The sequence below is a fragment of the Sphingobacterium sp. CZ-UAM genome (assembly GCF_002000245.1).
Classification (GTDB): domain Bacteria; phylum Bacteroidota; class Bacteroidia; order Sphingobacteriales; family Sphingobacteriaceae; genus Sphingobacterium.
The window spans coordinates 115,343-173,013 of sequence record NZ_MTCM01000007.1; the positions used below are offsets into that span (position 1 = coordinate 115,343).

Below are 57,671 nucleotides of genomic sequence, written 5' to 3' on the forward strand. Positions count from 1 at the left end.
AAACATGTTATCGCTTTTGATTATTTGTTAAGTGAATTTCTTTGCCCTGAACCTCGACCTTTAAGTCCAGGCTCTTTGCCATCACCTTTAGTATTTCGGTCAGGCTATTTCTTTCAAATTCGGCTGTATACGGTATTTGTTGAAGGCTGGGATCATCTATAATAACTTTATAGTCATACGCACGGGTAAGCAGCTCAGCGACATCCTTCAAGGGTGTATTCACAAAATTAAACTTACTGTCTACATAGTATTTATAGAATTTATCCTGGACAGGCTTTTTTTGTACAGTTGCAGTATCGGCATCCCTTATCGTAAGCATCTGATCCGGCCGTAGAAAAATCTCCTTGTCGGCATAGGCTACTTTGACCAGTCCGGTGGCGACGATGACCTCTGTTGCTTTGGGAATGCGACGCACATTAAAACTTGTCCCCAGTACCGTAATTTTCGAATTCCCTGTCTCGATCACAAAAGGATGCTTTTTATCCTTTTTCACCTGAAAAAACACCTCTCCCTTTTTCAATTTGACATTTCTGTTTTTATTACTCCAGGTACTCGCATAAGCCAGCTCCGTATTTCTATTGAGTGTTACCGTAGACCCATCTGGCAATGAATCCCTAAGCACAGCTTCTTGGCTCACAAGATGCATTTCCTCGCGCTGCGAACGGTCGAATACGTAGAATCCTACCATACAGACCAGCAGAATGCTCGCCGCAGCCCACCAGTTCCATTGAATCACATTTGTTTTCATTGTGGGGATTCCGGTAAGCTCCGATGCTCTCCTGTCCCTAACAATTTTAAAATTCATCCAAGCCTTATCCACATCCACTTCTGGAACTTCCAGAGGCTTAGGTAAGCTATCCCATAACTTTTTCATTTGCAAATATGCCTCCCTATTATTAGCGTCTTTTTCCAACCATTCCTCTACGATCGTACGTTCGGCTTCATTCGTTTCCCCGACCATATATCTTTCTAGTAGTTCCTTGTTCATCGCATATAGATAAGATAGAAATACGTTCTTCACTTTTAAGTATTCCGCTCTGTTGGCAGGATCCTGTTCCAACCAGCTTTGCACCAAATTATTCTCCGATTCATTGGTTTCCCCAACGATATATCTTTCCAGTAATTCCTTATTCATAACATATAGATAAGATAGAAAATAATCAATGTTAAATAATCCATAAGCTCAATACGTAGGTGACGCAATGCTTTGCTCATATGCCCCTCGACTGTTTTTATCGAAAGATCCAACGTAGTTGCAATATCCTTGTATTTCATCTCCTGAAAGCGGCTCAGTTCAAACACCGTCCTACTTTTTTCGGGCAATTCGGCCAGAGCCACCCTAAGTTTCTTATCCAGGTCCTTGCTGCTTTCGTCTACAGCTGGTTCCCATTCCTGTCTGTGCTGTTCATAAGACTGATATTTGAGCTTACGTTGCTCCTTCTTAAGAACATTCATGCTTTCATTATAGATCGCACGATAGAGGTAAGCTTTCAGCGAAGTGTGGATCTGCTCCTCCCAATCTTTCTCCCATAACCGCAGAAATACTTGCTGTACGACCTCCTCGGCCCCATCGCTATCCCCCAGATACCTAAAAGCATAACGATGCAATTCCTTGTAATGCGCCCGAAAAAGCTGCTCGAAATTCTTTTCTTTATTTTCCGACATTGGTTAAATCTACCATTTGATTAAACAATCTACTTTATACTAAGACAACACAAGTAATCATTACCCTTATTTATTTTTTACTTTTTTTTCTTGCTGATAATAATATCGCACCAACTTACTAATAAACTGCCAGCCCAAGTTCATCAAGTATATACAGCCCGCTGGAATTAAAGTACGACAATGATCGATCAGCTATCCAAGATTGGCACTAAAGGTAATTATCTAAAAATAGAAAAATGTTTTTTTTCTAAGGGTATACTGATTTTCCGTTGTCATAGTATAAAGCGACACGAAAAACTAGATAATAAAAAATAGTATTAAAATGAAAACAACAATTAAAGCGGCCTTAGTGGCATTCACATTACTAGGAATAACAGGAACGGGACAAGCTCAGGAGGTCACCTATGGTGTACACGTAGGAAGCAACTATCACATGACCTCATTTGGAAACAAGTCCGTTAAAGACAATAACGGTAAAGTAGGAGTTTCTGTTGCCGCATTCGCGCGGATCGGAGATCGTATCTTCTTTCAACCGGGCATCGGAGCTAGTCTTTTGCGAAAAGAGTATACTTTTGAAGGTAGCCAAAAGACCCCTAAGTTCTATCAGGTCAATCTTCCACTTCAAGTTGGGTATACATTTTTACAAAATGGTGATTTCAGTTTCCGTGGCCTATTGGGGCCGCAATTGAATTATGATCTGAAGACTGTCAAATCCGGTCCTACTACAGAGTATAAGAAATTCTCCTTTGACGGTAGAGCTGGAATCGGCATTGATGTCAGTAGCTTTACAGTAGATGCCTATTATAGCCATGGGTTCACCAGCGTGGATAAAACACTGGATGCCAAGAATAAAACCGTCGGTATTATGGTTGGCTATAAATTCTAATAGCGGTTTATTAAAAAAAAACAGCTATTAGAAAAACCACAAAAAATACAAATGCCCTTGACGATTGAAAATAGCGTGCAAAGCTAGAAAGGGGGAGAAGTCATAAGAGAATGTCCGAAATTTAGTCCCTTAAAATTTCAGGCATTCTCTTTTTTTCAATTAGATTTTATTTTTTGTCAATAATTACTATTTTAGCGCTACCAAAAATTTTTCCTAAAAAAAGAGCTTAGGATCATCCTATCTCAGGTTATTGGAATAATTCGGGATGTAGCGTAGCCCGGTATCGCGCCAGCATGGGGTGCTGGAGGTCGTCGGTTCAAATCCGGCCATCCCGACAGAAAAAGAAAGACCACTTCATTTTAAGAATGAAGTGGTCTTTCTTTTTTATAACTTGAGATTCAAGCAAACCCTTTGGATAAATCAAATTTCGGCCACCACCAGCTTCTGTTCCAACATAAAAGTTACTATCCATTTACTCCCGATTTTAAAAGCGTTTAAATTATTGGGTGTATTATCACTGGATTCCGTTTCCAATGGTACATAAGAATAAACAAGCTCAGCTTCTCCCTCTTGTTTAAATGTAGAGCCATTGATTAAAACCGTCTTTATGCCATGCGTGAATGTGTCTCCATATTCATAAAAGAAACGAAAATTATCCCCATCTGGAAGCATGATATACCGATCAAAAAGATGATCCTTTAGTTTGATCGATGGTATGGACTTTTTTTGAGTGATCGGATAAAACCAAAGTTCATTATCGGCTTTATCAAAATAAAACGCCTGTTTATCAGCAGACAGATAGCGGGGATGCCATGGTAAATTAGGAGGCAGCTTCACTGTTTCAACAGGTTCCAATTTAGCATTGAGCGATAGGTGATAGATGACCTCGTTTAATTTAAACAGCAATGGAAAGTCCGGCGAAATGGTATTCATTGCTGCTGAGGGTAGATACTCGATTTTTCCTTTGGCAATATGTGCTTCTGTTAACAACCTGTCTACATTTTTTTGCGCTATTATCGCCCCTGTCTTACTGTTGATACATAACATTTCATAATTTACGGTCCGATCCTTATGATAAAGGATATAACTATGCTCCGGAGTCATATAAGTATGATCGATGATCATATCCCGTACCAACGACAACAACTTTTTGGAAGCCCGTTCTTTATAAAATGTGGTCTTTTCATTGCTTGGTTCCGCACTGTATTGCCCCCATTGGAATAGCTTATTGATGGTGAATAGCGTTCCATTTTCAACCCTAAAATCAACGAATTCCGCTGCATTTGGTTGTTGTGGAGAAGCAATTTTACCGACCTGTATACTACTGTCAGCAGGATTTATACACAATAGTTGCTGATCCTTAAAATTCAGGTAATTTGGCTGTGGGTGTAAGCGGATGATTTTGTCCTTTGCTTCATCTAAAGCAAATAGTCCGTTCGTGTTTTCTTGAAATGTCTTCGTCCATACTTTCGCTCCCCTTTTTTTGAACTGATCTTTGGGATTAAGACTGATTACCTTATCTAACCAGGTTTTCCATTCATGCTGTGAAGCCTCGGCCGCCGGTACGCCCAAAGATTCCATCTGGTTACTGACATCATTCAACCTTTTTCTCGCAAGATCAGCCACCGTAGTAGGTCTGTAATCATGTATGGCATATCCTCCATCAGTTGTTTCAGCACAGCCCACATAGTGAACCATAACCTGTTGATTATTGTCTAAATGATCTATCCACTGTGGCACATGGCGCAGGTCGCGATAATCAGAGAAAATAGACCATTCGATGGTATCTTTTAATGTAGGCTGGTTAAAAATAGTGACTGGATAACGGTCATTTTCTGAAGCAATCTTGTCTTTATTATGTGCATTGAAAAACGTAACATTCTTTGTATAATAACAGTTTTCCATACCCGGAACAGCAACTATCTCAAACGTAAAATCCCGGTCATAGGTAAAAAATAAGTTTTCCCTATCCGGAAAAAGAGGGATCAATAAAATATATGCTGTCCCCAGCCTTTTGGCATCCGCTTGACTTAAATGTAGGAAAAAACCATTTTCAGGAAGATAGATATCACCTTTATTAAGTACAAAAAGTAACTTTTCCATTGCAGCACTTAATTGAATAACCTGGTTATTCGACTTGAACTGCCCCCTAACTGACTGCACTTTTTCCGACGTATCCACTCTTGACTGAAGTTTTCCCTGATTTTCCACCGATTTGCTATTACCGTGGCATTGGCAAAATGCTATGATCAATAATACCAAATAGAGCTGCCTAAAGATCATTCTTACCATTTATTTCATCTCTTGTATAATTAATTCAATTTACATCTTTTTTATTGAATACAAAATACCATAAAACTATTGTGGTTTTACAGCTATCAACGACAAAGAGAATTAAAACATACGTTGGTCTTGCTCAAAATAAATGTGCCTGATCAACCCCGGCCAATAGGCTGTTAAGTTTCCTTTTTGAAGCTGATCAAAAAAAACAGCATCTGACTGATTGATCCCTCGGACAGCTTGACCTCCACGAACAATAATACCTTTATTCGTCAATTGCTGTACGGCGGCCTGTTGAAGTAGGAGTTCGAATTTATTCTTAGGCTGCTTACGCTGGCTTATCTGCTGTAGAAAGTCGGTTTCACCATGACTGTTACCCATTTTCTTTTGTAGATAAGCTGCGAGCCAGTCCGCCAGAATTTCATTTTTACCTTCCGGATAGGGTTCTCCTACCCCCAGTTGCACCGGCCAGGCTCTTGATTCTTCCACCTTCAGATTTGCTTCTTTATATTTTTTTTGTTGCAGGCATTGATAAGCCAGCATTAATTTGGTCTGTACATAGTAGTTATGTCCTTCTGTCGCTCCTTCAAAAGGAAGGATTTCGACCTTTTGCAATTCACGTTCAGCGAGCAGATATTCTTTATTTAACAACAAAGTCCGTACATGGGCTAAGGTCAGGATATAGTTTTTGGGAAATGCCAGATGATACTTCCCACTAACCTCGAGTGCCTGATCGTAATATTTCCCTTTATTTAACAATTCGACCAAACGCAGGCCATAGCGCCATTCATGTGGTTCCGCTGTTGTCGCTTGTCTCATCGCTGTAATGGACTGATCGATCTGCTGATCTTCTTCAAGGCTAGATTTCACGGCAAAGTAAGCTCCAAAATCCGATGGTTCAGTACTTACCGCATCCAATAGCCGCTTCGCTTTCCCCCCCTGATTTCGGAAACGATAAAGTAATGCCTGCAAATAAGCAACTTTCCAATTTTTCAACTGCTCGCCTGCCCATTCAAACACCGGTCCACTTTCTTCACGAAATGGAAACACAAAGGCTGGATTGGAAGCTGCCGCTCTTGCCAAATATTCCTGACTCACTGTAGGATTAGTTTTGGTCAGCCAGGCCAGCCACAATAACATCTCTGTATTTGGCTTATTTTTATTGAGTACAGTAGCCGCACGTTTATATTCATGTAGATCGGCATACCAAATGGCCAGTTCAAAACATTTTTCCGAAGCAAATTCCTGCCTGGATAGCACTTCATTTTTCTCTTCAAATTGAATAAAGGCATTGAATGGATCGTTGCGAACAATCCGCTCATAGGATGCCGTATCCAATGCTGTTCCTTGCCGCTTTTGAATGAGCAGCCGCAATTGCAATGCGTCTATATTTAGTCCGTTCGCCACTAATGCTTTCTCCACATAGGCCAAAGCCGGTTCATCCTGTTTGATCCGGTAATGGCACTTGGCAAGCTGTAAATAAGCCGCACTGCGCCAATTTGGATCCAGCGAAGCTACTTCAAAGCCATCCAGAGCATCATGCGTTCTTTCGAGCTTGACTGCGGCCAAACCATAATAGTAATTGGCTGCAGCATCGTACGTATCAATCGCCAATGCTTGACGCGCATAATCGTAACATTGCCTATAATCCATCCTGAACCAGGCAAGTTTGGCCTTCTCCAACAACAAATCCAATTGGGGTACTTGCTTTTCGGTCAACCTGTTTAGCAAAGTTTCTGCTACCCCATATTGTCGAAACCGGAGCAAATCTCGTACTTCGAGTAGCTTGGTTTGATTGCTATCGATCATCGTTTCACGGCTTGGTTCAGTAGGTCGATCCAATGTGCTAGCAATATCATGCTGTCGTAAATCAAAATAATCCCCTCCTAGTTTGAGATAATAGGGGCTGTCATCGCTTTTTAATTCCACAACAAGCTGTTTCACTTCCCCCACTCGAGCGGTTAGATAATTAGCTCCGAGCGGCAAGCCATTCTTGTCGAGTGCAAAAATGCTATCTTGTAATGGTCGTTTGGGATCAACGGTCAACAGTAGCTTTTTGGCTTGTTGTTTTACCTGTAGCGCAGCCGATAACTGAAAATCTTTCGGTTGACCTATTCCGGCAAAAGGCATCCAATACTCCGTCCATGAATCGCTCTGGTAAGGTGCGAATCCAATTTGCTTGAATGGCGTTAAACTACTTGACGGCACATTCTGATTGAATAATCGACCACTTTGAATCTCCACATATTGACCACTCCGGTCGGTCAGCAACTGCTCCCAGATCTGTCCATCTCCCGCCTGTGACCACAGAAATATTTTCTTACCCAATTTATCTTCACGCAGTGCATATCGGGCCATCCCATGATCGCGTTCCTTATAATATACCCCAAAGGCCTTGCTATGTGCTCCCAGCACATGATACGATTTCGAACTCCCAAATGCATTCTCCCGATAGTTGGACAGATCACGGCCTTCGCCATCAATGGGCCATGAATGCGCATCCCCGTCGTGGCCGATATACCGGTTGCCCGGATATAGGAACTTCAAGTCCTCGCCGGCCGCGACCCCCAGATTCATCCAGGTATAATAAGGTTGCTCAATGGCATTGCCATTCGACCAGAAAGAACGTGTCGAAAAATAACCCTTGTCTTTTTCCAAGCGAATTTCCAACGTCCAGTTGCTGCGGCTCAAAAGATCGAAAGCATGTATAAAACAACTTGCACTTCCATCCGCATGCTCCTGCAGTAAATAATCCACCGCTGTAGACGTGTTGGGGGTATGACCTATAATTCCATAATTCGCTTCAATACCACCACTGGTCCAAGGCCCTCGCATCGCGATATCTCTGAATTTTACGACTCCATTGTTATAGATATAATCCCGCTTTCCTATTTTATCATAAGCAGACCAGATCTTACCCCCTATTTCCGGCATAATCTGAACCCGGATATAATCGTTTTCTAAGATCACAGTCTTCCACTCCTTTTCAATGGCGGTATTTGTAAAACCATCAAATCGAAAATAAGGATACAATTTCTGTGCTGAAGCGATTGGGTCCGGATCCGAAAAAGGATAGGTTGTATACCGTTTTTTTACCTCAGCGATCTTTGTAGGGTTCTGCGCCAATACAGTTAATATCGCATGCCCCAATAGCGCTAACACGAGCCATTTTTTCATTGAAATATGTATTTATTCATTAGTCAACTAGTTGCCCGGAAGCTTTCAGATAAATGTGCCAACTCCAGCAATACGAGCATTCCACATCTTCTCCAAAGAACCCGGATTAACTCCCTAGGATATATAGGCTACTAGCTATTATTCTATTAGCAAAATGATCCCTTTATTCTTGGCAATAGAAATCTTATCGTTCATCTTATAAGCTGTACCAGATTGGAAATCGGCTATTGCAGGAATCGATAGTTTGGCCTTGTGGGGATCAATACCCAGTTTTTCCCAATCAACAACTAGCTGTACATCAACATCTGTATCAGCCCAGCTGGCTATCGCAACCATCGCTTTTCCGGGTTTGGTATAAACCGTTGCCAGTACTTTCTCGTTATCCGTTTTTACTGGAACGTTTGGTGACCAATAACCGATCATATTGCTCCCCTTGATACCGAAGTTATCCCAGGTCTTCCACAAGTCCTTCGGTGTCAGTTTTTGGTAGGGCATCCGATTGGTCATCCCATAGATCATTCCGCGCCATGGATTACCACCATCCTGAAGCATTTCGCCCATCAATCCAAAGGGGATACCACTCACTTCTGTTAAAAAGAAATCAGGTTGGTTATTTTCATAGTCAAAATATTCTCCAAACCATAATCTATTGAGATAAGGAAAATGTTCGAGGTAGAGATTCGCACTGTTGTTAAAGCCGTCGTTTTTATTATATTGATTCGCTGAGTGCAAATCAATCAGGCCCGATTTTCCATTTTTGGTCAACACGCGTTTGATACGCTTCATTGTCACCCGGTCAAAAGCAACATCATCCAGATAAATCCCATCAATACCAATATGGTCAACCAGCCAGTTCATACCCTCCACATAATAGTTGTGCCATCTGTTCATACCACTGTTGATTATCGCTGCATCTTTAAATTCTGGCACATACCAAGCCGCAATGTAATTTTTCCCCAGATGTTCCTGCAACCAGGAATAACCACCGCCTTTGCCCGGTGAAAATACCTCGGTACCTAGACTTCGTAATGGATAAAGTTCATAAACTCTATTGGAGACCTCCCGTACCGTATTGTAAATCTTCACTTTTAGTCCAGCTTGATGCGCCTGATCAATATATTGCTTCATCTCTTTGGTCGCAATAAATGGATAATTGATATAGGGATTGATCACATTGGCATGGTGGATATTGATGACGTTTGATCCACTGGCCACGACCGAATCTACTGGTTTATAAGCGTGATAATAGCGTTCGTTCCATTGTGCTTCGGTATTTATCGGATGGAATGGGGTAATTAATAGGTTAAAATTATAATAGAGTACCGCTCCTTTTTTAAGCTGACGTTCACCACTATAGCTATTGACCAATACCGATTTACCTTTGAGGCCGATATCTATTCCACCTTTATTCTCATTGCCCCAGGAAATTGGCAGCACCAACGGTTTTTGAAGATAGAAATTTGTGTTCAAGGGTCTTGAATAATGCTCATCGCGTAGTGAGAACTGCAGTCCCGCATTTACAGCACCAATCCAGCCACCATCCTGATTCTTATTCGCTACATCCCATTTCCAGACAAGCTGTTCCCGGCGCTTTCCTCCCTTCTGTCCCAAGCCCATAAAATAGTTTGCCTTGTCGGGCATAACCGGGATATGCATATTGACATCTTTTAAACTGATATCATTTAATGCGGTTAGCTTAACCACATAATGTAAATAACCATCAAATTCCAGTTTCCCTTCCACTTCCATAGTAAGGTCGGTCGATTCATTTTTGGCTATCCAACGGTACTCACCCTCATTTTTTTCTTTAAATTGTACACCCCCGGCTTTCAAGGGTATCTCCTTACCATCCGAGGCACGATAAAAATGAAAATGCACCGGTTCATACAACAATTCATTTGGCTTTGTCGAGATCGATGTCATTTCAGGCGTAAAAAAAGTACTGATCTGTTTGGGCAGACCACTTGCGCTCAGCTTAACTTCACGCCCCAGGAGCTGTAAGGTCGAATCAGCTGTCAATACAATTGGCGTATAGGGTGCAATAACTGTATTTTTTTGCGCCAATGTTGAGTTAAGCCAAGGCAGCCGCGTCATTTTCCAGGGCTGGTCAACACTAGCTAGTCCACTACCATTTTCCGAAACATGAAAGATAAGCTGTACCTTCTTCGCTGTCGCATTCTTTGGTTTGACGGTCACGGTGCCCGTATAAGTCCCCACAGGAATATTTTCCGGTACCTGCATACCGCACCATAGGGCTTGTACCCTATTCGAAGGTACATTTACGGTCAGGTGCATGGGCTCTCCTGTGTAGGCCGTACCCTGGGTATTCAAACAGTTCAAACTATTGGCAGCAATTATTGTCCCATCGCTGGACTTAAAATCAGAAAATGATATCTGAAGCGCTTGAAGATCTTGCTTCGGCGACCAAAGGCCCAATTGAAACGCATAATACTCGCCTTTTTGGGCATTCCCTTCAAGCTGAGACGGAGCTTTTGTTTTGGTCATCCACAATCGCGGGAGGTTGTTTTCCATTTTTATGGGCGACTCCCTTCGTTCAGGGAAAACAAAATAATCTTCTTTAGCATTGCGGTTTAAGAAACTTTTGACTTCCGCTCCGGTAGCCAACACTTCCATCGGATCATTGCTATTGTACTGATCCACGGCATCAAAGCGTTCAACACGAACACCTTTGGTGCTTATGCTTCTACTTTTTGCTGCTTGCGCCGGTGCCGATGTTGAATTTTTCAGATAGATTGCGTCCGGATAATTGCGGCTCCGCCCGCCCATTTTATACGGTAAATAATAGACATAATATATTCCCTTGCCTGAAGTCGGATGAAAACGCAAGCCTCCCGATTCGGCATTCATCCAGAGATAATTAATCGACCCGATATGTTTATTGCTCGCACTGTCCACGATAATCACCTGTTGGTTGGCCTCCACCCATCGGTTACGCCAGGGAATAGCTACCTGCACTTCTTTTTGGTCCGAGTTTACTTTCAATACCGCACGGTGGTTACCAAGCTGATCTGCATCCCATTTTTGCTTTTCAGGCGGATAAGCCAGCTGCGCATGGACAGCGTTTACTAAAAATGATACGGCAAGGATTGTTGCCAACTTAGGGTAGGCTGTTCTTTTCTTCATCATACAAGGTGTTAGGTGTACACAAATGCCTGTACACGTCGATATGTCACTATATTTATTAATCGTCCTAAAAATCATCTTGAGCTAATATGGTATACGCACTTTCACTCAAGATGACCTGATCTTTTTTTATGCATTAGTTTTTTCGATATTTACTCCAAATTTCTTCTGGAACATACACGGCCCGATAAGGTATAAAATAGGCGTTTAACTCCCAGAGCACATTACCTTTTTTATCTGTTATCAGTACCGATCCTGTCTTTGAACTTGTTTGCAGCAGATGACCATTCACTAATTCATAAGCACTTCCCATCCGCGCCGTGAATTGTTTTTTGGGGATAGGGGCCGCATAAGCCACTGTTGCCGTTTTGTTTTTTTGGTCTAGGTTGAAAGCAATGGCGCGGGATTGTTTGTTAGCCGTTGTACTATCGCGGGGGGAGAAATCACCATTGTCAAACAGCAGGAGTTCACCGGTTTTCGTGATATGTGGTGCATGCTGAAAATAGAACAGGTCGCTTTCCTTCAATTTAAAGTCACCGTCCTTTCCTAATTTCCAGAGAATATCGCCCGTTTTCGCATCAATTTTCCAAACCTGATTTTCAATTGGCGACGAAGTGAGGTAATTGCTATCCCGATCAAAAGAAATCGTATTAAAGTGGAATCTATCGTGCTTCAAGCTATCCAGTTTTTTGTCCTTGAGAATATCCCATTTTTCCCAGGGGGACCATTTTTTTAAGACATTTCCTTTGGTATCCATGGTTAAGATAGCATCTCCCCAAAGCGTATCTTTGGGATGACCAGGTCGGTCATCTATTCTAAAATCCCTTACAATACCGACAATATTATTCCGCTTGTCCATCTGTACATCGTGGTGCATCACGATCCCTTTTTTATCCAGGTCAATTCGGCTAATTTCCTTTCCCGTCAGATCAATCTCCACCAAGACGGTCCCCCCTACAAACCCGATCCTTCCGCTGCGGAGATAATAACTGACATTGGTGGATTTTTTACTCGGTTGATTGGGTTTATTGAACTCATCTTTGCTGGCAGGAGCCAGTAAGGCTAAAACTGTTCCCCTCGGGGTTAATGAAGCTAGGCGAACGCCCAATTTCTCATCCTGCCAGTACCAACGGATCGTTCCCTTACCATCGACCATAGCCATATAACCGGGATAGCCACGGTAGCACAATAACACCAGACCATTCCCAAGTGCTTTTTCATCGTGTGGATGGTCGGATTTGATCCAATCATGTACCATCCATGGGGATTGCGGTCTTGTCTTAAAAGACTGTTCACTGGATTTGATTGGGATGACCCGGTCAATGACCACCCGAAATTTGTAACTGCTATTCGGTTCCAGCGTCAACAAGTGAAAAGTATGATTCTGTACCGATTTTGATGTCACCGTCCGCTGCACATCCCCATTCCCCTCTTTCCAGTATTCAATATACACATCCGCGGGTTTATTGAGACGCACGTGGATGACTTCATCCAGCGGTAGGTTATTGGGCGACGTCAGTTCAATTGTGTCGATTTCGACCTGATTCGTATAATAATAGTAACCAGCAGAAGCAGCCGCAATAACAGCTAGTACAATAATTGCTTTGAATAGTTTCATCTGCATATTTTTTATTCGCTTTCCTGATTATTTCGGTAATCGTGATGGATTTGCTGCTGTCATTTCCTGATGCAGGCGGGCTTCTTCCAATGGATAAGGGAAATAACGCATTGCTCCGGTCACATTTTCTTTCAGTCCACGGCCTTTCAGATAGGCATTGCTTACTTTTTCATATCTGCCCAATCGAATCAGATCCTGACGCCTTTTATATTCAAACACCAGCTCGAAACCACGTTCATCGACCAATGCATCGATCATACTTTCTTTGCTCGTCGGAACTGGAAAATTAGGATGCTCTCCATACGCTGGCGCACCGGCCCGTTTACGTATTTCGTTGAGGTAAGGCAATGCTGCCGCAGGTCCATTCAAGGCATTTTCGATTTCTGCTTTGCACAGAATAACATCCGCTAAACGAAATACCTGAATGGTTCGTCCATCGAGATAAGAGTTATTGATCATGCCATAGGAGTATTTTTTCGTAGCGACATTTTGCAAAAATTTGACCGTATCGCTAGGTGGCGTTGTTTGTCCTTTGGCAGGTAACATATAAAAGAACCCATGCTTTGTATTCTTATCCCTTGCTGCCTTGCCCTCATAATTGTAGTAAAAAAACTGCTTACGTGGATCTAGGTCACTGTATTTTCGCCAGAAATCGAGTGAAACGCCGTAGTATTGCCAACGGTCAGGTACCTCCCGATTATCGGTTGGTCCAAAGTGATTCGTAATCTCCCCGCCATTGAGTGTTGGTTCATGTAAAACACCAAAGATCAGGCCCATATCCATTTTATTGTCATCAGACCATTCGTTTTTGAAGTCAGGATTTAATTTATAGATACCCTTTTTCCGCAGCTCCAGTACCTGATCAATATAAGTCTTTGCCTTATCATAGCTATGCGAACGCATATACATTTTACCCATCAGCGTAAGCGCGGCTCCTTTTGTCGCCCGTCCTAGATCAGCGGACCACCGTTCAGGAAGGTTATCGATGGCATATTGACAATCTGCCGCGATCTGCGCGTCGATTTTTTCCACCGCAGCCAAAGGCTCATTATAGCTTTCCGTCGGATTTTTCACAGTCGTAATAAGTGGCACAGGCCCCCAGGCGTCTGTTAGATCCATATACGATAATGCTCTCAGAAATCTTGCCTGTGCAATAATCTCCTTTTTTCGATCCTCCGGGATCGTTACATTGTCAATGCGGTCAATCAGCATATTGGCATTGCTGATGACCTGATACATATTTTGGTAGTTAAATTTAAAATAGCGGTTATTGTCATCATAGGTAAAATTGCTCATGCGGGTAGGATCTCCGGCCGCAGTCGAAAATCCCATATCGGTGGCATAATCCGTAATCATCACCAGATATCCCGCATAATATAAATAAGCATCACCGGGATAAGGCGACAAACTGGTATAGATACCGGTCAAAGCCGCATTGATGTCACTTTCTGTCGAATAGGCATTTTTGGTTGTCAGATCGCTGTACAATTTCGGTTCAAGTTTGGTACAGCTCTGCAAACTTCCGGTAAGAATGGACGCTAGTCCGGCTAAACCTAGGATATATTTAAAATTACTTTTAATCATCTTCATGTCATTTAAAATTAAGGTATTACCTGTTAAAATGTGGCACTTACGCCAAAAGTGAAAGAACGCATGGACGGATAGGAATTAAAATCCAGTCCCACACCGGCATTGGCACTTTGGTTGTTTCCAGCTCTATTTTTGACCAAGGCATCATTTTCATAACCCTTTGTGTCAACTTCTGGATCCCAGCCCGAATAATTGCTAATGGTAAACAGGTTTTCCGCCATGCCATAAACACGTATCGATTGAATTGCTTTCGTTTTCAATGGAAATGTATAACCCAAGGTCAAATTCCGCAAACGTAGGAATGAAGCATTTTCAATAAAGTGATCGTTAATATAGCCGCCATAGTTCATATAATAGAACCCATTTCGTGGAATATCCGTATTGGTATTGTTCGGAGTCCAGCGATTTAATGCCTCAATTCCGCGCTTCCATTCGATGTTCATACGCGTCATGTTGAGCAGGTCATTGCCGATATTTCCGTAGACAAAGGCCGTCAGATCAAAATGTTTATAGGTAAATGAATTGGTCATACCAAAATTCAGTTTCGGATAGCCGCGCCCGATAATTGTGCGGTCGGCTGAGTTGATCGTACCGTCCCCATTGACATCGGCAAATTTCGGATCTCCAGGTTTCGAATTGGGCTGAGGCGCATACTTTTCTCCCTGCTGAATGACACCAAGGTATTTATAACCAAACAAAGAACCCAACGATTCGCCGACACGAATTACAGAGTAGGCTTCTTCGGAGACATTACCCATCGGTTTTGAAGATGTGAGTAGCTGCTCAGGTTCACCACCAAGACTGGACACCTTATTGCGGTTCATGGCAAGATTTAATTTTGTCTCCCAGGTGAATTCCCCGGTCATATTCTTGCTCGTTACGGAAAACTCGAGCCCTTTGTTGTTCATAGAACCCAAATTACGCTGTCCGGAAGTATATCCCGTATAGTAAGGTAGAATACTTCTGATCAGCAAATCATTTGTCTTCTTGTAATAGGCATCCAAGGTAAACGCCAATCTATTTTTAAAGAACGAAAAATCAATCCCGGCATTATACTGGGTAGTCGACTCCCATTTCAGTTTGTCATTTTCAGGATAGGTCGGATTTTGCTTTACCCCACCGGCATTATTGATACCGTCAAAAGTATAATGTCCATTGTCCATTAATCCATAAGAAGCATAATCGGCCACCCTATCATTTCCGGTCTGTCCATACCCCAATCTAAACTTGAGGTCCGAAAACAACTGCTGTCCCTGCATGAAATCCTCGTTGTTTATTTTCCATGCAAAAGCTGCTGAAGGAAAAGTTCCCCAACGATGATTCGGACTAAAACGTGAAGAGCCGTCCCGACGTAAGGTTGCTGTCAACAGGTATTTATCGTCGTAACTGTAATTCACACGACCAAAAAAAGAGATCACCAGGTTTTCCGATTTGGCAGAATTCACTCCGGTAATACTTGAGGCCATTCCCAGATTATTATATTCCAATAAGTCGGTCGAGAAACCTTTGACATTGATGCCCTTGTTGTTACGCACATATTTCTCATAGGAATATCCCCCCATCACATTCAGATTATGCTTTTCATTAAAGACCTTGGCATAGGTAGCATAAAAATCAATCAGATTATGTGTTTCATTATAATCTGCCTGGCTGGCGACCCCGCCATCAATCCCCCCCTGATAAGAATCCCGGGTCAGATAACTACCCAATTGGTCATGGGTAATTTCCGTTCCGGCATTCATACGTAAAGTCAATTCTTTGATCGGGTTGACTTCAACAAAGATATTCCCGTTTAACTTATCCCTTTGCACATCGTTGATTCGCGAAATCAGGTTGGCCAAAGGATTGTCTCCCTGTCCACCCGGAGGTCTTCCAAAACTACCATCCGCATTATAAACCGGAATAGTGGGATCATAAGTCAATATACTATACAATACGTTCGAATTCAGAATATTGCCATCATAAAGCTGCATATTGGATTTCTCCCGTTGAGCAGATATGGTTGCACCTGTCCGGATATAATCATTGACCTTTTGATCCACATTGATACGACCGGATATCCGATTAAAATCGGTGGTCTTCAAAATACCTTTTTGATCAAAATAGCCTAAGCTTGTCAATACTTTCGTTTTCTCACCACCGCCCGAAAACTGTAGATTGTGATTTTGCAAAACACTGTTACGCATGGTCTCCTTTACCCAATCGGTATTGACATCCGATTCGAGCTGCGATTTGGTGTACACCGCGTACTCCTGATTTTCCTGTCCTTCGATCTCCTTATATAGCGCGTTTGCCAGGTTCATATATTGCTTACCATCCAAAAAAGTGAAGGGATTGATCGGGTTTTGTGTCCCTACGTAACCACTGTAGGTGATGTTATTCTGATCAGTCTTACCACGTTTCGTTGTAATAATGATCACCCCATTTGCTCCTCTTGACCCATAGATCGCCGTGGCAGAGGCATCTTTGAGAATATCCATAGAAGCGATATCTTCTGGATTAATGTTTATCCCGTTATTTGTAGGGAATCCATCGATCACATAGAGGGGATCATTACTGCCACTAATGGAGTTCGTCCCCCGGATCCGAATGGATGTGCTGCCTCCTGGTGCTTTGGAATTCTGTGTGACCACTACCCCGGATGCTTTACCCTGCAATGCCTGTCCGACATTACTCACTGCGCCGCCTTTTGTCAGCTCATTGCTGGAAAGCGAGGCAATGGCCCCCGTCAGGTCGCTTTTTTTCTGTTTACCATATCCAATGACGACTACATCTTCCAATTGATTGACCTGATCTTCCAAAATAATGGATAAAGTCGTTGTTCCCGCGGCGGATACCTGCACATTTTTTTCTACATAAGTTTGATAACCAATATAGGAGAACGTCAATTCGTAGCCCTTGGCATTAGGGACATCCGCAAAACGGAAACTTCCGTCGGCCGCACTGGAACCGCTTGTCGAAAAATTGCTTCCTGCATTTTTCAACATAATGCTGACTCCAGCTAGCCGCTGCCCGGCGGCATTCTTGATGACACCATTGATCGTTCCAGCCAGACCATGAATAGATATCAGTGTCAGGAGCAGCAAAACAAAAAATGGTTTCTTGGTTAAGTTGAATTTTACCATAATTCTATTTTTTAGGTTTGAGTATGTATGTGTTCTGTTGTTTTTCCAGTTTAAAGGGGTTCACTTCAACGATCAATTGCAGGATAGATTCAGCCAACTGGGTTTTGTCCTTTAAATCCATCAACCTATTCTTCCGGAAACGTCCTTTTAAACGATAGTTCCTCACCAGCAGCGAGTCATATGACACCGGCATATCTAATTCATGATTGATATATTGAATGATTTCCGAGACGGATGTTTCGTCTAATTGCAACCAGTCATCCGATTGATGCATTGTTGTCGGATAGGTATATGCATTCGCATTCCTCACAACGCCGCCGCTACGCTCAATCGTATGAGGAGCACTTGCATGAGCATACTGGCTAAAATCTGAAAGAATAAGTTGTGAAAATGCAGCATAAACCTGCTGTCCAGGTTTTAAAATTTTGGCAATTGTTTCATCAATAGAAGCCACACGTACCTTCCCTTCATATAATTGAACGGTGACCTGGGCGGAGCGACTGTTATAGTCTACTGTAAACTGCGTCCCAAGTGCGGTCGTCATCACCTGGTTGCTTTGTACAACAAATGGTTTCGATGGATCTTTGGCGACGTGAAAGCGGACCTTTCCTTCCAATACCCGGACCTGTCGGAGATCCAAGTTTGGTTTGATGTAAACTGCAATGAAAGCCCCGGGCTCAAGAAAAATATGGGACTCATCCGCTGTAATGATTTCTTTGGTCCGTAGCGATGGGTTATAATAAATTTCTTTGATTCGATTTGCTGATGTTATCGTCCGTTGGTTAGCGGTATCCTGAAGCAGGTTTGAACAAACGAATAATATTCCAAATACAAAAAATACGAGCAGGCTCTTTAACAGGAAATCGCCGCCACGTTTGTTGCTTTTTTCCCGCGCGATATAAGCTGACCAATCATCTTCCGAAATCAGGTCATCCAACAATTTCGGATCCTCGTTAAGCCAGGAGAATACAAGCTTAGCCTCCTCCGCTGAACATTGGTTTGCCAGGAATTTATTTAATAATTGCTTACGATTCATAACAGTTGCTACCCGATTGCGAACGGGTATTTAACTGTAATACGAACAAAGGCCACTGTATCCCCTAAAGCAATTTGAAAAATTTTTTAATGAATTTTAGACCGATGCTGATGTGGTTCTCTACGGTCTTAGGCGAAATGGATAACTTGACGGCTATTTCTTTGTAGCTCAGCTCTTCAAACTTATGCAGATAAAAGACCTGCTGCCGCATAAAGGGCATTTGAGCGATTAGTCCCTTAACATATTCCAGTTCGTTTTTGTAGGCTATCCTGCGTTCCATATCCTCGTACTGGCTCAGCACAAAAGGCTTTTCAAAATCAATATACTTTCTGTTCAAGGCCCGGCGCCGAAGCTCATCAATCAATTTGGTACGTGCAATCTGAAAGAGCTGCGTACTAAATAACAATTGTTGATTCGATTCATTTTTCCGTTCCCAAACGATCAGAAATGTCTGTTGGACAACATCTTCAGCAAGATCCGAACACTGTGTTTTCTGATATAAAAAATAATATAATTTTCTATACCAATAACGATAAGCTAAAAAAAACTCTTTTTCGTTTGTCGGTGCCCGTTGTAGGATTTCGTTAATCATAATCTACATTTAGATAGTCTCGCTTCCCTGCAATCATTGTTTACAACCATTACATCGGAACTTGGACTTTGAGAGACGTCTAAGTTTCGCCCATCAAACCACCAATCTTTTTTGGCTAGTTATCCACAACTAAAGTGACTATTTTTTATCAAAAAAACAAGATAATATTTTCATCTTCAAGAAGTCACATCAAAAAACTTTAAAAACGATATTCCATTTCTCTATTTGGGCAATCATTTTGGAAGTCAGCCTATCGTTTTCTATCCAAGAGTAAAAATCATTATCGATATTCTTTACATATTTATTGATAAAACCAAATAATTAGCTTTTATCATATCTATTTTCTACCCAAATAGACACAATAACAAAACATTTAAATCATTTTAAAATACAAATAAATAGCTTATATAAACAGAGTCCGTGTCAAACGCATTATTACAATTCATTCGAGTCCGCTTCGTACCTGCTATGGCCCTTTTTCGAGGCATAGAGGGGGTGCGAGTAGGGTAAGACCATTTTCGTTACGTGGTGAATCCGTGTCTAACTCGGACTCACCACGGACTCAGCATGGATTCATGACGCAGACATAGCGAAGCAGATAGGTAGCTGATCCGAAGGAGACCTACCCCTGCCCCGATGAATTAGTGAGCAATACGATGATCATCCATGTACCCGCTTAGCCAAAGAAAAGGTCTTTAGCATAGGGGGAAATCCCCCCATGCTAAAGACCTTTTATACGTACCAAACCAGCTAGGAGACATTTTTTCGCTGTCACCGCTGGTCGGTTCTTTATCAATAACCTGGATTTTGTTTCAGGTTAGGGTTAACCGCAATCTGTTGGCTAGGCAATGGATAGACCAGTGTTTTTGGATCCGGATCCGCTGCTTTTTCCTGCCAAGCTTGCAAGAACTTGCCGAATCGGATCAAATCTTGTCTCCGCCAGCCTTCCCAATACAATTCACGTGCGCGTTCATCCAATAGATTGTCCAATGTCAAGGCCGTAAAGTTGGCAGCACCTCGATTTGCCCGAATACTATTGATCAAAGCCAGCGCCTCACCTGCCCCGCCAGTACCGCCTCTCAAAATTGCTTCTGCCTGCATCAGTAGCACATCCGAATAACGGAACACCACCCAATCATTGTTCCGCTGTCCAGAAACCGCATAGTCAAATGCATACTTCATTGGGCGAATTCCTGCCGTTTCTAAGGTGGCTCCTGATGTGCGGATGGTCACCTCCCGGGTAAATGACAAGGGGGCACTTGATGGATTTCTGGCCATCAACGGTTTATTTGTGCTCCAATTATATTGTTGCCCAGCAAAAAAACCCACATTTTGGCGTTTATATCCTTTTTTTCTATTGGAAGTCGTATCTGCAGCATACTCATAATAGATTCCTCTACGTTCATCGGTAGGACTAAATTTATCGTAATAATCCGACAATGTACACCAGCCATTCCAGCCACCCGGATTCATATTATAATGCGCAATAGTATTCCAGGTCCGGTCCACATTTCCGCCCCGTTCTCCATTTTTGTTGAACAATGTAAAAATATTTTCGGTAGACTTCACATCATTGTCCGGCGCAAAATTGTCAAAATATTTACCTTTGGCCGATATCGCATATTTACCCGTCATCGTAATTTCCTTTGCCAAAGTGATGACCTTATTCATGTCCTCGGCTGCAAAAGTAGGTGCCTGTCTATTCAAAAAGGCTCCTTTATTTAGGTAAATTTTCATTAGCAGGGTCTTCGCGGCATTCTTATTCGCAACATAGGCAGCACCATCTGCGGGTAGGCTACTCAAAATTTCGTTTAGGTCTTTCACGATATAATCGATTGCAGCCTGTGGTTGCAAAACCTCTGGAGCGATCCTAAAGTCCTCCATTGCTTCACCTTCGCGAATAGGTACTACACCATAAAGATCTAAAATATCAAACATGGCCAATGCCCGGATAAATTTAGCCTCGGCAGTTTGCTGCGGATTGGGCTTATAGCGCAGGACATTGCTGGCATTATAGATGGCTGTACCCAGGCTGACAAAGGTATTGTTCATATAAGCATTATCCGCATTCCAGGTATGCAAGTGAATGGCCCGGTGCATTCCATTGTCGTCCCAGTCTCCACCGCGCGTAGGTGCCATTGCTGCATCGGTAGAAATCTCCTGCATCACCCAGCGCTGTTCCTGCTGATAGGGCGTGTTTAGCGAAGTGTAAGCTGTAGTTAACAAGCCCCCGGGTTCGACATTAGAGGTTCCCTCCTCTAATTCACCCTTAAACTCCTCTTTCAGTTTGGTGCAAGATGATGTACTTGCCGCAACCGAAGCCATTAATCCGATATATAATAAAGTTCTTAATTTCATCTGTCTCATATTTTTGTTTATCCAATGACAATATATCTTAGTCTAAAGTGAAAAATTAACACCCAATAAGATATTTCTCGCAGGCGGGTAAGGTAAATATTCAATACCCAAAGAAGGGATTCCATTCGTAGAACCGTCTGTATTCACTTCGGGATCAAATCCAGTATATTTTGTTATAATAAAAAGATTCTGTCCTGTTAGTGACACATTTAAATTCTTCAATGTTTTACCTACGTTTCCAACGCGATAGCTTAATGTCAAATTGGCCAATTTTAAATAATCTCCTTTTTCCAAGAAACGTGAAGATGGTGCTGCCGAATTCGAGGTTGACTCTTTGACCGAGGTGTCAAAAAATTTGGATCCAATGTTTCGTGAAGACAGATTGGTCAATCCCAAGCCTGTCGCGGCAGTATTGTTAAACAAGTAATGGCCCAAAGCACCGTTCATATTGGCGGCCAAAGAAAAGCTCTTATAATTTACATTTGTGGAAATACCTAGTAAAGTAGTGGGATTTGGACTATGCATATAGTATTTATTGACAGCAGGGTCATTTTTGGTACTGATGCTACCGTCCAAGCCCAAGTACATGCTCGTACCTGTCTGCGGATCAATCCCTTGATAATCGGCCAAATACCAGACATTCAATGGTTGACCATTCACCATGCGTTGTCCCAATACGCCTGAAAAGCCCTGTCCTCTTAACGCTCCCGTCTCATAGTAGCCTACCAGGCCACTCACACTATTTTTAAGGAAGGTTGCGTTACCGGTCAGATCCCAGGTCCAATTGTCGTTTTTCACAATAGTACCTGTCAAGGCAATTTCGACACCTTTATTGACGATTTCACCGTCCAAATTCACCCAGATACGGCCGGCTGGTGCTGGTTGAGCGAGTGTTTGCTCAAATAAAGCGTCCGTTGTCTTTTTATTGAAATAGTCTATCGAACCATATAAGCGGTTGCCGAGTATCCCAAAATCTATCCCCGCATTTAGGGTAGTAGAGGTCTCCCATTTTAGGTCCGGATTACCATAGTTCGCCTGACTGATGCTTTGGTTACCAAAAACAAGCCGGTTCAATGAAGCGCCGGAAGGAAACTCCTGGTTTCCTGTTTTACCCCAGCCCAAACGTACTTTCAGCTGATCGAAAATGCCACTTGATTTTAGGAAATCTTCCTCCGCGGCATTCCATGCGACTGCCAGTGAGGGAAACATGGCGTATTTGTTGTTTGAACCAAATTTTGTTGATCCGTCCCGTCTTACCGTTGCAGTTAATAAGTAACGATTTAAATAATTAAATCCACCACGCAAAAAAAGCGACTGCAATTGGTTCTTCGGACTCCGATAGGATGCGATCTCCCGAGTTGCAACCGGAGAATATTGAATATAATCAAAGTAATCCAGGCCCATATAACTAAACCCTTTACCAAAAGAGATATTGTTATTAAAATTATAATCCAAATATTCATAGCCAGCGACAGCATTCACACTCCAATCCTCATTGATCTGTTTGTTATAGGAAAGCATATGCGTCATCTGCAGATTAGTCTCGCCATTATTGGAAATAAAAGCTTCCTCATCATTGGATTTTGATGGATCAATCAGGCCGGCACGGTACATTCCCTGGCGATTACCGGTCTGACGCATCGCACTATAGATAAACCGGTATTCTAAATCATCGGTAATTTTATAATAAGGTGCCAAATTGACGACCAGGGTATTGGTAGTCGCCAGATCTCTGAATGCCTCGATGCTGGTTAGCGGATTTCGGGTCGTTGTACTGACGAAAGTCAGGTTACCCTGTGCATCGCGCAATGGTCTGGTTGGATTCCATTGCAGGGCTTGAGAAATGACATTCCCCTCTGAACCCACCGTTGCATTGATCGGCGCATATTTATTGTCCATTTGCGTCAAAAACAAACCGAAATCAAGTCCCAACCGCTTGTTCTCCAAAAAGCGGAAATTACCACTAAGATTGGCAGTATATTTTTTCAGCTGCGAACCGCGGATAATACCGTTCTGATTTAAATAGCCTCCTGATAAGCGATATTTCCCATATTCTGTCCCGCCGGCTACATCGGCATAATAGTTCTGCGTAATAGCTTTTCGTGTGATCGCTTTAAACGCGTCTTCATTCCCGCCAAAATCAGCGTCGTCGACTTCGTCTGGCGTATAGTATTTCAATGCTTCTCTAAACCGCGAAGCATTCAGTACATCCGGATATTCACGCATTGTCGACACCCCAGTTGATGCACCGATTGAGACTTCCGGCGAACCTTCTTTCCCTTTTTTGGTGGTAATGATCACAACGCCGTTTGCACCCCGCGAACCGTAGATAGCCGTTGCTGAAGCATCTTTCAAAATGTCCATGCTCGCAATATCACCCGGGTTCAAATAGGTCAGTGGATTCCCTCTGTCCGAAGAAAATCCGCCTCTTCCCTCCGGCAATGGCGAGTTACCGGACATTGGCACCCCATCCAATACAAACAGGGGATTATTGCTCGCCCGGATGGAGGAGTTACCACGAATACGTACCGTGGTCGATCCCCCAGGTTGTCCCGTGTTATTAATAACCATGACACCCGGAGTTTTTCCCTGGATCAATTGATCGGGACTTGTCATAATACCCTTATTGAAGTTTTTGGCGCCGATGGTGACCATAGATCCCGTCAGGTCTTTTTTCCGGGCAGTACCATATCCAATGACAACCACTTCTTCCAGTCCCTGATTGGAACTCGGTTCAAGTGCAATAGTCATATCATTACCTGCAATACGCACTTCCTTCAATGCATAGCCAATATAGGATACCTCAAGCGATTTGGCATCACTGGTTATATTCAGGGAAAATGCCCCCTCAGCATCGGTGGTTGTTGCTGTGGTACTGCCTTTTACTTTAATTGTCGCGCCAGTCAAGGGGCTTTGGTTTTCATCCACAACCTTTCCTTTCAGCACCCTGGTCTGGGCTACCGCAATAAAGGTGGTGACCAGTAATGCTGGCATCATTACACATTGCGCAAGTAGTTTGTTTTTCATACGCTTTTAAATTGGTGGTTTAATTGATTCTGTATTTCTGAGCAATTTCTCGCTCAAACAAAAATGTTAAGTGATTCGATGTTTTCAGTCCGATAAAGTCTGGGATCTCCGCAGCTCTCCATGCTACTATCGATCAGGCTAACTACAGCTCCATTTACAGAGCCTGAAAACCGTCGCCGCATACGCTTGTATCGCACTATAGAATGATAAGTAACTCGCTTTAAAAAAAATAAGAATGCAGCTATCTGCTGTCATAATTTTAGGACAAGGCATAAGTTTACTTTTTGGTTATTTCGTATTATAAAAATCGTTAAATCCATGTTGCAACCCCAATCATAGCGTCTCAATTTTATATCAAAACGTATCAACAGTTCTCTTTTTTTTCTTTTTTATTGCCTATTTTTAGCAATACATTATCAATTTTGCGTAGAATAACCTTTATACCTATCCTCTATCTCCTACTTGTATGGCCCCTCCTACAGGCGCAATCGTTCTATTTTAAAAATTATCAACCCCATGATGGTCTATCCAATAGTTCTGTCAAGTGTATTACGCAAGATACCCAGGGCTTTCTTTGGCTAGGGACAAGGAATGGTCTTAATCGTTTTGATGGCAATCAATTTAAAATATTTAGGCATAATGCCTCAGATTCTACAAGCATCGGAAGCTCGTCCATTTTAAGTATCCTTACCGATAGCAAAGGTGTGCTATGGGTAGGAACAACACGGGGTACCTATTGTTACAATCCGGTTAAAGAAAACTTCAAACCATTTAATAGCATACCGATTGGCGAAGTAAACGCCATCCATGAATATGCCGGTTTTATCTGGCTGCTTTCCAATGGAAAACTTTATCGTTATAATCCTCTTACAACGGAAATCGTTTCTTTTGATCAAAACAAAAATACGCTCGTAGCCATTACCAGCAGCAAAAAAGGGGGACTGTGGACCACAGATATTAACAGTACAATCGAAAGATACCAGGTTAACTCCGGCAAATTTGTTCAAATTGCACTCAAAAAATCAGATCGGAAAGCACTGGCCAACACAAAGACCGTCTACGCTATCAACGACTCCCTGCTCATGGTCGGTACCATCAATTCAGCCTACCTGTTTGATTTTAAAAACGGAACCTTAAAAAACCTATTTGCGAACCATTACCCCAACAAAGTCATCCAGGCAAATTGCATTATCCAACAGACAGAGTCGGTATACTGGATCGGAACAGAGACTGGAATATATACCTATGACATTCATACGGGTCAGAGCCAACACATCAAAAAAGATCTGCTCAATCCATTTGCCATATCGGACAATGCCGTTTTGAATTTCTATCGGGACCGTGAAGATAACATCTGGTTTGGAACATTTTTTGGCGGTTTTAATCAGTACAGCAACCAATTCGACAATTTCAAAAAGTACCTATATGGATTTGGAAAATCTGCATTATCCGGGAATATCGTACACGATATAAAAAAAGATAACTATGGAAATTTCTGGATAGGCACAGAAGATGGTGGTCTCAACAAAATAGATGCTCAAACACAACAGATCCAGCATTTCGTTGCCAATGGAAAAAAAGGAAGTATTGCACATAATAATGTCCATGGATTGGCAACCATCGGCGATGATCTTTGGGTAGGCTCCACAACACATGGACTGGATATACTCGACGTAAAGACCGGAAAATTAAAAAAGCACTATGACCGCATCGGCAGAGGCCCCTTACAAAGCAGCTTCGCCGTTTGCCTCTTTAAGTCCAGAGACAACAGCATGTTTGTGGGGACAGACCGCGCACTATATGGCTACAATAAACATAGCGATAGTTTTGACCTCCTCCCCATTAAGGCCTGGATACAAGGGATTTACGAAGATAACGATGGTATACTTTGGGTCAATACCTATGGCAGTGGAGTTTACCAATACAATCGGGGTACGGGCGAGATAAAACATCTACGCTCCGAGCAAGGCAAACAAAATACGCTCGTCAATAATTACGTCAATGGCTTATTCGAAGACAGCAAAAAAAATCTGTGGTTTTGTACCGAAAGTGGCCTTTCAAAGTACCGCCGTGATGGGCATTTCACCAACTATCTGACCGAATCGGGTTTACCTTCCAATCAAGTATTTAAAGTATTGGAAGACGACAACAACAGCATATGGATATCAACAGGTGGTGGCCTGGTCAGACTGGATGGCCATCTTCCCCATAGGGTCATCTATACATCCCGAGACGGGCTACCGGCCGATCAGTTTAATTACAATTCAGCATTTAAAGATGCGGACGGTACATTATATTTTGGTACCATAAAAGGGATGGTAAGTTTTAACCCGACAAAATCCATTAAGAATAACTTTATTCCGCCCATATTCATTAGCGACATTCAGATCAACAACGAAAGCATTCCAGTTCGTGAAGATGGTATACTGAAACAATCCATCTCGCTATCAAAAGAGATTCAGCTCTCCTATAATAGTTCCAATATCAGCTTTAATATCGCAGCCTTGAGCTTTGTTTCGCCAAAAAGCAATCCCTATCGCTATATCATGGAAGGTTATGACAAAGGCTGGACAGATATCACCGGCAGCCAAAAAATTTATTACAATAAGCTTCCTCCCGGAACCTATACCTTTAGATTTAAAGGGGCTAACAACAATGGGATCTGGAACCCGGCGGAAAAACAACTACGTATTGTCGTATCTCCCCCCTGGTGGTCATCCAGCTGGGCGTATACCATTTATTTCGTTACCTTTAGTACAGTTGTTTTATTGATTTTGAGGTATTATTTTTTGCTGATCAAAGCAAATAACGCGCAAAAAATGGATGGCTATGAACGTAAAAAAGAACAAGAAGTCTATAATCTTAAACTTGAGTTTTTCACCAATCTCGCCCACGAAATCCGTACACCGCTGACCTTAATCAAAATGCCCCTGGAGAAACTCATCCGGACACATCAATTTGACGCTAATGACACGGTAAATGACCTTGCCTTGATCGAAAAAAACACAACAAGACTGATTAGGCTAACTAATCAACTTTTGGACTTTAGAAAAGCAGAAACAAATAATATGAGCCTTATCTTTACAAAAACGGACATTAACAACTTATTACTTGACGTATTCAATGATCTGAACAGCCTAGCAAAGGAAAAGATGTTGCAATATGATCTTTCCTTGCCCCGGATTACACTCACTGCCCAAGTCGATGAAGAAGCTTTGCGGAAAATATTCACCAACTTGATTCATAATGCCATAAAATATGCCGCTCATCAGGTACATGTCAAATTGCTTCCGTTCAACAGTGATGATATTATGTTCAATATCGAATTTCGAAATGATGGTGATATCATTCCCTTCGAAAAAAGGGAAAAAATCTTTGAACCCTTTTATCGGCTAAACGAATCGAATAAAGATACCGGAACGGGTATTGGCCTTCCTCTCTCCCGCTCCCTAGTCGAACTCCATCAGGGTTCATTATCGCTGGCTTATACGGAAGAAAACCGAAACATCTTCCTGCTCTCGCTCCCCATCCTGCAGGAACAGACCTTGGACATCAAACCGATCCTCGAAGAGACAGTCGTTCCTCATGAAGACCATCTAAACGCAAAAACAGATCAAAACGCCGAAAGACCTGTCATCCTTATTGTCGAGGACAACAAAGAAATACTGGCCTATCTCAATAAGGAACTGAAAATTGATTATACAATTCTGCGTGCCAGTAACGGAGCTGAAGCGCTTGAAATATTGGATCAGGACAATGTGCAGCTCGTCTTGACAGATATCATGATGCCTATTATGGACGGCATCGCACTTTGCAAACGTATTAAGAGTGACATCCTGTACAGCCATATTCCGGTCATCTTCCTCACGGCCAAAAATGCACTTGATTCTAAAATTAATGGGCTGAAAATTGGTGCCGATGCCTATATCGAAAAACCCTTTTCACTGGAATTCCTTACTGTACAGATCAGAAATATCCTGAACAACCGTAAGATCATCAAAAATTATTTTACAAATTCTTCCGTTTCTAATCTGACGGATATCAATGTATCTGCCCCTGACAAGGATTTTATCAGTCAGCTCAACACCGTGATCTATGATAATATTTCGGATATTGACCTCAATGTGGACGAGCTGGCGCGCCTAATGAATATGAGCCGCCCGACATTATACCGTAAAATCAAAGGTTTATCCGACCTGACACCCAATGAACTGATCAATATCTCCCGCTTAAAGAAAGCAGCCGAATTGCTCGTTCAAAGAAAATATAACATTACCCAGATTTCCACGATGGTAGGTTATACCGTACAATCCAATTTTTCAAGAGATTTCCATAAACACTATGGTATGCCGCCAAGTATTTACATGACCGAAAACAGCTGATTGTCCCAGGGGTAAGCAACGATTAAGGAAAAATATCAGAAGTGATCGTTATCGAGACCGTACAAAGAATGGGGTGAATGAAGAGCTTAAATCAGCCGATCAAATCCTAGAATAGTCTGATCGTGTTATCCGGCAGGTAAGGATAACTACTGAGAAAGTCAAAAAAAGAACTGCATGTGTTCCAAAGATGGCTCATGCAGTTCCTCAAATCTAATGCTTGCTTTTGGGAACAAAAAATGCGGCCAAGAACATAAATATACCAGCAAGCAATAAGCCATAGATGGATTGGCTCTGGAAGATAAATTTAATGATCATTCCTCCAAAAAATCCACAGACAATCTGCGGCAGCGTGATAAAAAAGTTAAAAAGCCCCATATACACCCCCATTTTTGTGGCGGGTAAATGATCGCTCAAAATAGCGTAGGGCATCGCTAATATGCTGCCCCAGGCGATGCCGATCCCAAGCATGGGTAAAACAAGCATGTTAGCGTCCTTTATGAAGAACAACGATATTAACGAAAGCCCGCCGACGATCAAGCCAAAAGCATGGGTTTTACTGCGCCCATATCGTTTAGCGATCCTAGGAATAAATAACGCATAAATAGCCGAAACACCATTGTAGATCCCAAATAGCACACCGACCCAATTTGCGGCTTCCATATAGAGATCCTGACGGTTTCCAACTTTCGAATAAAACACCGATTCCGCAATAGCCGGTGTTGTATATACCCACATCATGAATAAGGCAAACCAGGAGAAAAACTGTACCCAGCCCAATTTCTTCATCACTGCCGGCATGACTTTGATATCCCGTATAATCGTGCTTAATCCAAAAGCAGCAGCATTATCCACAGGCTCAACGGAATCTTCAGCAAATGATTTTAGTTCCGCCGGACTATATTCTTTTGTTTTGAACACTGACCATAACACCGTTCCCAATAATACAAGCCCCCCAGCATAAAACGAATAAATAACGTTTTGTGGGACATGGCCTTCCGCCGCCGTACCCGCAAAGCCCAGGTAATTGGTAAAAATATAAGGTAACAGGGAGCCAACTACAGCGCCAATGCCAATCAGGAAGGTTTGTACCGAAAAGCCCAGGCTACGCTGGCTGCTGGATAGGTTATCCCCTATTAAAGCACGGAATGGCTCCATCGTCACGTTGATTGAGGCATCCATAAACATCAGTAGTCCCGCGCCGATCCAAAGCGGTGGTAGCAGAGCTGTAAACAAGGCCGCATTGGGCATGAGAAACAAGGTCAATGTGGTCAGTAGTGCACCGATGAGGATATAAGGGCGACGACGTCCCAGACGGGTCCATGTCCGATCGCTATAATGCCCAATAATGGGTTGAACAATCATGCCAGTGATCGGTGCCGCTAGCCAGAATAACGACAGATGCTCCACATCGGCACCAAAAGTTTGAAGGATACGTGAAGCATTACCATTCTGTAAAGCAAAGCCCATTTGAATTCCCAAAAATCCAAAACTCATGTTAACAACCTGGCTTATACTCAATTGAGGTTTATTCCCCATAATTAGCTATCAAAATTTAAGACAAAATACAATTTAATTACCAATTCAGCGATGTGCAAGTGCAGAAGCCCTCCACACTTGCGCATGCGAATTTATCTGGCTTGGGAAACCTCTTTTCGGCTTCCTCCGGCCAACCCAAATATGTCGGTCGTAGTCGCTATATCAACACTTGTATCGCTGATGTTGTCGACTGTATACCCATTGCCATTTACTTCAATCAATAGAATAGCACCGCGAAAGCGAACGCGGAACTTATACCCTTTCCATTCCTTAGGTAACATGGGATTTAAATATAGTTTTCCCTCTTTTACACGCATTCCGGCAAATCCTTCTACAATCGTCATCCAGGTACCGGCCATGGAGGTGATATGCAGACCATCTTCGGTGTCGTTATTATAATCATCCAGATCCAGGCGCGATGTCCGTAAATAGAACTCATAAGCCTTGTCAGTTTTACCAAGCTTAGCTGCTAATATGGCGTGTACGCAAGGAGAAAGCGAACTTTCATGTACCGTAAGCGGTTCATAAAATTCGAAATGGCGCCGCAGGGTATCATCATCAAAGCATTCCTCAAGAAAATAAAAGCCCTGGAGCACATCCGCCTGTTTAATATAACAGGAACGTAAGATGCGATCCCAGCTCCATTTCTGATTGATAGGACGCTGTGAAGGATCCAAATCCCCTACTACAATCAGCTCTTTATCCAAGAAACCGTCCTGTTGCAAAAAGATCTGCCGCTTTTCATCATAGGGATAGTAAAGGTTATCGATGATGTGTTGCCAGCTATTGCGTTCCTCACCGCTTACCCCTAGTCGGTCAAACATTGCGTTAAACGATCCCGGTTGAGCACGTTCAGCATCGCTCAAGCAGTTCAGGGTATATTCCAAACACCAGGATGCAATCCGGTTGGTGTACCAGTTGTTATTTACGTTATTCTCATATTCGTTAGGTCCGGTTACGCCCAACATGACATATTGCTGTTTATCCGTGCTCCAATTAACGCGTTGGGCCCAGAACCTGCTGATGGCCACCAAAACATCCAATCCATGCGACCAGATATAATCCGTGTCCCCAGTATAACGGACGTAGTTGTAAATGGCAAAAGCAATGGCACCATTGCGGTGTATTTCCTCAAAAGTTATTTCCCATTCATTGTGGCATTCTTCACCATTGATCGTCACCATCGGGAAGAGGGCCGCGCCATTGCTGAAGCCCAATTTCTCCGCATTTTCAATTGCTTTGCCCAATTGTTGATGGCGATACAATAAGAGATTTCGTGCAATCTCTGGCGATTGTGTTGCCAGATAAAAAGGGATGCAATACGCCTCGGTATCCCAGTAGGTTACCCCCCCGTATTTCTCGCCCGTGAAACCTTTTGGCCCGATATTCAGTCGGGCATCCTCACCGGTATACGTTTGGTTAAGCTGAAAGATATTGTAGCGGATAGCCTGCTGAGCAGCCACATCACCAAAGATCTCGATATCACTTTCAGCCCAGATTGCCTGCCAGGCTTTGGCCTGTTTTTCCTTCAATTGGTCAAACTGCAATGGGGCCAACTCCGCCAGGCGCGCTGTTGCAACTGCCTGCAAGTCTGCGGCCGCATGGTTTTCGGATGTTACGATTGCGACTCTTTTTTCAATGCAGAGTGTTTGTGATCTGGCCAAGCTCGAGCGATAACGCTGGCCTATATAACCATTTTCCGAAATACTGTCTCCTGCGCTAATCATGCCGTCCGCTCCTGTAATCCGCGTTTGGAGCTCCGCGCAGGCTTCAAAGCCCGTTTTCTTTGTCCGTGAGCAGACAAACAGATTGTCTCCCTTTACCCCCTGGGACAAAGGCTCCCAAAACTTCTCATCGTAGTTGCTGTCCCGATTGACGACCTCTGCATCCAAAAACGAAATTAGCTCGATCACAACATCAGCTGTCAGTGCCTGGATAGTATATTGTAAGGAAGCCGTTTCAGAAGCAAAAAGATGATACATACGGCTGGCCTCTACTTTTACTTCTGCTCCATCGGGCATCACCGCAACAAAACTGCGCTGCAAAATACCCCTTTGCATATCCAAGCGGCGTTCAAATGATTTTACCTTAACCTTTGCCAGATCCAGTGGCTGACCATCGATCATGATTGTCAGTCCGATCCAGTTGAAAGAGTTGATTACCTTGGCAAAATATTCGGGGTAACCGTTTTTCCACCATCCGACACGGGTTTTATCTGGATAGTAAATGCCTGCCAGATAAGAGCCCTGTAACGTTCTTCCACTAAACTGTTCTTCAAAATTGGCCCGTTGTCCCATGCGTCCATTACCAATGGAAAAAATACTTTCCGAAAATTCGTTATGATCAGGTCTAAACTCATTTTCAATAATTTGCCAAGGGTCATGCTTGATATATGTTTTCATTTGTTAATTGCTACTATAATTTAAAATTTATCGACTAATGCAGCTAAATTGGCCACGATGTCATCCGCTCCTTTTAGGTTATCGGCCTCTCCAACACCAATAACCTGCATATTGGCAGCCTTAGCGGCATCAATGCCCGCTTGGGCATCTTCAAGTACCAGACAATACGAAGGTGCCACCCCCAAAGCCGCTGCTCCTTTAAGGAATACTTCAGGATCCGGCTTAGATGCGCTGACGACATTCCCGTCGATCAATGCATCAAAATAATCCACGATCCCAGTTTTCTGAAGGATGTTCAATGCATTTTTGCTGGCCGATCCCAATGCGATCAAAATATGCTTTTCGCGAAGCTTATTGAGCAGGTCGAGGCTGCCCGGAAGCAGCTGCCCAGGGTTGAGCTGTTCGATCAGGGCCAGGTACCACTGATTCTTCTGAATCAACAACTGCTCTTTTTCCTGTTCGGATTTTTCCAATCCGGCCCATTTCAAAATAAGTTCCAGCGATTCCACCCGGCTCACACCTTTCAGTTGCTCATTATCAGCCACAGAAAAAGAATAGCCCAGACTCGTAGCCAGTCTATGCCAAGCTTGAAAGTGGTAGATTGCCGTATCCACCAACACACCGTCCAAATCAAATATTACGGCTTTTATAGTAGTATAATTAATCATTGAAAAAATGAAATTTAAAATATCGCGTTGTATTAAAATTTTAGGTCAAGTACTTTCGTCTCGTAAGCCGCCAACTTGACTTTATGATCACTTGGTTTCAGTACCTGTTGACTGATGACATCCACATAACCTGTTGCTTTTGCGTTCCGTTCAGCAAAGCGGTCAAGCTTCACTTCCTTTTCCTGATCGTTGCAGTTCATCATCACCATTACAGTTTGCTGCTCATTGTAGCGGAAATAGACGTAAACGCCGTCTTCCGGCACATACTGCATGGTTTTTCCCGATTGCAGGACAGGATGCTGCTTGCGGTAGTTGGCCAGGGTACGTACAAAAGACCACATCTCCTGCTCGGCTTCCGTCCGGCCTGCTACGGTAAATTTGTCCTTCTTGTCGCCATCAAAACCACCCTGAAAATCTTCGCGTAACAGACCATCCGGATTGGAAAAGTTCTTCATCAGGATTTCGGCTCCATAGTACAATTGGGGGATTCCCCTTGTCGTCAGCAGCCAGGCCATTGCCGATTTATATTTTTGTACATTTTCGCCTATGACCGAGAAAAAGCGATCCTTATCGTGATTGTCCAAAAAGATAACATTCTGTTCCGGTTGTGGATATTGGTAGTCTGAGGCCAACGTGCTGTAAAGTTTATTTGCTCCCGCTGTCCATTCGCTCTTTTGATTGAGCGCATCCCCAATCGCATAATTCAGCTGAAAATCCGTTACCCCCATCAGTTTCGAATCAACCTCCTGTCCCACACGCTTCCCACCTAGAAAATAAGCTTGGTTTGCGACCCCATGTACCCATGTTTCACCAAAAAAAGTAAAGTTTGGATACTCCTTTTGAATGCGGTCGGTCCATTTTCCCATAAAATCCAGATCGTTGTAAGGATAGGTATCAATACGAAATCCGTCTATGGCTGCCGTCTCTATCCACCAGATATGACTTTGCGTCAAATAGTTCTGTACATAAGGATTCTGCTGGTTCATATCCGGCATCGTCGGCACAAACCAGCCTTTGACCATTTTCTTTTTATCCGCTGCGGAGGCATAAGGATCGAACACAGTCTGATCCTTATAAGAGGTTTGGGTATATTCCGGCCATTCATTGAGCCAATCCGCCATGGGTTTGTCTTTCACCGTCCAATGGTAACTGCCGATATGATTGGGCACGACATCAAAAATCAGTTTCATCCGACGTTTATGCAGCTGCTCCCCCAATTGGACATAGGTATCATTGCTTCCAAAACGCGGGTCAATATGATAAGTCTCGGTATTGGCATAACCATGATAGGAAGCCAAGGGCATATCGTTGGTCAATACGGGTGTCATCCAGAGCGAGGTCACCCCCAGATCCTGGAGATAATCCAGTTTACCGATGATCCCTTCCAGGTCACCTCCATGCCGCAAATACATGGAATCCCGGTTCAAGCTCATATCCAACATCCCCTTTACCTGATCATTTGCCTTATTGCCATTCGCAAAACGGTCGGGCATAATCAGGTAGATTAAGTCCTCGCTGGTTACTCCCTGTGCTTTGACACGTTGATCCCGTTTTTTTAGTTCATAGCGATAGGTCAGTTTCTTCTTTCCCTGACTAAAGGTAAAGGTAGACCAGCCCGGTTGAGCTGCCGCTGTTATCTTAACATCCAAAAACAGGTAATTGGGATTTTCTGTCCGGTTCACCCTAAGGAGTTCGATGCCTTTGTCGTCAACCTGTACCTCACTTTTCCCAATCTGAGGGCCATAGACGACAAGCTGCAAGCTTGGGTTTTCCATTCCTACCCACCAATTCAGAGGTTCTACCCGCTGAATGGATTGCCCCTTTAAGGGGCTCCATCCAAGCGCTGTTAGTGCCACAATTCCTGTGGTAAGTCGTATCGTTGTTTTTAATAGGGTCGGCATTATTTCTTGGTTAAAGTGTATGTATTCGCATTGAGATCAAGGACGATATCGTAAGTTCCCGCATTTGCTACGGCGATATCGGCGCCACCGGCGACAAGATTTCCATTGGCACCGCCAAAATTGGTCCCCCAGTCATGATTCTTGCGGAACTTGATCGCGCCGGCTGTTAGGTTGACCCTGAGTTTCCACAATTGGTTGGCATTATCGTATTTCATGTCTGTGTCTGTATCCCATCCTTTAGGTGTAGCACTTCCGATGATACCCCAACTATGGTCTTTGAATGTGATGGTATTCGCTGTTGTATTGACTTCAATTTCGAGATTGCCTGCGCGCGGTGCTTTGATGTTATCCCCACCGTTGTAGGCAATTTTACCCGTTGCCGTCTGTCCATAGGAATTTGCCCAATTGCGTTCGGTGGTCAGTTTAAACTCCGAATTCGCCTCCGGGAAGGAAATAATGCCCGTGTAGATGCCGTTACTCGTCGGCGAGACAATTGATTCAGCAGTAGCCGGATCCCAGCCTTGGTATGCGCCGGGCACATACAAATAGCTTGTTGATGCATAAGGAACAGCTTTAAGGCTAGCTAAAGCAGAAAACACAGCCGCAATTTTTGTATTGATACTTGACTTAAGCCGAACATCAAATTCAGAAGCCGTTCCTGTAGGAACGCCAAGAGAAAGCAAGTAACTATTCAATTCGTAGCCTGTGAATCCCATTGCGCTGCGTCCATTGGGAATAACTACTTCCTTTACCGTTTTAAAGTTGTCCCCTTTAAGGCCAAACTGAAGCACATTGCTCACTGCAGCCTGAAAACCAAAGTCAGGCTGGATCATACGAAGGTGCAATACCGTATCATTCGCATTTGCTTTGGACAAGGTCAGGTTCGTCTTGTCAAGCGTTAAAGTCGCCGGTTTTACGGCGTCAGTACTCGCCAATCTTGCTTGCGTTTCGTCTTTTTTACAACTTTGGAAAGTCGCCAATAGCAGTAGCACCAATCCTATATAATGTATTATTTTCATTTCTAAACATCTATTTATTAATCACTTAAAACAAACCCTCCTACCCAGATTTTAATCCTTCTATCCTAGCGATAGAAGCCCTGGGATCAAAGTTTGATCCTCCGGTTAATTGTAGCCAGGGTTCTGTACTAGATTCGAATTCGCTATAATATCCGAAGCAGGTAACGGAAACAGCGATCTATACCCCGCAACTGCCTGACCGCCAAGCACGCCCCCTTTAAAAGGCCAGAGGTAACTATCCCCGGTAAATTTGCCATAACGGATCAGATCCGAACGTCTAAATCCCTCCCAGTAGAGTTCCTTCACACGTTCGTTGAGAATATCGTCCAACGAAAGGTTCGTCAAGTTGCCCGTATTGTTACCATAGGCACGTACACGTAATTTGTTAATGTAATCCAATGCCTTTACTAAAGTACCACCAGCACCTCCGCGTAGAGTCGCTTCGGCATAGATCAAATTCATTTCTGCCAGACGGATCAATGGGAAATCTACAGATGCAACGAAGCCCTCGGCAGCCGGAGGAGCAGTCTTCCCATCCTTATTGACATTGCGGAATTTGGTCACTGCCAATCCCTGTTTATAGACAGCGATATCTTCAATTTTAACACTTGAGTTCAGGTGAAACATTGCCCGCTTATCTGTTGCTCCGGAATAGTCGCCAAAAATAGTTGCGATATTATCACGAGTTCTATTACCGGCCCAACCTCCACCCGGTACACCAAAAGATGTCGGGTTCATTGTTGCATCAATCGCTGCATTGATCAGGTAAGTTGTTCCCCCCTTGCTCTGCGTCTTGGTTCCGTCGTAAGGCAGATAGAAAATAAACTCGGGGTTGTTCTTATCGTTATCGGCATAGAAAAGCTCCCGATAATTTGCCCCCAGGCGATAAGCCGAATTCAATACTTTTTCCGAATAGGTGATGGCTTCAGTATATTTTTTATTACCGGCACCTAGGTACACTTCGGCATTGAGGTATAAACGAGCCAGCAATCCCCATGCTGCGACCTGATCCACCCGACCATATACATTCTGCTTATGTCCCTTTAGCTGTCCTGCTACTTCCAACAACTCTTTCTCCACATAAGCGAAAAGCGCTGGTCTTTTAATTTGAGGAGGGGCCACTTTACCTACAGGCGTTTCTTCAGTCACAAATGGCGGATTTCCGAACAAATCAAGTAATACCCAATAATTGTACGCACGTAAAAATCTTGCTTCGGCGCGGTAATAAGCGATTTCAGCTTTATCGGCATCCGAAATTCCGCGGGCGCTTAATTTGGCATCGGTACTTTCTCTTAAAAACTCATTGACCAAGGTCGCGCTATAGATGCAACGTGTGTAGAGACCACGGAGCATAGGATTGCTATCGTCGAAATTGAGATAGTCGAGACCGCTGATACCCGGGTCGTTAAGCCATGCACATGCTGCCTCATCGGTCGTGAGTTCCTGCGCATTCCAAAAAAGGCGTAAAAAATCCGAGGTTCCGGCATCCAGGCCACCTAGATCCGAATTGTTTGGCCCCGAGGTACTCGTCAGCACCAACGAACCATATAATCTGGCAAAGGATGAAGTATAACCCTTAAAATCCTGGTAGGCAACATCTGCTGTAATATCATTGGTCGGTTTTAAATCCAGATCCTTATGGCAGCTGCTCAATGCAATGGCCAGTAAACAGATGCCTATATATTTATTTAAACTTTTCATTGTTATTCATTTAAAAATTCACATTTACACCCAATACATAGGTACGTGGTCTAGGATAGAAACGGTCGTCTATTCCATTCGAAATCTCGGGGTCAACGCCTTTATATTTGCTGATCGTAAATACATTCTGTACGGTTGCTGAAATCGACATAGATGCCTTACTGTTCCGTATAAATTTTCCTAGATTGTAGCTTAAATTGAAATTATCCATCTTTAAGAAAGAAGCATTCTTGATGTAATAATCACTTTGTAGCTGCTTGAGGAGAAAATTGGTATTTAGAAAGTCCACCGGCGCATTGTTAATAACCAAAACTGCCTGATCATTTATGTTGGCACCACTTCCCAGATTAGAGGAAACATTGTCGTACACATAATTATCCAGATTGGCACGCAACACCGTGGATACGGACCATTTTTTGTAACTGTAGGCTGCCGTAAAACCTAAAAGATATTTAGGCAATGGGGATTTATATAAATACCGATCATTATCACTAATCACGCCGTCGCCATTACGATCGACGTAAACCCCTTCAACCGGATGCCCCTGCTCGTCATACACCTGCTGGAAAACATTGAAGCTATTGGGCATATAATTCACCTTATGTGCCTGAATATTCCCACCTGTTCCGCCACGGATACCTCCTGTCTCCACGATAAAACCAGGATCATCGCTTTGCGTCAGGTTAGTCACCTTGCTTCTGTTGTAGGTAAAATTGAAACCCAGATCCAACGAAGAATGCTCTGATTTTAAGGGAATATAGTGAAGGTTAAACTCCAAGCCCTGATTTTCCATATTACCGATATTGGTCAATAGGAAATTACTAAAATTAGATCCCACCGGAATCGGGATAGTACTTAACAAGTCTTTGGTCTTTTTCGAATAGTAATCTATACTGCCATAGAATCTATTATCCTGAAAACCAAAGTCAATACCTGCATTATAGGTTGTGGTACTTTCCCAACGAATATCGCGGTCGTAAACCAAAGGTGAATTCAGATAATAGTAGGTATCACCGAAACGGTACATGGATTCATTACCACTGATGGAATAATTAGGCATATAAGAATAATTCGCAATACCATCTTGCTGTCCGGTTTGCCCATAACTCAGGCGAACCTTCAGATCCGATACGGCATCCAGCTGTTTTAAGAAGGTTTCATTTTTAGCACGCCAGGTAAATCCGACAGATGGGAAATATCCCCAGGCATTATTATTTTGACGGTCAAACCGCGAGGAACCATCAATACGTAGGGTTCCGGAAAGGATATAACGGTTGTCAAACGAGTAAATCAAACGTCCATAGTAGGATATCAGCAAATTTTCGGGTTTGTCAAAGGCCCGCGTTGGTTCATTTAAGACCTTATCCCCTTCAGCGTTGGTCCGGTTGAAATTATAGACTTTACTGCTGTTTTTATAATAGCCATATCCCAATGTTGCATCGATATTACTTTTAATTGCAGCAATCTCCTTATCGTATTTTAAGTAAAATTCCAGCGTTTTGTTGTTGATATCGGTTTTATATTCCGTGCGTTCTCCGCCCTCATTAAAATTACGTGCTGCAATGGCCGGTGTAAATGTATTCCCCTTGGATCGCGCGAGATCGTAGCCTACATTTAAATTAGCATGTAGTTCCGGCAAGAAGTGAAAACTATAATCCAACTTTGCGTTACCGATGCTACGGAACACATCCCCTTTATCTTTACGGAGCTCCAGCAAGGCCAGCGGGTTGCGGGGCGCATTGGGGTTGGGTTTTCCCCCTTGTATCCACTCATAATATCCACCAAAGCTATTTTTATCGTCCACATAGACGGGCTGTGTTGGATCGAACTGTATAGCCGAACCGATGGCATCCTGTGTTGCAAATTTGGACTTTGACCAGGTTCCGCGTACATTCACATCCAATGAAAGGTGATTGTCGAGAAATTTCGGTGTCAAGGCCAGCGCCGCTGTTGTACGTTTGAGGTTATCGTTTTTCAGCACGCCGTCCTGATTCATGTATCCAGCCGAAATACGGTAAGGCATGTTTCCTGCTTTGGAAGCAATATTGATGTTGTTATCCGTGGTAAAAGCATTGCCATAGATCACATCCTGCCAATCGGTATTGGCAGTACCCAGCAGCTTTTTCATGACATCGGTTCCATGTGTATTGACATAGTCCCGGATCTGATCAGCAGTCAGCAGATCTACCTTTTTACCTACGGTAGCCAAGGAGTTTTGTGTCGAAAAATTGATTTGCGTACCCGAACGACTCCCTTTTTTTGTGGTGATCAGGATAACACCATTAGACGCACGCGAACCGTAAATGGCTGTCGCATTGGCATCTTTCAGGATGGTGAAAGTCTCGATGTCACTGGGGTTGATCAAGCTTAACGGATTGGCCACACCCGATACCGATCCGCCGGCCAACGGAATACCGTCCACAACGATCAATGGATCATTGCTGGCATTCAGGGAGGCTCCTGTACGGATGCGGATGGTACTACCTGCTCCCGGCTGTCCCCCACTTGTGGTGATCTGTACCCCCGGCACCTTACCCGTAATCAATTGTTCGGGCGAGGAAATCTGCCCTTTTTGAAAGTCTTTGGAAGTAACTGTGCTGATCGAACCGGTAAGTTCACTCTTTTTCTGCGTTCCATAACCGATCACAACCACTTCTTCCAATTGGCTTGCATCCGATTTAAGATATAAGTTTAAAGGCTTATTACCCTCTTGCACCTGGATCAGGGTATCGAGTGTAGCATAACCTACCATACTGACTTTCAGGCGCAATTTGCCCGCTTTCAGTCTATCCAAGCTAAAATCCCCGTTTGCATTGGTAGACAGCGATCGCTGAATATCCTCGAAGCGCAGCGTTGCACCGCTCAAGGAAGTTCCTTTCTGGTCCATTACTTTCCCCTGAAGCGTGGCCTGCTGTGCGAATGCCGAAGCACTCACCCCGAGTAACATGTTCAAGGCCCAAAATGGACGTAATAGCTGTTTGTTCATAAAATAACTGTTTATTTATTTAGTTTAGTTTTGCTGACCAGTAGATACTCTCCCGGCTGAAGACTGACCTTTGTCTGCTTGGTCCAATCCAGGGTATTCCCTGTAAAATTATTTTGCCAAACGGTACGTAAAGCCTGTGGCAGTGCAAAATCAGTGGTTTCCACACCAAAATTGCCAAGCACCCCTACCTGCTGCCCCTCTTTCTCCAACAGAAAATATTTCATGGCCGCTTTCATTCCGGATTCTACAATCTTTCCATCCCGGAAAATGCTGTTCTTTATTTTGAAACGTGTCAGTGCGGCATAGACCTCAAAAAGCTGTTTACGCTTATCCTGTTTCAGGTAATCCCAAAGGATTGGTTTCTCCCCGGTACGTCCATTTTCGTCGATGGAGATATCATAACCGTATTCGCCAAACTGCCAGATCATCTTGGGACCTGGAGCGGTCAATAAAAACAGGGCAGCCTGCTCCATGCGTGCCAAGGCGGTATTTAAATTCTTTACGCTGTAATTTCCTGATGCATTTCCATAATTGAGGCATTTGAATAACAGGCGTTGTTCGTCGTGACTTTCCATATAGGAGACAAATGCCGGCTGTGACATGCCATGACTGCTGGCAAAGAGACGACCGAGGTCAGATCCGTTGTTGCTGTTCCAACCCATCGCAGCCTCGTTAAAGACCGCATTCATATTATTCCAGAGCAACATGCCGGACTGCGCCAATTCCATTTCCTCCTGCTCGCCACCCAGATGTTCCAAAATCACATAACAAGTTGGATCTAGGTCGTGGATATGCTGCTGGTACTGCTTTAAAATCGCAATACGCGAGGCATCATAGGCATTCCAGGCCGATAGATCGGTCTCCGATGTACCCGAATTTTTCTGTGTAAAACCTTTCGAGAGATCAAAACGAAAACCATCGATCTTATATTCTTTTAACCAATAGCTCAACATATCTTTTACAAAGGCCTGCGTGTAGGCACTCTCATGATTAAAATCAAAGCCCACGTTAAAAGGATGTCTGGCAATGGTATTAAACCAAGGATTATCACTGGAAACATTCGCATTTTCGGCATACAGCTGTACCATTGGCGATTGGCCAAAGGCATGGTTAAATACCACGTCCAGGATAACAGCAATGCCATTTTCGTGACAGGCATCAATGTAAGCCTTAAAGTCATTCTTTGATCCATAGTACTTATCCAGTGCCCGATGAAAAGAGGGATTATAGCCCCAGGTCGAATTGCCCTCAGACTCCTGTACAGGCATCAGTTCAACCGCATTGACCCCTAAGCGTTTTAGATAGGACAGCGAATCCTTGAGTGTCGCATACTGATGTTGCTTGACAAAATCACGTACCAGGAGTTCATAGATCAGCAGATCCCCGGCGGCAGGTTTAACAAAAGAGCTGACCTTCCAGGGATAAGGTTTCGCAACAAGGTCTAGTACCGCAACAATTCCGCGCCCCCCCTGTGGATAAGCGGGCAGACTGGCGATGTTAGTTCCCAATGCAGCATCGTTTTGCGGATCGAGAACCAGTTCGGCATAGGGATCGGCTATATATTGCTGACCATCGATCAGAAATTGATAGGTATATGGTTTTGTAAAGTCCAGATCCGACAGGGTTATCCACCATGTTTTTCCATCTGGTGTCTGGCTCATCGCATATGCCGACGTTGCCTTATAGCTGTTAAAATCGCCTAGTAGGTATACATTCTTTTTTAAGGGTGCGGTGAGCGCAAAACTCAGCTGCTTTTTTGTTCGGTCAATCGTAACCCCATTTGGATTGACCCCGGCTGGCAATGCGGCGATTGCAGGTTTTGCCTGTGCCAGTAACTGCATTTTACTGCTCACAACCTTACCATTACTTTGGAGCCGGGCTTCAATTTCATGCAGGCCATCGACTTGCAGACTTAGCTTTTTTTCCAGCAAAGACACATTGTCTTCTAGGGCAATTTGCACACCGTTATCCCATAAGGTCATTGTCCCGGCCTGACTGCCTTGCACTTTGAGCGTTAACAGGTCGCCAACACGATAGTTATCTTCTGCCAGCAGTGGACTCGTGGGTTGCGCCACCGGAGAAAGAAAGCGGATAGCGCCATGCTCGCCGGCCAGTGGCAGAAATAAATCCGAACCATCACGGTTGCGTTGGACCAACGATCCGTCCGCATTACGCACCAGCAGCGCGATCTGACCAAAACCGGTACCGTTGCTACGCTTAAAAAATGTTGCCGGATTAAAGGTGAACCGGTATTTACCAGTGGATACAAATTGTAGTTTATAGGCATTATCGTTCCTATTCCAATCGGTCGGCACATGTTGCCAGTCTCCCCCAGCAGCAGCGATCAATCCGATATGCAAGTATAGATCGGCCGAACTACCTTTGAAGGCTCCGTTACCTTTCGAAAAATCAAATTGCAGGGTAATTTCCTTATCCCAAAAGATAAAAGGCGAAGAAGTATATACCAGACCGGTAGCATCAGGCTCTGCGATAGGGAGTTGTTCGGGATCAACAATATCCTTTTTGTTGGCACACGAAGACAACAGGATGAGTATCCAAAGATACCCTAGGTAATAAATGATATGCTTGCCCATCGATAATTAGCTTTGCTTGGCCTGTTTTGGGAACGTTCCCGAAACTAAGGAAAAAAGAAATCGCCTATTGCGATTTGCCTATTAATTCCCTTCCAATGTTTTTACAAAATTGATTATTTAATTCTTCGGGAATGTTCCCGAAGTGAATCAAAGCTAAGTATTGGGTATATTAAAAACAAATATTTTTTTACTTATTTCTGGCTGGATTCTTGAAAAATAAGCTGGGAATCAAGGTAAACCGAATTAGCAAACTTTTCGTTATCGGGGTCATCCATCTTCTCCAACAGTAGTTTTGTCACTAATTCGCCCATTTCGAACGCGGGTTGTTTGACGACACTGAGAGCCGGATCGATCAGGTCCGCAATATCGAGACAAGAAAAACAGATTATTTTCAGCTGTTCCGGAATCCGTATATTTAATTGCTTTGCCACCCGGATACTCGAGATTGCCAAACGTTCGACCGCCGCAAATATGGCATCCGGTTTTTCTGTTTCAATGAGCTTTGCGATATCCTTCATATTCTGTTCGGCATCGTTGACGGTATCAAGTATCAATTTGGGATCAATAGGTAATCCGGCTTCCGTCAGGGCTTTCTCGTAGCCTTCCTTACGCACTTTACCAATAGATATATGGGGATTTATTGCTAGGTATGCTATTCTTTTACAGTCGTTTTCAATCAGATGTTTCGTCGCCTCGTAAGCCGAATCCTGGTCATTTCCCGTGATATAACCACCCTTCCAATCGTCATAGGTCCGATCAAAAAACATAACCGGAATCCCCCGCTCCTCAAGCAGTTGGATATGGGAATGATCTTTCCCCTCCCCTGATGCCGAGATAATAACCCCATCCACGCGACCATTGACCAAGGAACGGACAATCGACGCTTCATTTTGTACCTGATGATCTGTCACATAGATCAAGGTATGATACCCTTTTGACCTTGCCACGGCTTCGATGCCCTTAATGGCCTGGGAGAAAAACTTATTTCCAAATTCGGGAATGATGATTGCAATTGTCAGGCTTTTATTTGCCTTAAGGCTGCTGGCATACACGTTGGGTGAAAAGCCGATTTCTTCGGCCATTGCCAGGATACGGGCCTTGGTTGCGGGATTGATGTCCACATTGTCCCGAAATGCACGGGAAACGGTTGATTTTGATAAACCTAGTTTTTTGGCCAGATCGACGATTGTTAATTGAGACATAGCGGTTGTTCCCTCTGCTGTTAAGCGCTTAATAATTGCGTTATGCAAATAAAGCAATTATCTTTCCAGAATAACAAATTTTCTTTTTGTTCATGGTCAAATTTCAGTCTCTCTCAGCAGCCCTAGTGCTATGAATGCACTTGATACTGCATTTTGTCTCTGCGATAAACGAATGACCGCATTATCAAAAACAGCCCCAACTTGAAGCAAGTTGGAGCTGCCGAGCCTGTTATAACAGGTATAGATGATAGAAATAAGCGCCGGATGCCCTGGTTAAAACTTCCTGAAATCCCATTCACCACGATAAGGGCGGCTACGCAGGAGATTGGCATACTCATTATCAAATTCTTCTTTTTTAGGATCCCATTTCAGATCTTTCTGGAGCTCATAAGCGATATTGACCGCATTGCAGACCGTACTTGTCCGATGACCAATTTCCACATCACAGATTGGTTTGCTTCTTTTCTTAATGGCATCCACAAAATCCTGGTAATGGTTGTCACTATAATAAAGACGTCGATCAGAAGCAGACAATTTCATATTAGCAAGATTTTCGGGACTGGAACGTATAAATTCGCGGCTCACTTCGATCTTCCCCTTTTCACCTATAAACTGAATCGCATTGTGTACACCCCAGGCGACATGATTGACTTTCACCCCATTGGCATAAATAAACGAGAGCCCGCTACTGCTGTTGGCTTGTTTGGGCGGTAGAAATTGCGTCGGCCCTGAATTATCCATGCCCAATGCCCACTGTACAATATCAAACATATGTGCACCCCAATCGGTGATATATCCCCCTCCAAAATCACGGTAGCCACGCCACCAGGCCCATTTATCATCTTCGATAGGCGGGCTCAAAATTGGATTATACCCGCGGTAAGGTGAAGGCCCCACCCACATATCCCAATCCAGATAATCCGGTGCCGGCATGGAAGGCAAGTCACATTGTTTGACGGGTTCACCGACAGAAACATTAATTTCTTTTATTTTTCCAATATAACCATTCGAAACCAATTCCGCTGCCTGTCTAAAATTGTACGATGAACGTTGCATGCTCCCCGTTTGGAATACCCTTTTGAACTTACGTGTCGCATCCACCATGGCACGTCCTTCGGCGATGGTGAGCGCCAGTGGTTTTTCACAGTAAATATCCTTTCCGGCTTTAGCAGCATCCACAGCAATCTGGGCATGCCAATGATCTGGTGTCGCGATCACCACCGCATCAATATCTTTCCGCTCCAATAGCTCACGGTAATGCCTATAACCCGTCACCGTACTTTGCGTCTTTCCAAGTTCCAGCTGCTTTTTTGTTGTACCCACAATAAATGCCTGCAATTTTTTACGGTCTACATCGCAGGCTGCCAAACTAGCGATTTCCTTGCAACGGTTGAGCCCGTTCATGAGGGTATAGGATTGTTTTCCGACACCAATAAACCCCAGATTAATGCGGTCACTTGGTGCTAAAAATCCATTTCCCCCCAACACAGCGCGCGGAACAATGGTAAACGCCAGTGAGGAAAGTACACCCTTGGCTATAAATTCTCTTCTTTTCATGTCTTAAACTTTTGGATAAACCTTATCCCTATTTAAAATTCATTCAGCAGAGTCAGCTGGCGATGATTTTAAATAGGGCGGTCCATCAGGTGATTTATAAATTTTGTTTAGGTTTTCCTATCCGGATTTATTCTTTTATCGGAATCAGGGTAATGGATGCAATTTCTGGCAGCGCGTCGCCTTTGATTTCTGTTGCCTGTAAATTCATCCGTGTACTCGGCTCGCCTATTACCTGTTGCGACACCTCGAGTGTTCCCAATTCAGCGTCTTTAAAGCCGCTTCCGTTTTCAACGCCAAAAACAAATGGGAACTTCTGACCAAGTGCCGAAAGCAGTAATGTGCCTGTATGTTTAGCATTTGGCAGGTAATTGATCAATACACGGTATTTGCCCGGTTTTTGGATTTTGATATCCCAATAGATCCGGTCATTAGGATCTTTCCATTGCCCTAAAGCATTTGGACGATTGGGATCATGGGTATTGGCACCGATAATCTTCAGTCCTTTGGCCTCTTGCAGGTTCGCATTATTGGCATTCATAATAATGCGTCCATCGGCTTGGGTCTGTGTCAGGTTTTGTTCCACTAGCGGTTTACCCTGGATCTCGACCACGATCACCTTGGGGCCACTTTCAATAGTAAATGCATCCACCGGAATCTGGGGCTTTCCAGCCTTTGTCTCCACTTTCAGCCTGGTCTTGGGAGCAGCCAATCCGTAGGCTGCTAGGACCTTATTTTTAATGGGCAGATCAATGCTTCCGCCTGCTGGCCGATCAAATACATGCAAGTATAATTTACCTTCCTTTTGCGTACAATACCCCCAGTCCAAAGCTTGAAATGGGCTTGCTGTTGTCCCATAAATGGCCTCGCTATTGACCTGCATCCAATCCCCGATACGCTCCATTATCTCCACGGCCGGCGCAGGAATAGCCCCATCTCCATCAGGCCCCACATTTAACAGGAAATTCCCTCCCTTGCTGACCGTTTCCACAAACAATTGCATGATTTTAGGGAAACTTTTCCAATTTTGATCGTGCGCACTGTAACCGTAACTTTCGTTCATGGTATGGCTGACCTCCCAATCCATCCCCGGAAGCCCTGTTGGTGGAATGTATTTTTCAGGTGTTCCGATATCGCCGTTTTTATTTTCCAGCCCCTCCCAAAACCGATTGTTGATAATGATATTCGGCTGCCATTTGATCAAATCTGTCAATATACGTTTTGTTCCCCATGCCTCACCTTGGTGCTGTTTGCTGCTAAAGTCAGGCCACAGCATATCCAGTGGACCGTAATTCTGCGCAAGTTCCTTAATCTGTCCATAGAGATATTCCTTATAGCGGTTATGGTCAGGCTTGTGGTTATCGGGATTCGGATTTAAATTAAAAGCTTCATAGGAATCTGGATGCTGCCAGTCGAGCAATGAATAATAAGCACCTACTTTCAATCCTTCCTGACGAAATGCACTCATGATTTCTTTATATAAATCCCGGCCTTTTGGCGATAAGTTTGCACTGCCAGTAATGTCATTCTTTACAGCGTATGGCTGCTGGCTATTAAATAGGCTAAAACCTTCATGATGTCTGGACGTCAAGACCATATATTTCATTCCAGCTTTTTTGGCCAGACGTGCCCAGGCTTTGGGTTCAAATGAACGCAAGGTAAATTTTGGTTTCAGCACCGCTGCATACTGCTTGCTGGGGATTTTACCCCAGGTCTGGATCCATTCGGCATAGTGCTGTGGATATTGTTTTCCTTCAAAACTTCCACCAGCCGCACTGTACAATCCCCAGTGGATAAAAAGGCCAAAACGTGCTTCTCTAAACCATTCCATCCGTTTGTCCTGGCTTTCGGTCCATCCGGGCACCCCCTCATAGGGCTGTGATTTTGTCTGGGCAAATGATCCCTCGGTCATGCACAGCAGCATTCCCAGTGCCGCTGCACATTTCCATTTTAAAAAGTTAATTTTCATTCTTATTCAGTTTATACATAAAAGTTCAGTTGAGATCGGAGCATAATGCTGCAATTTCCAGTTGCAGCTGTTGATAGATCCGTTGCGCTTCTGCTATAGGGCGACCTTTAACCATACCAGGGCGTTTGTGTCCGATATGAGTCAGCCAGGCATCTTTCATGATCGTCTGCCTTTTGAGCACCAAAGGATATATTTTTTGGAGTTTTGGCAGGCTTTTCAGCTCCTGCTCCCAAGTAGGTGCAAGTGCTGTTCCGGGCAACAGATGTGCAATAATTGTTTTGGCCATCAGCCAATGTCCCAAGGTTTCCGGATGAATACCATCGGATGCTAATTTAAATGTGCTATCCAATTTTAGCTGTTCTTCTAGATAAGCTTTCATCGGAAAATGTAGGTCGACTACTTCCCACTGCTCCTTAGCCGCTTTTGTCTGTAACCAAGAGGCGTAGCTATCCAAGACTTGGTTATAACCTTGAAGGCGTAACTTTGGATCATCATGTACAGGTGGAGTCAGCCAAATGATACGTTTCACACCTGCATGTTGTAATCGGTCATGCAAGCGCATTATACCAGCTTGATAAACTTCAAATCGGCTGCTATCAAAAGGGAGGTAAATACCATCATTCATCCCATAACACACAAACACCAATCGAGGCTTAACCTTGTCCAGTAGGGTATCCAGGCGATCGAAAAGGCATGGGCGGGGAAACTTTCCATTGGCATGATTTGGTTCACTTAATCCGGATACCGTTTCACTGGGCAATCCCAGGTTGATAAACTGGCTTTTACTTTGGTCTTGCGCCATCAGCAACAAGCTTTCGGTCATCGCTACATATTGGCCCGCGTAAGTGATACTATTTCCCAAAAAAATTACCGGTCCGGCATCGCTTCCTATCGGCTCGACGACATTCGTTTGTCCATGCAGCGGAATATTCCCTATACTTAGGCAACAGAGGAAAAGGAAGCAAATTAGTTTTATTCGGTTTAACATGCGTTTATTCAGGTTTTATATTGATTTTTCAATCCTAATTTTAAGTGCATATCCCAACGTGTTTTGTGACATGCCCTTTGGAAGTTGCAGATGCAGACCTTCCTGATCTTGTTGAAAAACTACATTGCCGCCGCCAAGAACTTCCACGGAGCGCACCCGAGCGGTATGTTGGTTGAGGCTGCGCAAGCTGACTTTACCATCAGCCGGAGCTACCATTGCCAGCGCATAAAGGGCATCCTGTTTTTGGGTAAACCAAAAATCAGACGCTGTAAAATTGGCTTTAAAACCTTCCTTTTCCCGCTGTTCGGTGTCTGTAATCTGGATTACTGTAGGTCCTTCGTGCTGTACTATCCAGGGCTTGCTGCCGTATATCGCTTCGCCGTTGGTCTTGAGCCAGTCCCCTAATATACTAAGATTTTGTTTAACCTGTTCGGCAAGTTGCCCCTGGGCATCGGGTCCAATATTGAGCATGTAATTGCCTCCTTTGCTGCAGATTTCCAAGAGCCAATACCGCAATTCGTCGATGGATTTCCAATCCTGATCGTAAGATTTATAGCCCCAGGAATGATTAAATGTACCGATCGCTTCCCAGGGCTTGTCAAAACGTTCATTGGCCGCCGGAATACGGTTGTCACCCGGGATATCATAATCGCCCATGCCATTGCCGATACGCTCGGATACAATAACTTCCGGATTAAGATCATACACGGTCTTGTAAAAACGGAAGCTCTGCTGTGGGGTCATCAATCCCGGCATATCAAACCAGATATATTTTAACTTTTTATAGCGTTGCAGCAGTTCCACTACCTGTGGAATTGCTTTTTCCTGGAGGTAAGCGGCAAAGGAATTTGGACTAGGGTCCCAACGGTTGGCCCCAAAGGCATCCGTCTTTCTATTCAGCTGGGCATCATGTGCTTTGGTCAGAGCATACTGCGCATCGCTGCCATCTTTCCAGTCAATGTTATGGGAATAATATAATCCAAAGTCGAGTCCCTGACGCAGACAAGCATCATACAGTTCCTGAATCACATCTCTTTTTAAGGGTGTCGCCTGCACGATGTTAAAAGCACTGACCTTAGAGTCATACATGGCAAAACCATCATGGTGCTTGCTGGTCACGACCAGGTATTTCATACCGGCCTGTTTAGCCAGTCTCACAATTTCATCGGCATCAAAGGCGGCCGGATTAAATTGCCTGGCCAAATTTTCGTAGCTAGACCGAGGGATTTTAGCCACGAGCTGGATCCACTCCGCTACTCCCGGACTCCCCATGGCTTCAATTTTCTGTCCATTCCAGATTCCGCCAGGGATGGCATAAAGTCCCCAATGGATAAACATGCCAAATTTCTGCTTTTGAAAATCAGCGCAGGCGGCAGCTTTCTTCGCATGCATTGCTTTCCATTCCCGCATGATTTTCTGCTCTGATTCGTTGACCAATTTATTCCAGCGCAACAAGGCTTCCAGATAATAATAATCCGCATAAATTAGGGGCACATCGATTTCACCTTTATGCGGAATACTTCCCACATTATGCTTTAAAAGAAGATAACCATTTTCACCTACCTTGCTGGAGTAATGCTCGGATGCCAGCGACTCAAGAATGGTCTGAGCAAGCTGTGAATAAGCCTGCTGCTGTTGGGGCTGTACATATCCCACGAGCTCAAGCAATGCTGAGGCTGTTACCGCGGCTGCCGAAGCATCACGTGGTACCGATGCAAAATCGGTCTTGCGATAGTCCCAGTTTGGCACAAATCCGGGTTGGTCAACGTCAAAATCCCATAGTGGAACCTTATCGTTAGGAAGCCGCGGGTGTTTGCTGTAAAAATCTGCCATTTTTATAGCGGCCTGCAGATATTTCGGGTCCCTGGTTTCACGGTACATCACCGTAAAACCATAGAGTCCCCAGGCCTGACCCCTAGCCCAGGCCGAGTTGTCGGAAAAGCCTTGCGCCGTTTCCCTGCTCAGAACCTGGCCAGTCTCAGGATCATAGTTGACCACATGATAGGAACTAAAATCCGGGCGGTACTGATTTTTCAAAGTGGTCTCGGCATGCCGGACAGCGACCTCCCGATAGACAGGATTACCAGAAAGCTTTGAGGCCAGGAAAAGCAGTTCCAGATTCATCATATTATCAATAATGACCGGAAAGCTGTAGTTATGCACGCCATCCCAAGAGGCAAAACTATTCCAGGATTTGATCGCACCGACCTTTGGATTGAACCGTGTGAGCAAGGACTTTGCGCTCTGAATCAGAATGGCTTTAAAAGTGGTATCTCCGGTCAGGCGATAGGCATTACCATAACTACAGTTCATGACAAAACCGATATCATGGTGATTGGTATTGAACTGGTTCTCACGCAGGGAGTTGGTCCATTTAAGTGCTGCATCACGCCATTTATCTTTAGCAGTATATTCAAAAACATACCAAAGGCATCCCGGCCAGAAACCTCCGGTCCAATCGCTGATGCTTGTAAACGATGTTTTTCCATTCGGATCAGCCGAACGTGGGTACAAGCTGAGATCTTTATGTTCATTAAAAAGCAAATCATACTGTTTTTCCGCAAGCTGAAAGCCTTTTTTCACCAGTGCACTGCTATCAGTGCCTGTCGCCGCTGAGCAGAAAAAAGGTACTATAAGAAACAGCAACAGATAAGGTATTCGTATCATATAATGTTAGGTTTGTCTGATCAGAAGCCAAAGATCATCCACACGATATGGGATCGCTTTGACTTCTGATAATCTGTAAAACTAATCTACCCAACCCGGATTTTGGGTAAGGTTGACATTCATTTGTCTTTCTGATGTCGGGATCGGCCATACATCGAGGAAGTCACCTTTATAACTGTAATTGCTCACATTTGTTCCCCACACCTGTTTTCGGCCATTGCCCGGTTGAAATACTTTTTCTTTCCAGGTGCCCCAGCGCAGTTCGTCAAAATAATTGATGCCTTCATTGGGAAATTCCACCCGGCGTTCATTTTGGATGCGACGGCGTAAATCCTCTTTGCCGGCCACCGCAGTTGCGGCATTGGAATTGAGCAGTGCCACGCCTGCGCGCTGGCGGACTTCATTGACCTTGGCAAGGGCTGCATTGAGCTGACCATCTTCATTCAGGGCCTCAGCCCACATCAGCAATATATCGGCATACCGGAATATCGGGAAATCGATGGGACCATAATTACGGTCTATCAATTCATTGGTTCCTTCGGCCACAAACTTACGGTAGAAGTAAAAGAAATTGATCTGCGTATCGCTTTGGATATCCCCATCCACCTGAGCCTGTCCACGGAAGGGCCAGCGCATCACCTGAGTGCTCTCCACATTTGTAAAGTTGTATGCACCCCGAAAAGTAGCATAAGGTGTCACAATATTGGCCTGCAGGCGTGGGTCTCTATTTTCGTACGCTTTCTTAATTCGTTCTTCATTGCCCTGCGGCAGGTATAAGCTCATCTTAGCGCCCCGCTGAGCCGCTGCAGCCTGTTCTGCTGCTGTCAGATTATTGCGCAGAAAAAATACCTCACGCTCATTCTCTTTTAAACTTGAATAACCCGGAATGACTTTATCCCATTCAAACTTCGAACCGTCCTTGTTTTCGTATAGATCAACGAGATGTGGGGAGGGCATATAATAGTTCCAGCCACGCGAGTAGACCGACGGCCAACCGCAGAACAGCTGCATATTATTACCATAACCGGATTCACCCCTATGCTGAATGGAAAAGATCATTTCTGGACATTGTTCATTTGCCTCTTTAAACAGGGCTTTATAATCTCCGAAAAGGCTGTGTCCGGCATCTTTTACTTTCTGAAAGTCTGCAGTAGCCTTTGCCCATTCCTTACGGTAAAGAAATACTTTACCACGCAGGGCATAGGCCGCGGCTTTCGTTGCGTGCCCATAATTCGCATTGCCCGCAGGATAGCGATCTGGAAAATTGGGTTCAGCGATACAGTCATTGAGATCTTTCAGGATCTGATCCCAGACTTCAGCCTCCGAATTACGTGCCTTGATGGCTTCGCTTGCTGTAAATGGTTCAAGGTAAATTGGTACGCCTTTGTACAATTGATTGAGCCTGAAGTAAAAGTAGGCGCGCAAAAATTTCGCCTCCGCTAAGTATCTGGCTTTCTTTTCTGCTGTTGAAGGTGACTTGAGCGGTATATTTTTCAAGGCGTCGTTGGCCCGCTGGATTCCTTCGTACTGGATCTGCCACACTTTTAAAAATAAAGGATCACCAGCAGTGATGGTTCCCGTTAGTAGCGGTTCGTCAAAACGTCCCTGTCCGGTAAACGAAAAACGGTCAAACTGGTACAGCTCATAGGGTGAAATCAAACCGCTATGCCCCATGAGTAGTCTGAAGGAACCATATATCCCAGCTACCCCCAGGTCAGTCAGATTATCCGTTGTCCACATCGTTGCCGTGGATACGGATGAATAGGGTGAAGTATCCAACAGATCCCGCTTACATCCAAGTAATCCCGAGATCAATAAAATCGCTATAATTTTTTTCATGTTCGTTCAAATTAAAAAGTAAGGTTAAGTCCCAACGAATACTGGCGCATAGTCGGATAATTGACAGTGGAAGCGTTGATTAATGAAGGATCATTGCTAGCAGGTCCGATTTCGGGATCCAGTCCGGGGAATTTTGTCCAGGTCAGCAAGTTTTCACCCGCCAAAAAGATGCGCAGCTTAGCGATTGAAAACCGGCTGGCCAAACGCTCGGGAAGGCTATATCCTATCTGCAAATTGCGCAACTTGACAAAAGAAGCGTTGTACAGATAGAAATTGCTGGTGCGTCCGTTCTGCGCATCGGTCACTCCCTTCAAGCGTGGATAATAGCCGTCGATCCGATTGTTGGGATCAGCGGGATTGGCGGCATTGTAATAATAGTGATCATTGGCCACCAAAGCTGGAACGGACTTGCCCTGTGCCACGATAGAAGAATTGAGGTACAGTTCGTTCCAATAATAAGAAACACCTGAAGAAGCTGACCAAATCATCGCCGCATCGAAGTTTTTATAGGCCAGGTTGACACTTAAGCCATAATTGAATGCCGGCGTTGCGCGTTTGCCCATAAATTTTTGGTCATAGACATTACCGTAAATGCCATCCCCGTTCAGATCCGAATAGATCAGGTCACCATACCAGATTTTCGTTGAATCTATACCATCTGCTGGCTGAAAGGAGTAGCCGGCGGCTGCCATGGCCTTTAGCCATTCCATATCCTGCTCGGTGCGGATCATCCCATCGCGGGGTCCACCATTTTTATCTACCGAACCATCTGCCAAAAAGTGGCTGCCCGAACCACGATAGGTATTATATAAATAATACTCATTGATTTCATGTCCTTCGATCACACGTTGATTGGCGCCGGCAGAAACCAGACCAATATTGGACTGGTATACCCGATTGCCGGCAGCGTCAGTAACATAGCCCTCCGAAAGCAGGCCCTTGTATTTCTCCACCCGGTTGGTATTGTAGGCAAAATTTCCAGATAGGCTATATTTGAAATCATTGACACGCCCCTGATAGCCGAGACTGAGCTCCAGCCCCCGCTTGCTCACTTCAGCGATATTCATCGTTGCCGGCTGGGCTGTCCCCACCGTCGCCGGAATATTCGGAACATATAAGATACCATCGGTGTAAGCACGGTAGACATCAAATTCCAGGCTCAACTTACCCTGTAATGCAGTACCGGTAAAACCTAGATTGGTTGTGGTGGTAGTTTCCCAATGCAGGCGATCATTACCTAATTTGGTTTGGGCCAGACCACGGATAGCCTGATTGTTGAACGAATAATTAACCGAACCATAAGAAGGTAGGTGATCATAGTTGCCCGAGGCATTGTTTCCGGTCTTCCCCCAGGAAGCCCTGATTCGCAAGTCATCCACAACGGGCTTTATAGCTTCCATAAAGGATTCTTCCGAAATGCGCCAGCCTGCTGAAAATGCTGGAAAGAAACCCCAGCGTTTGGCGGCACCGAAACGGGACGAACCATCGTAACGCAATACCGCTTCGGCGAGATATTTATTTGCATAGGCATAATTGGCCCGGCCAAAGAACGAACGCAGTCCATAGTCAAATTCGTCGCCGTTAATCGAACTCATGGTCGTCGCAGAATTAAAGGTTGTCAGATCGGGATGTACGAGCCCCAGTTTGGCTGCCCCTGTATTGTATTGATTGAAGTATTGCTCGTTATAGCCTACAATACCGCCAACATCATGTTTTCCAAAAGAGCCGTTGTAGCGTAGCACATTGTCTACGATGACATTGTAACTCTTGGTCATATTATATTGTGTAGTCAGCTGTCCTGGGGACAAGGCTGCCGTACTTAATTTGTTCGTCGCAAAATTCCATTTTTCATAAGGCACCAGATACCAATTGTTTTCAGAATAAGCCTGATTGTAATTGATCTTGGACTCAAACTCCAGTCCCTTCATCAGGTTTAATTTCGCAAAAACCGTTGTATTGAAGCGGTTCACCTGGTTTTTACCATCCATGCTGTTCAAAAAAGCCAGCGCATTGTTGGCCGTAGCCGATTCTTCGGCTGCAGCCGGGAATCCGTAAACCCCATTGTAATAAGGGTACACGCCGGGGACAGTCTGGGTGAGGTAGGCATAGGCGGTACCGACATCCGCTACACTTAAATTTTGCATGTCCCCAAAGGTCTGTGTTCCCACCGTCAAAAATTTCGCTACTTTGGATTGCAGATTAATGCGCATACGGATTTTATCGGCTCCTGTTTTTGGCATGGTACCCGGATTATTGAAGTAACCCACGGAGAAAAGGTACTGCGTATTTTCAGTTCCGCCATTGAGTGAGAGGTTATGGTTTTGCAGGAGCTTACGCTGCCCGAACAGCACATCGCCCCAATCCGTATTCGGATAGGCGACTTTATTGGGTATCCCGAATTCCGTCAATCCTTCTGGATCTTTCTTTGCGTCTTCCCACAGCTTGATTGTCGCATCGGTATATACTGCCGCTTGCCCCAGGTTGGTAAAACCCTCATTGACCAGCTGCATATGGCGCGGGTAATCGGTAATAAACTCAGGCACATTGTTGGGGCGCAACATCGAAACCATTCCACTATACGAAAGATTATTTTTTCCTCTGGCACCTTTCTTTGTCGTAATGACAATAACACCGTTTGACCCAAGTGAACCATAGATCGCTGCCGTTGCTGCGTCTTTTAAGACTGAGACAGACTCCACGTCATTGGGGTTAACGGCGTCCATAGATCCCACGATACCATCGATCACGACCAATGGAGCGGTATTATTTAGCGTTCCTTTACCACGGATAAGGATCGTGGCGCCGTCTGCCCCTGGCTTGCCCGTGGTAGTCTGTACATTTACCCCCGCAGCTAGGCCTGCCAAGGAGGAGGACAATGTCGAAGTTGATCTATTTTCCAAAGAACTTCCGTTCACTGTGGATACAGCACCGATCACATTGGCGCGTTTTTGACTCCCATAGCCGACGACGACCACCTCCTCTAGACCACTAACTTCTTCCTGTAGGACAACCTGCAGCTGGTCGTCATCGCTGACTGTCTTTTCGAGTCTTTGATAGCCTACATTTGAAAAAATCAGGGTATTGCTCCCTGCCGGAAGCAGAATGGTAAAACTACCGTCCTGGGCGGAGTTTGTGGAGACGTTGGTTCCCTTTACCGTTACGGTGGTTCCCATGAGCGCTTCGCCCTTGCTATTAACCACACGCCCGCCTATGCTGCGCTGCTGCGGCATCTCGTCGACCGCATGATCCTTTCGTCGCGGTTTTAAGATAATGACCTCATCCTTTTTAATCCAATCCAGCTGGAGCGGTGCGGCAATCGCATTCATGGCATCCTCCAATCTGGCATTGCGTATATTGACCGATAGCCTTGACTGCGCCAGCGCCTTACCATTTAAAAAAAAGTTGAGTCCGCTTTGCTGCTGAATGCTGCGCATGACCTGGTTTAAAGTCACATGTTTTGCGGTAAGATTGATAGTTTGTGCATTTCCTTCAGCAAACACCTGCATTATAGTCAGCAAGGAAATGAGTATAATCAATTTCATAATCAGTATACTGCGTATCGTTAAACTCCACGGATGTAGCCTAACAAATGGATAAAAAATCATATGTTTGTATGGTTTTGTATTTATTTATAAATGGTTATCAACATTTTTGCCCTCGGGCATTTAAGTAGGTACATGCAGCCATTCGAGACAGTGCCCCCCAGCACTGTCTTTTTTATACGGCATGTATCCCTTATTCCTGTTTAAGTAGGTTTCATTAGCC

29 protein-coding genes and 1 tRNA gene are annotated in these 57,671 nt (G+C 44.0%); 3 read left to right on the forward strand and 27 right to left on the reverse strand.

Annotation, left to right across the window (positions count from 1 at the left end; all coding sequences use genetic code 11):
- Positions 1 to 7: 7 nt before the first annotated feature.
- The gene (locus BWD42_RS21175; protein WP_077438402.1) at positions 8 to 1,135 is read right to left on the reverse strand and encodes a FecR family protein; all 1,128 of its coding nucleotides are present in this window, start codon (positions 1,133 to 1,135) and stop codon (positions 8 to 10) included.
- The gene (locus BWD42_RS21180) at positions 1,132 to 1,665 is read right to left on the reverse strand and encodes an RNA polymerase sigma-70 factor (RefSeq protein ID WP_077438403.1); all 534 of its coding nucleotides are present in this window, start codon (positions 1,663 to 1,665) and stop codon (positions 1,132 to 1,134) included. The genes BWD42_RS21175 and BWD42_RS21180 overlap by 4 nt, the downstream gene beginning before the upstream one ends.
- 322 nt (positions 1,666 to 1,987) lie before the next feature.
- Here BWD42_RS21180 and BWD42_RS21185 point away from each other — a divergent pair, with 322 nt between their 5' ends.
- Positions 1,988 to 2,551: a porin family protein gene (locus tag BWD42_RS21185; RefSeq protein ID WP_077438404.1), complete on the forward strand. Its 564-nt coding sequence runs from the start codon at positions 1,988 to 1,990 to the stop codon at positions 2,549 to 2,551.
- Between the two features lie 261 nt (positions 2,552 to 2,812).
- Positions 2,813 to 2,886 (forward strand) — tRNA-Pro (locus BWD42_RS21190).
- Between the two features lie 85 nt (positions 2,887 to 2,971).
- On the opposite strand, the gene BWD42_RS21195 is transcribed toward BWD42_RS21190, so the two are convergent.
- From BWD42_RS21195 to BWD42_RS21240, 10 genes are all read right to left on the reverse strand, one after another.
- On the reverse strand, positions 2,972 to 4,843 hold the full coding sequence (locus BWD42_RS21195) for a hypothetical protein (protein WP_139351236.1): 1,872 nt from the start codon (positions 4,841 to 4,843) through the stop codon (positions 2,972 to 2,974).
- 102 nt (positions 4,844 to 4,945) lie between these two features.
- On the reverse strand, positions 4,946 to 8,008 hold the full coding sequence (locus BWD42_RS21200; RefSeq protein ID WP_077438406.1) for a DUF5107 domain-containing protein: 3,063 nt from the start codon (positions 8,006 to 8,008) through the stop codon (positions 4,946 to 4,948).
- Between the two features lie 138 nt (positions 8,009 to 8,146).
- Entirely contained in the window at positions 8,147 to 11,155 is a 3,009-nt protein-coding gene (locus BWD42_RS21205; protein WP_077438407.1) for a glycoside hydrolase domain-containing protein, read from the reverse strand.
- Between the two features lie 133 nt (positions 11,156 to 11,288).
- Entirely contained in the window at positions 11,289 to 12,770 is a 1,482-nt protein-coding gene (locus tag BWD42_RS21210) for an aryl-sulfate sulfotransferase (RefSeq protein ID WP_175992114.1), read from the reverse strand.
- Positions 12,771 to 12,797: 27 nt separating this feature from the next.
- Positions 12,798 to 14,354, reverse strand: coding sequence for a RagB/SusD family nutrient uptake outer membrane protein (locus BWD42_RS21215; RefSeq protein WP_217700113.1), 1,557 nt, complete (start codon positions 14,352 to 14,354; stop codon positions 12,798 to 12,800).
- 32 nt (positions 14,355 to 14,386) lie between these two features.
- Positions 14,387 to 17,485 carry a SusC/RagA family TonB-linked outer membrane protein gene (locus tag BWD42_RS21220; protein WP_077438409.1) on the reverse strand — a complete coding sequence of 1,033 codons (3,099 nt, stop codon included), beginning with the start codon at positions 17,483 to 17,485 and terminating at the stop codon, positions 14,387 to 14,389.
- Between the two features lie 4 nt (positions 17,486 to 17,489).
- Positions 17,490 to 18,521, reverse strand: a complete 1,032-nt coding sequence (locus BWD42_RS21225; protein WP_077438410.1) for a FecR family protein — start codon at positions 18,519 to 18,521, stop codon at positions 17,490 to 17,492.
- Positions 18,522 to 18,585: 64 nt separating this feature from the next.
- Positions 18,586 to 19,113: an RNA polymerase sigma factor gene (locus tag BWD42_RS21230; RefSeq protein ID WP_077438411.1), complete on the reverse strand. Its 528-nt coding sequence runs from the start codon at positions 19,111 to 19,113 to the stop codon at positions 18,586 to 18,588.
- Between the two features lie 792 nt (positions 19,114 to 19,905).
- Positions 19,906 to 21,471 (reverse strand): RagB/SusD family nutrient uptake outer membrane protein, encoded by a 1,566-nt coding sequence (locus tag BWD42_RS21235; RefSeq protein WP_077438523.1) that lies wholly within the window; start codon positions 21,469 to 21,471, stop codon positions 19,906 to 19,908.
- A gap of 42 nt (positions 21,472 to 21,513) precedes the next feature.
- A complete protein-coding gene (locus BWD42_RS21240) occupies positions 21,514 to 24,498 on the reverse strand; it encodes a SusC/RagA family TonB-linked outer membrane protein (protein ID WP_077438412.1) in 2,985 nt (994 codons plus the stop codon).
- 422 nt (positions 24,499 to 24,920) lie between these two features.
- Between BWD42_RS21240 and BWD42_RS21245 the strand changes: the two genes are divergently transcribed.
- Positions 24,921 to 28,880 carry a two-component regulator propeller domain-containing protein gene (locus BWD42_RS21245; RefSeq protein ID WP_254846296.1) on the forward strand — a complete coding sequence of 1,320 codons (3,960 nt, stop codon included), beginning with the start codon at positions 24,921 to 24,923 and terminating at the stop codon, positions 28,878 to 28,880.
- A 210-nt stretch (positions 28,881 to 29,090) separates the two neighbouring features.
- On the opposite strand, the gene BWD42_RS21250 is transcribed toward BWD42_RS21245, so the two are convergent.
- From BWD42_RS21250 to BWD42_RS21320, 15 genes are all read right to left on the reverse strand, one after another.
- Complete coding sequence (locus tag BWD42_RS21250) at positions 29,091 to 30,416, reverse strand: MFS transporter (RefSeq protein ID WP_077438413.1); 1,326 nt, start codon at positions 30,414 to 30,416, stop codon at positions 29,091 to 29,093.
- Between the two features lie 92 nt (positions 30,417 to 30,508).
- A complete protein-coding gene (locus BWD42_RS21255; protein ID WP_077438414.1) occupies positions 30,509 to 32,818 on the reverse strand; it encodes a family 65 glycosyl hydrolase domain-containing protein in 2,310 nt (769 codons plus the stop codon).
- A gap of 20 nt (positions 32,819 to 32,838) precedes the next feature.
- The gene (gene pgmB / locus BWD42_RS21260; RefSeq protein ID WP_077438415.1) at positions 32,839 to 33,486 is read right to left on the reverse strand and encodes a beta-phosphoglucomutase; all 648 of its coding nucleotides are present in this window, start codon (positions 33,484 to 33,486) and stop codon (positions 32,839 to 32,841) included.
- A 32-nt stretch (positions 33,487 to 33,518) separates the two neighbouring features.
- The gene (locus tag BWD42_RS21265; protein ID WP_077438416.1) at positions 33,519 to 35,387 is read right to left on the reverse strand and encodes a glycoside hydrolase family 13 protein; all 1,869 of its coding nucleotides are present in this window, start codon (positions 35,385 to 35,387) and stop codon (positions 33,519 to 33,521) included.
- A complete protein-coding gene (locus tag BWD42_RS21270) occupies positions 35,387 to 36,406 on the reverse strand; it encodes a SusE domain-containing protein (RefSeq protein WP_077438417.1) in 1,020 nt (339 codons plus the stop codon). The genes BWD42_RS21265 and BWD42_RS21270 overlap by 1 nt, the downstream gene beginning before the upstream one ends.
- 105 nt (positions 36,407 to 36,511) lie before the next feature.
- A complete protein-coding gene (locus BWD42_RS21275) occupies positions 36,512 to 38,107 on the reverse strand; it encodes a RagB/SusD family nutrient uptake outer membrane protein (protein ID WP_077438418.1) in 1,596 nt (531 codons plus the stop codon).
- Between the two features lie 10 nt (positions 38,108 to 38,117).
- The gene (locus BWD42_RS21280) at positions 38,118 to 41,093 is read right to left on the reverse strand and encodes a SusC/RagA family TonB-linked outer membrane protein (protein WP_077438419.1); all 2,976 of its coding nucleotides are present in this window, start codon (positions 41,091 to 41,093) and stop codon (positions 38,118 to 38,120) included.
- Between the two features lie 11 nt (positions 41,094 to 41,104).
- The gene (locus BWD42_RS21285) at positions 41,105 to 43,687 is read right to left on the reverse strand and encodes an alpha-amylase family glycosyl hydrolase (protein WP_077438420.1); all 2,583 of its coding nucleotides are present in this window, start codon (positions 43,685 to 43,687) and stop codon (positions 41,105 to 41,107) included.
- Between the two features lie 191 nt (positions 43,688 to 43,878).
- Positions 43,879 to 44,889 (reverse strand): LacI family DNA-binding transcriptional regulator, encoded by a 1,011-nt coding sequence (locus tag BWD42_RS21290; protein ID WP_077438421.1) that lies wholly within the window; start codon positions 44,887 to 44,889, stop codon positions 43,879 to 43,881.
- 273 nt (positions 44,890 to 45,162) lie between these two features.
- Positions 45,163 to 46,446: a Gfo/Idh/MocA family protein gene (locus BWD42_RS21295; protein ID WP_077438422.1), complete on the reverse strand. Its 1,284-nt coding sequence runs from the start codon at positions 46,444 to 46,446 to the stop codon at positions 45,163 to 45,165.
- 127 nt (positions 46,447 to 46,573) lie between these two features.
- Positions 46,574 to 48,412: an alpha-L-fucosidase gene (locus BWD42_RS21300; protein WP_077438423.1), complete on the reverse strand. Its 1,839-nt coding sequence runs from the start codon at positions 48,410 to 48,412 to the stop codon at positions 46,574 to 46,576.
- A gap of 25 nt (positions 48,413 to 48,437) precedes the next feature.
- On the reverse strand, positions 48,438 to 49,400 hold the full coding sequence (locus BWD42_RS21305; RefSeq protein ID WP_077438424.1) for an SGNH/GDSL hydrolase family protein: 963 nt from the start codon (positions 49,398 to 49,400) through the stop codon (positions 48,438 to 48,440).
- Between the two features lie 15 nt (positions 49,401 to 49,415).
- A complete protein-coding gene (locus BWD42_RS21310) occupies positions 49,416 to 52,067 on the reverse strand; it encodes an alpha-L-fucosidase (protein ID WP_077438425.1) in 2,652 nt (883 codons plus the stop codon).
- Between the two features lie 81 nt (positions 52,068 to 52,148).
- Positions 52,149 to 53,906 (reverse strand): RagB/SusD family nutrient uptake outer membrane protein, encoded by a 1,758-nt coding sequence (locus BWD42_RS21315; RefSeq protein WP_077438426.1) that lies wholly within the window; start codon positions 53,904 to 53,906, stop codon positions 52,149 to 52,151.
- Between the two features lie 11 nt (positions 53,907 to 53,917).
- Entirely contained in the window at positions 53,918 to 57,448 is a 3,531-nt protein-coding gene (locus tag BWD42_RS21320; RefSeq protein WP_175992115.1) for a SusC/RagA family TonB-linked outer membrane protein, read from the reverse strand.
- Between the last annotated feature and the right edge of the window lie 223 nt (positions 57,449 to 57,671).

Excerpts from the sequence above, each read along its gene's own strand:
- BWD42_RS21175 (WP_077438402.1), bottom strand. The coding sequence starts at position 1,135 with ATGAATAAGGAATTACTGGAAAGATATATCGTTGGGGAAACCAATGAA.
- BWD42_RS21180 (WP_077438403.1), bottom strand. The coding sequence starts at position 1,665 with ATGTCGGAAAATAAAGAAAAGAATTTCGAGCAGCTTTTTCGGGCGCAT.
- BWD42_RS21185 (WP_077438404.1), top strand. The coding sequence starts at position 1,988 with ATGAAAACAACAATTAAAGCGGCCTTAGTGGCATTCACATTACTAGGA.
- BWD42_RS21195 (WP_139351236.1), bottom strand. The coding sequence starts at position 4,843 with ATGGTAAGAATGATCTTTAGGCAGCTCTATTTGGTATTATTGATCATA.
- BWD42_RS21200 (WP_077438406.1), bottom strand. The coding sequence starts at position 8,008 with ATGAAAAAATGGCTCGTGTTAGCGCTATTGGGGCATGCGATATTAACT.
- BWD42_RS21205 (WP_077438407.1), bottom strand. The coding sequence starts at position 11,155 with ATGATGAAGAAAAGAACAGCCTACCCTAAGTTGGCAACAATCCTTGCC.
- BWD42_RS21210 (WP_175992114.1), bottom strand. The coding sequence starts at position 12,770 with ATGAAACTATTCAAAGCAATTATTGTACTAGCTGTTATTGCGGCTGCT.
- BWD42_RS21215 (WP_217700113.1), bottom strand. The coding sequence starts at position 14,354 with ATGATTAAAAGTAATTTTAAATATATCCTAGGTTTAGCCGGACTAGCG.
- BWD42_RS21220 (WP_077438409.1), bottom strand. The coding sequence starts at position 17,485 with ATGGTAAAATTCAACTTAACCAAGAAACCATTTTTTGTTTTGCTGCTC.
- BWD42_RS21225 (WP_077438410.1), bottom strand. The coding sequence starts at position 18,521 with ATGAATCGTAAGCAATTATTAAATAAATTCCTGGCAAACCAATGTTCA.
- BWD42_RS21230 (WP_077438411.1), bottom strand. The coding sequence starts at position 19,113 with ATGATTAACGAAATCCTACAACGGGCACCGACAAACGAAAAAGAGTTT.
- BWD42_RS21235 (WP_077438523.1), bottom strand. The coding sequence starts at position 21,471 with ATGAAATTAAGAACTTTATTATATATCGGATTAATGGCTTCGGTTGCG.
- BWD42_RS21240 (WP_077438412.1), bottom strand. The coding sequence starts at position 24,498 with ATGAAAAACAAACTACTTGCGCAATGTGTAATGATGCCAGCATTACTG.
- BWD42_RS21250 (WP_077438413.1), bottom strand. The coding sequence starts at position 30,416 with ATGGGGAATAAACCTCAATTGAGTATAAGCCAGGTTGTTAACATGAGT.
- BWD42_RS21255 (WP_077438414.1), bottom strand. The coding sequence starts at position 32,818 with ATGAAAACATATATCAAGCATGACCCTTGGCAAATTATTGAAAATGAG.
- pgmB (WP_077438415.1), bottom strand. The coding sequence starts at position 33,486 with ATGATTAATTATACTACTATAAAAGCCGTAATATTTGATTTGGACGGT.
- BWD42_RS21265 (WP_077438416.1), bottom strand. The coding sequence starts at position 35,387 with ATGCCGACCCTATTAAAAACAACGATACGACTTACCACAGGAATTGTG.
- BWD42_RS21270 (WP_077438417.1), bottom strand. The coding sequence starts at position 36,406 with ATGAAAATAATACATTATATAGGATTGGTGCTACTGCTATTGGCGACT.
- BWD42_RS21275 (WP_077438418.1), bottom strand. The coding sequence starts at position 38,107 with ATGAAAAGTTTAAATAAATATATAGGCATCTGTTTACTGGCCATTGCA.
- BWD42_RS21280 (WP_077438419.1), bottom strand. The coding sequence starts at position 41,093 with ATGAACAAACAGCTATTACGTCCATTTTGGGCCTTGAACATGTTACTC.
- BWD42_RS21285 (WP_077438420.1), bottom strand. The coding sequence starts at position 43,687 with ATGGGCAAGCATATCATTTATTACCTAGGGTATCTTTGGATACTCATC.
- BWD42_RS21290 (WP_077438421.1), bottom strand. The coding sequence starts at position 44,889 with ATGTCTCAATTAACAATCGTCGATCTGGCCAAAAAACTAGGTTTATCA.
- BWD42_RS21295 (WP_077438422.1), bottom strand. The coding sequence starts at position 46,446 with ATGAAAAGAAGAGAATTTATAGCCAAGGGTGTACTTTCCTCACTGGCG.
- BWD42_RS21300 (WP_077438423.1), bottom strand. The coding sequence starts at position 48,412 with ATGAAAATTAACTTTTTAAAATGGAAATGTGCAGCGGCACTGGGAATG.
- BWD42_RS21305 (WP_077438424.1), bottom strand. The coding sequence starts at position 49,400 with ATGTTAAACCGAATAAAACTAATTTGCTTCCTTTTCCTCTGTTGCCTA.
- BWD42_RS21310 (WP_077438425.1), bottom strand. The coding sequence starts at position 52,067 with ATGATACGAATACCTTATCTGTTGCTGTTTCTTATAGTACCTTTTTTC.
- BWD42_RS21315 (WP_077438426.1), bottom strand. The coding sequence starts at position 53,906 with ATGAAAAAAATTATAGCGATTTTATTGATCTCGGGATTACTTGGATGT.
- BWD42_RS21320 (WP_175992115.1), bottom strand. The coding sequence starts at position 57,448 with ATGAAATTGATTATACTCATTTCCTTGCTGACTATAATGCAGGTGTTT.